Below are 57,671 nucleotides of genomic sequence, written 5' to 3' on the forward strand. Positions count from 1 at the left end.
AATGGATTAGCAGTAGCTGCAAAAATATTAACTACTTCTTGAACATTTTGAATAGAATTCATAACACTTATAGGAAAGCCATTTTTAATAACTAAAACAAAAATATGACCAGCAGCAATTTTTTTTGCATTCTTTACAGCATTTTTTATTAAATCATCATCATTTCCATCGTAACGTATCAAACATGGCCCAGAAGCTTCATTAAAAGCCAAACCAAATTTAATAGCTGGATTAGTTGTAACAAGAGTTTCATAGATATCTTCTACTGTTTTGATAAAATGTGATTGTCCTACAATAATGTTAGCATTTTCAGGAATATCAACCTTAATAACATCAAAATTTAAACTCATTATTAACCACCTCTTCAAAAAGATAAATTATAAAAAAATCCTATCATTATATAATTATAATACCAAAATAAAACTAAATAATAAAAACTAAATAAAATTATGTTAACTTAGGAGGAAAAAATGAATATATATCTTACAAGACATGGACAAACTGAATGGAATATTCAAAAAAAATTTCAAGGATGGAAAAATTCAAACTTAACAGAAATTGGAAAAAGACAAGCAGAATTATTATCAAAAAGATTAAAAAAAATAAAAATAGACAAAATATATACCAGTCCATTAAAACGAGCGTATGAAACATCAGAAATAATAAAAAATAATAGAAAAATGCCTATAATAGAAAAAGAAGGACTAAAAGAAATATATCTTGGAGAATTTGAAGGAAAAAACTATGAAAAAATAAAAGAAAGCAATAAATTACCAAAACAGTTATATAATTTTTGGTATGAACCAGAGAATTATAAACCTGATAAAGGAGAAACTTTTCAAGAATTAAAAAAAAGAGTAGAAAATACATTATATCAAATAATAAATGAAAACAATGAAAGTTCAGATATATTAATAGTAACACATGGAGTAACGTTGAAAATGATATTTTTAATATTATTAAATGAAAATATCAAAAATATTTGGAAAACAACATATACTGAAAATACATCACTGAGTTTATTTGAATATAATAATGAAAAATTTAAATTAAAAATTCATGGTGATATAAAACATTTAGAAGAAAATTATAATGGATAAAAATAATCCGTTTATTTTATGTTAACTTTAGATTGATGTAAATGAAATTAATATACTGTATATTTAATTATGTAAATAAAAAAATAAAAGGAGGTAGTGCGATGATAAGATTATTGAAATTAAGATATTATATTTTAGCATTTGCGGGAATAGTGTCCCAATTTATTGCTAATTTGCTCAATCCTCAAAAATCATGGGATAGCTCTGCCTCGAAGGTTTTAATTTTTTAAACTAATATCAAAGGCCGTGACTATCCATAGTCACGGCCTTTTTTTGTATAAAAACCGTGACGAAATGGTCACGGTTTTTTTTATTAAAAATAATTAAGGGGATGATACAAATGACGAAAAAAGTGATTAAAAATTAATTAATTAGTTTTTAAAAAAATAAAGTTATATAAAAAATATTTTTTTTGAAATAATTATTGATTAAATTTAATTAAATTAAAGTTAACGGGAGGAAAAGATATGAAAAGATTAAAATATTTAAATAAAGAACAAAAAAACGAATTAATAGATAAAATGAATCAATATAAAAACATAGTATATGAAATTACACGAAAAATTTGAGGTGAAAATATGAATAAATACTTAGAAAAAATATTGAATAAAAAACAAAAAAAAGAAATAGAAAACATATATAAATACATTCATTATGATAATATAAGAAAATTCTAAGGAGATAGAGATATGAAAAAATTAAAATATATAGAAATAAAAAAAGATATAAAAAAAACTGAAATAAATATATTTCAAATACTAAAATATGAAGAAATAAAAGTTCAAAAAAAGGTGGCTTAATAAAATGTTTAAAATATTAAAATATTTAAAAAAATATAAATTATTTACGTTTATATCCATATTAGCAATGTTAGGGTTTACGGGATTAGATCTCTTAAACCCTTATATAACAAAAACTCTTGTAGATAAAGTATTTGTTGAACAACAATATGATATATTTTTAAAATTAATATTAATACTTATTGGAATAATGATATTAAAATCAATTTTTGCATATACGAGAGAATTTTTATTTGATTATATAGGAACTAAAGTTATGGGAGATATAAAAAAAGATTTATTTTCGGAAATGCAAAAATATGATTTTTCATTTTTTGATAATAAAAATACTGGAGAATTAATGTCAAGAATAGGAGAAGATGCAGAAAATATATGGAATGCTTTAGGATTTGGAATAGGATTTTTAAGTGAAGCAATAATTACATTTATATCAGCAACAACTATATTATTTTATTTAAATTATAAATTAGCTATATTAAGTGTAATTACAATGCCAATAATATTTTATTTAGCTTTAAAAATGGAAAATAAAATATCAAAATCCTATGATGAAATATCAGATCAAGCAGCAAAAATAAATACAACAGCACAAGAAAATATTTCAGGAGTAAGACTTGTAAAGGCTTATGCGAATGAAAAAAAAGAAGTATTAAAATTTTTAAATCTTAATAAACAAAATTATGATTTAAATATGAAAAAAACAAGAATATTTGGAAAATACTATCCAGCAATAGAATTAGTTGGAAATATGACTATGATAATTGTGATGATTTTTGGTGGAATGCTTACAATTAAAGAAGAAATAACTATAGGTACACTCTTAGCTTTTACAGAATATATATGGCTTTTAATATGGCCTATGAGAACTGTAGGAATGTTTATGAATGTTATTTCACAAGCTAATTCATCAGCAAGAAAAATCCAAAAGATAAAAGATTATGAACCTAAAATAGTAGATAATAAAAAAGATTTAGAAATAAAAGATTCAAAAATAGTATTTAACAATGTATGGTTTAAATATAATGATAAATATATATTAAAAAATATAAATTTGAAAATACAAAAAGGACAAACATTAGCTATAATAGGACCTACTGGATCTGGAAAAACTTCTTTAGTAAACTTAATTGCAAGATTCTACGAAATAGATAAAGGAAATATATATATAGACAATGAAGATATAAGAAATTACTCATTAAAAAAATTAAGAGAAAATATAAGTTATGTATTTCAAGAAAATTTTCTTTTTTCAGAATCAGTAGAAGAGAATATAAAACTTGCAGGAAATGAAAATGATATAAAATTAAACGAAATATTAGAAAATTCTGGTTCAAAAGAATTTGTAGAAAAATTAAAATATCAAGAAAAAACAATAATAGGTGAAAGAGGGCAGGGATTATCAGGTGGTCAAAAACAAAGGCTTACAATAGCAAGAGCTTTAAATAAGAATTCAAAAATTATAGTGCTTGATGATGCAACATCTGCATTAGATATGGAAACTGAATATGAAGTATTAAAAAATATAAATAAATTAAATAAAGAGCAAATAAAAATAATAATAGCACATAGAATATCAGCTGTAAAAAATGCAGATCAAATAGTATATCTTGAAGATGGTGAAATAAAAGAAATTGGAACACATATGCAATTGATAAACAAAAAAGGAAAATATTATAATATATATTTACAACAATTTAAAGACTTTATAGAAGAAGAAATTGATGAGGTGATATAATGGCCTATAATGCAAGTAAATTAGATGAAAAAACGATAAGAATGTCTCGAAAAGAATTATTTAAGAGATTATTTTCATATTTAAAACCATTTAAAAAAACAATTATATTGATAACATTTGTTATGATAATAATAATGTTTGTAAATCTATTAAATCCATACATATTAAAGATATCTATAGATAATTACATAAAAAATTCTGATGTAAAAGGTCTTTTAATAATTGGGATAATTGGTATAATATTGAATATAATATCTTCAATATTATCTAGATATAGAATAGTAACAATGGGAGATATAACAAATAAGATAGTAGTGAATATAAGACATGATTTATATAAACACATACAAAAATTATCTTTTGATTTTTTTGATGAAAGACCTGTTGGAAAAATATTAGCGAGAGTAATAGGCGATATAAATTCATTACAAAATTTTTTTCATTCAATAATAGTTAATTTTTTTCCAGAAATATTGACCATAATAACAGTGACTATAATAATGTTAATAATGAATTATAAATTAGCAATAGTAACTTTATTAGTAATTCCATTGCTAATAATGACTTTGGCAGTAATTCAAATACTTGTTAGAAAAAGATGGGAGAACTTCAGAAAAAAAAGGTCTAATTTAAATTCATACACACATGAAGAATTTTCGGGAATAAAGGTGATACAGGCTTTTAATGCAGAGAAAAAAGCAGAAAATACATTTTTTAATTATGTGGATGAAATGGTAAATTCATTTATAAATGCAGTAAGATTACAAGATTTTTTAGATCCTGCAATCTTTATTTCTCAAGGAGTTGGATTGGTGATAATATATACATATAGTTTTAATCTAATAAAAAATAATCAATTAACAATAGGAGAATTATTTGCATTTACATGGTATATGTCGATATTTTGGAGACCTATATTCAATATAGCTAATTTTTACAATAATTTAATAACAAGTTTTTCAGCAGCTGATAGAGTTTTTGAAATATTTAATATAAAACCATCAGTTAAAGATACAAAAGAAAATAAAATGCCTGAAATAAAAGGAGAAATTGAATTTAAAGACGTGAATTTTTCCTATGATAGAGAAAAAAAGGTTTTAAAATCTATAAATTTTAAAGTAAAAGAAGGAGAATCAATAGCACTCGTAGGTCCAACTGGAGCTGGAAAAACTACTATAATAAATTTGCTGAGTAGATTTTATGATCCAAGTGAAGGTCAAATACTTGTAGATGGTAAAGATATAAAAGATTATTCAATAGAAAGTTATAGAGAACAAATGGGAATAATGTTACAAGATACATTTTTATTTTCAACTACAATAAAAGAAAATATAATTTATTCAAACCCAAATATAAATGAAAAAGAAATAGTAAAATCATCAATAGCTATTGGTTCTCATACTTTCATACAAAATTTAGAAAAAAAATATGATACAAATGTAAATGAAAGAGGAACAAGATTATCAGTAGGTCAAAGACAATTAATTTCTTTAACAAGAGCTATGATAGCAAATCCAAAAATATTAATACTTGATGAAGCAACTTCAAACATAGATACAGAAACAGAACAAAAAGTCCAGCAAGGAATAAAAGAACTATTAAAAAATAGAACATCTTTCATAATAGCTCATAGATTATCAACTATAAGAGATTGTGATAAAATATTTTATATAGATAATGGAGAAATAGAAGAAATGGGAACACATATGCAATTAATGGAAAAACAAGGAAAATATTATGAATTATATATGACACAATTTAAATTTTTAAAAGAAGGAGTATAAAAAAAGTTGGAATTAATTCCAACTTTTTTTATTTTAAATTCAAATATTATCTTTAATTTTTTGAGTCACAAAATGAAGTAAAAAAATACTTCCAATTATAACTATAAATCCTATTATAGATAAAGTTTTCCCAGTTAAAAATCCTTTTATTATATCAGCAGCTAATGTATACAATAAAATATTTGGCATCATAGTAATCCAAGTCCAAAAAGCATATTTATAAAAATCAACTTTAGTCAATCCAAAAATATAATTCATCAAATTAAATGGAAAAATAGGAATTAACCGTGTAATTGCTATAAAAGTAGTTCCTTTTGAGGCAGTTAATTCGTATATTTTATTATAATTAGGTTTTTTAGACAAAAAATTTTTAATAGAATCTTGAGCAAAATACCTTGAAATTAAAAAGGCAAAACAAGCTCCCAATGTAGAGGAAAAAGAATTAATAAAAAAACCATAAAAACTTCCAAAATTAATAGAAGTTAAAACAAACAATATAGAACCAGGAACAGCCATTATAACAGCAATAATGAATATTATTGAATAAATAATAAAATTATTATTGGAGAAAGAATTAATGAAATTAAGTAAAATATTCAAATATTTCTCTACATCCATAGTGCTTCCAATGATCATAAAAAACAGAACTATTGATATTAACAAAATAGGTTTCCATAGTTCTCTAAAAAAGTCTTTCATAAAAAATACTCCCTTAACGAAAATATGATATATAATAGAATTATAACATAGAGATTAATAAAAAATATGGAATAAAATAAAAAATTTTAAAATTGTATAGTTGATACACTCATAAGGTTAATGTATAATTAATGTATATCAATTAAAAATATACTAAATTATAATATTATTCTAATGAAAATAAGGGGGAGATTTTTATGGCAAAGAAAAATAATAAAATATGGCTAATATTATCTATAATAATAGTTATTATATTGATAATATTATTCTCTGTATTAAATATGAATTCAAACAAGGAAGAACAGATAAAAAGTCAAAATGAAGATACAAATCTCCAAAAACTCTATGAAGATGATCAAAAAATAAATAATGAAATAAGTGATGAATCCACAGATGATAAATTAAAAATTGATGAAATAACTGATGAATCTACAAATATACAACAAAAAATAGAATATTCAGATAACGGCAAAAAAATAAATATGATAATAATAGCTACGAGTGATATACATGGAAGGTTTATGCCTTATGAATATGCTATAAGAAGTGAAAATAAAAAAGGATCATTAGCTCAAATTTCTACAATAGTTAAAGAAATAAGAACAAAAAATCCAAATACAATAGTTGTAGATGCTGGAGATACAATACAAGATAATTATGCTGATATATTTATAAATGAAACAAAAAATCCTATAATAGAAGCTATGAATTACATAAATTATGATGCTTGGATACTTGGAAATCATGAATTTAACTTTGGCATAGAACCATTAAAAAAAATAATTAAAGAGTTCAAAAATGAAGTAATTTCATCGAATATATATGATGAAAGTGGTAATAGACTTGTAAAACCATATACAATATTAGAAATAGAAGATGGAATAAAAATAGGAATAATAGGAACAACCCATCCGGATATAATGAAATGGGATAGAGAAAATTTAAATGGTTATACAGTTACAGATCCAGCAATAGAGACAAAAAAAATAATAAATGAAATTAAAGAAAATGTAGATTTTATATTATCTGTAAATCATATAGGAATGAAAACAGATGAAAAAGATATTACAGGAATAAAAAATATCCTGAATAAAAATCAAGAGATAGATGCACTTATATTTGGACATGACCATAAGAAAATTCAATCATATTATTATTCAAATGGTCAAATATATGAAAAACCACAAAATCAAATTAAAGAAAAAATGATTCCTATAATAGAGCCTGGAAAATGGGGAGAAACCTTAGCAAAAATAGAAGTTACTTTCACAAAAGAAAATGGAAAGTATGAAATAAAAAATAGAGAAGAAGATATAAAAATAAGTTTAATAGACATACAGACAAAAGAAAAAACAATAGAACCGGATCCGGAAATTGTAGAAATATTAAAACCATACCATGAAAAAGCCTTAAAAGATGCTGATACAGTAATAGGAACTTTAATGGGAGGAGATCTTGTAGAACCAAATCAAATAGAAAATATACCTCAAGTATGGCTTGAACCATCAGCAATGATAGATTTAATAAATAAAGTTCAAATATACTATGCAAACAAATTAACAGAACAAAATGTTTTTATATCTGCTGCTGCTGCATTTAGAGAAGATGCAAATATAAAAAAAGGATCTATTACAAAGGCTGATATATCAAAAATATACAAATTTGATAATACTTTATATGTATTACAAATGACAGGTAAACAATTGAAAGAGTATATGGAATGGAGTGTAGAGTTTTATAATCAATATCAGAATGATGATTTAACAATATCTTTTACTCAAAGACCCGGATATTTGTATGACATGTTTACAGGAATAAAATATCAAATAGACATATCTCAACCAAATGGAAATAGAATAAAAAATTTAAAATATATGAATGATGAAGAAATAAAAGAAAAAGATAAAATAAATATAGCTGTCAATAATTATAGAGCTAATACACAATTATTGACTCCAGGGATAATATTTCAAGAAGAATTACCAAAAGTAATAGCAAAATCAGACTATACAACTTTATTAGAAGATGAAAATATAAGAGAAATGATAATAAGATATATAAAAGAAGAAAAAAATGGAATAATATTTCCAACAAAAGATGATAATTGGAATATAATAGGAAATAATTGGAATTTAGTAAAATGGCATAAAATGATGAAATTAATAGAAGATAAAAAAATAGAAGTAGATCCTTATACATCCGTAAAATGGGAAAATATAAAAGATCTTGCAAAAAATATAATCTTAAAATATAAAGTTATAAAAGGTGATTGGTTATTAAAAATTTCAAGAATGTATGGAATAGAATATATGAAAATAGCCGAAGAAAATAACATAAAAAATCCAGATTTAATATATCCAAATCAGATATTTACAATACCTGAAAATTATATTGAATAATAATGAAAAATATTTCAAAAAATCATATGTTAAAATTTAAGTAATGAAAAAGTCAAAATACTATGTTATTTATATATACATACAAGTAAATAAAAAACGGAGGCGCAATCGAGAAAAGTAAAATCATGGAGCATTGAGAAAAGCTTTGAAATGATTTGAAAGGCGAGATTGCCGAAGAAAATAGAATTCTCAAACTATTTTTTGGGTGTATGATAAACAATCATACAACTGTCACGAATCAATTTCGTGGAGAGCCGTAAAAATCATATAAAAATATTTTTTATATAATAAACTCTCTACGTTAATCGTAGAGAGTTTTTTTTTGGAGGTGTAAAAATGAAAATAGCGGTAGTTGGTGCAACAGGAGCGGTTGGGAAAAATATGGTAAAAATATTAGAAGAATTAAAAATAAAAATTGAAAAAATAGATCTTTATTCAAGTTTAAGATCAAAAGGGAAAAAAATAAAATTTAAAGAAAAAGAAATAATTGTAAAAGAATTAAATCAAGAAAGTTTTAATGAAGAATATGATTATGTATTATTTTCTGCAGGAGCATCCGTATCAAAAAAATATGCTCCTATTGCTGCAAAACATGGAAGTGTAGTGATAGATAATTCATCGGCTTTTAGAATGCAAAAGAAAATTCCACTTATAGTTCCTGAAATAAACAAGCATTTATTAAAAAAATATAAAGGAATAATATCAAATCCAAACTGTTCTACTATACAAATGGTATTAGCTTTGAATCAAATACAAAAAAACATAGGAATAAAAACGATAGTAGTATCAACATATCAAGCCGTTTCAGGTGCTGGTAATCTTGCAATAAAAGAACTTATTGAACAGTCAGAAAATATAAAAAATGATAAAAAAATATTTTCAAAACAAATAGACAAAAACTTAATACCAATAATAGGAGAAACATTAGAAAATGATTTTACAACAGAAGAAGAAAAACTTATAAAAGAAACAAATAAGATATTTAATTCAAAAATTCATATTATTCCTACTGCAATAAGGGTACCGGTTATTTACGGCCATTCAGAAAGTGTTTATATAAAAACAAAAAAAGATACAAATAAAGAAGAAATAAAAGAATATATATTAAAATCGGAGCATGTAAAAATATATGAAAATGATTTATTGACCCCTAAAGATGTTGAAAATAGTAATATAACATATGTAAGTAGAATTAGGCAAATAAAAGAAAAAGAATATGCATTATGGATAGTTGCAGATAATTTAAGAGTTGGAGCTGCAACAAATGCTATAAGAATAATGTTAGAGCATATGAAAATAAATGGTGTTGATCATGAAGAAAATATATAATGCTATAAAACAAATAAATAAAGTTGAAAAAACTCCATATTATATATACTCTCAAGAACAAATAGAAGAAAATATAAAAAATCTTCAAGAAGCATTTAATTGGGCAGATTTCAAAGAATATTTTGCAGTAAAAGCTACACCTAATCCTCATATATTAAAAATAATGAAAAATAACCAATGTGGTGTTGATTGTAGTGGAATAAATGAAATAAAACTTGCAAAAATGGTTGATTATAAAGGTCAAGATATATTTTTTACTTCTAATAATACAACAGAAGAAGAATATAAATATGCAATAAAAAATGAATGCATAATAAACATAGATGATTATAAACATATAACCATGATAAAAAAAATAAAGCAAAAACCAGAAACAATAAGCATGAGAATAACCCCACTTCTAAAAGTTGGAAATGGAATAATAGGAAATCCTGAACAGTCAAAATTTGGCAATACTCCAGAACAGATAAAAGAAGGTTTAAAACAAATAAAACAAATTGGAATAAAAAAAATTGGATTACATACAATGATGGTATCAAATGAATTAGAAATAGAAACTTTGTTAAAAGTATACAAATATATATTCGGTTTTGTAAGTCAAATAAAAGAAGATTTAAAAATAGAATTAGATTTTATAAATTTAGGCGGTGGAATTGGATATAACTATGAAAATAGAGAAAAACAAATAGATATTCAAAAGCTTGGTAAAAAAACGCAAGAAATATATTCAAAAAGTTTTAAAAAATTTGAAAATACTCCAAAAATATATATGGAAAGTGGAAGATATATAACAAATAATGCCGGATATTTAATAACTAAAGTAATAAATATAAAAAAAACATATAAAACATATATTGGGGTAGATGCCGGAATGCAAAATCTTATGAGACCTGGAATGTATGGAGCATATCATGAAATAGAAATAATAAACAAAGATTTAGAACAAAGAAAAGAGAATATACAAAAATATGACATAGTTGGATCATTATGTGAAAACAATGATAAATTTGCAATAGACAGATTATTACCAAAAGTTCAAAAAGAAGATCTATTAATAATAAAAGATGTTGGAGCACATGGTTTTTCAATGGGATTTAATTATAATGCTAAATTAAAATCAGCAGAATATCTAATAGAAAAAGATAATATAAAAAAAATAAGAAGAAAAGAAACATTTGAAGACTATATACAAACTATAATGGAGGTATAAAAATGTTTAAAGGCACAGCAACCGCGTTAATAACACCTTTTAATAAAGAAAAAGAATTAGATATAAAAAACTTTGAAAAATTAATAAATGATCAAATAGAAAACAATATAAATGCACTTGTAATACTTGGTACTACTGGTGAATCGCCAACCATAAACGAAAAAGAAAAATATGAAATAATAAAAAAAGCTATCGAAATAACCAATAAAAAAATACCAATAATAGTAGGAACAGGATCAAACGATACAAAAAAAATTTTAAAAAATAATAAAATAGCTGAAGAATTAAATGCTGATGGATTATTAATTGTTACCCCATATTACAATAAAACTACACAAAATGGATTATATGAAAACTATAAATATATATCTCAAAATACAAAATTACCTATAGTACTATACAATGTACCATCAAGAACAGGATTAAACATAGAACCTAAAACTACAATAAAACTTTTGAAAAATATAGAAAATATAATAGGAATAAAAGAAGCAAGTGGAAATATATCTCAAATAAATAAAATATTAAATGAAAAGCCTAAAAATAAATACCTTTACTCTGGAAATGATGATCAAATAATACCTATAATGGCTAATGGTGGTGATGGAGTTATATCAGTTATATCAAATTTAATACCAAAACAAATATCAAAAATGACAGAAAATATTTTACAAAAAAAATATGAAGAAGCATTAGAAATAAATAATAAATATTTAAATTTAATGAATATGATGTTTGAAGAAGTAAATCCAATACCGATAAAATATGCTATGAGTTTAAAATATAAAACAGAAAATACATTAAGATTACCATTAATATCTGTTACTAAAGAATTAGAAGAAAAAATAAAAAAAGAAATGAAAAGAGTTGAAATAATATGAAATATGGATTAATAGGGTATAAAGGAAAAATGGGAAATTCGATAAAAAAGTTGATGGATGAAGAAAATCACCAACTTGTATATAAATTAGATAAAAACATAGAAGAAGAAATAGATATACCTCAATTAATAATAGATTTTTCAAATAAAAGCCTTATAGATAAGGTAATAGAAAAAACACAAAAATATAAATCAAAATTAATAATAGGAACTACAGCATTAGAACAAAAAGACATAGAAAAATTAAAACAAATATCTCAAAATACAGCTATAATACAAAGTTATAATTACTCTATAGGAATACAATTATTAATAAAAGCAGCTCAAATGATAAACAAACAAACACTAAATTGGGATAAAGAAATATCAGAAATACATCATAGATTTAAAGTAGATAAACCTTCAGGAACGGCAATAATGATAAAAAATTCTTTAGACCAAGAAATAAATATAACTTCTAAAAGATTAGGAAATGTATTTGGAGAACATGAAATAAATTTTTCTTCTCTTGAAGAAATAATAACTATAAAACATCAAGCACTTACAAGAGATGTATTCGCAAGAGGAGTATTAAAATCTGTAAATTATATAAAAGATAAAAAAAATGGATATTACACATTCAAAGATGTTATGGAGGGTTAAAAATGGACTCATTTCAAATAATAGAATATATATCAAATTCAGAGAAAAAAACACCTTTAAAAGTTTATCTAAAAGGCGACTTAAATTTTTTAGAAAAAGAAGAGAATTATTATGGTGATGAAAAAAATGGAATATTATTTATTGAAGAAAAGAATTTTCAAAAAATATATCAAGAAAATAAAGAAAAAATAAAAAAATTTAAAATAGAATATGATAGAAAAAATTCAGCTATACCACTTGCAGATTATTCAAAATATAATGCAAGAATAGAACCTGGAGTTAATATAAGAGAAATGGTTGAAATAGGTAATAATTGTGTGATAATGATGGGTGCTGTAATAAATATAGGGGCAAAAATAGAAGAAAAAACAATGATAGATATGAATGTAGTAATTGGAGGAAGAGCACAAATAGGAAAAAATTGTCATATAGGAGCCGGAGCTGTAATAGCTGGAGTTATAGAACCTCCAAGTGCTCAACCAGTGATAATAGAAGATAATGTATTAGTTGGAGCGAATGCAGTAATATTAGAAGGTGTAAAAATAGGAAAAAATTCTGTAATAGCTGCAGGATCTATAGTTACTAAAAATGTTGAAGAAAATACTGTAGTAGCAGGAGTGCCAGCAAAAAAAATAAAAAAAATAGACATAGAAACAAAAAATAAAACTCAAATAATGGAAGAACTCAGAAATTTATAGGAGATGAAACAATGAATATAATAGTACAAAAATATGGTGGATCATCTGTTGCTGACAGTGAAAAAATAAAACAAATAGCAAAAAAAATAAAAGAAAAGATAAAAGAAAACAATAAATTAATAATAGTAGTATCGGCTATGGGAAAAACTACAGACAATCTCCTCAAATTATCAAGAGAAATATCCAAAAAACCAAATCTTAGAGAATTAGATATGCTTTTAACTACAGGAGAACAAATATCTGCCTCATTATTATCAATAGCATTAAACGAAATAAAAATAAAAGCAAAATCTTTAAATGCATATCAAGCTGGGATATATACAAATAATGAATACAATCACGCAAAAATAGAAAAATTTGATACAAAAAATATATTAAATCATTTAGAAAATTATCAAGTACTTGTTATAACAGGATTTCAAGGAATTAATCAAAATGGTGATCTAACAACACTCGGAAGAGGTGGCTCAGATACATCAGCAGTAGCATTAGCTTCCTCTTTAAATGCAAAATGTGAAATATATAGTGATTATCCTGGTATATATACAATAGATCCTAAATTATATCCGAATGCAAAAAAAATTAAAAAAGTTAATTATGATGAAATGTTAGAAATGTCAAGACTTGGCTCAAAAGTATTACATTATAGATCTGTTGAAATAGCCAAAAAATATAAAACAATAATATATTGTGGAGCAACATTTAGTGAAGAGGAGGGCAGTTATATAATGCCAGGCATAGAAGACTCAGTAGTTACAGGATTAAGTGTTGACAGAGGTCAAACACAAGTTAATATAATAAACTTACCAATAAATTATAGTTTAATAAATGAAATATTTAAAATAACAACAGAAAAAAGTTTCAATGTAGATATGATATCCATAATAAATGCAAATGATAAAATAAATGTTTCATTTAGTATAGTTGAAAATGATAAAGCAGATATGGACGAATTTTTAAAAACACATTTAAAAGAATTTAAAGATGTGAAATTAAGTTATAGATATAATTTAACAAAAATATCTGTAGTTGGAGTTGGAATGAGAAGTAGCAAAGGAGTTGCAATGAGATTTTTTAAATCATTAGATAAAATACCTATAACTCTTGTAACAACATCAGAAATAAAAATATCTGCTTTAATAGATGAAACAAATTTATCAAAAGCGATAAAGAATATAGCAGAGGAGTTTAGCTTATGAATTATTTAAAAATGTATGATTCATTTGATATAGAAATTCAAAATACAGATAGAATGTATATATATGATATAAAAGGGAATAAATACATAGATACTTTTTCTGGAATAGGAGTAAATGCATTTGGCCATAGCTATAAACCATTAATAGAAACAATGGAAAATAAAATGAAGAAGTTTATACATATATCAAATTTAATTTTAGATAAAGAAATACTTCAAGTAAGTGAAAAAATATCAAAAAGAGTAGATAAAAAATCAAAAATATATTTCTCAAATTCTGGAGCAGAAGCAATAGAAGCTTCTTTAAAAGCAATAAAAAAAATATCAACGAAACAAAAAAATAAAATAATTTACTTTACAAATTCATTTCATGGAAGAACACTAGGAGCTTTATCAATAAATGGATTTGAAAATCTAAAAAAACCATTTTATCCATTATATGAAAATACTGTAGAATTACCTTTTAATGATTCAAAAAAATTAAAACAATATTTTGATAAAAATGCAGAACAAATAATAGCTTTATATATAGAAACTATACAAGGATCAGGTGGAGTAAATCCAATAAATCAAGAATTTGCTAATACTATAAATGACTTAAAAGAAAAATATAATTTTGTATTAATAGCTGATGAAATACAAAGTGGACTTGGAAGAACAGGAAAATTTTATTCATATGAAAATTTTAATATAAAACCTGATATAATAACATCAGCAAAAGCACTTGGCGGAGGATTACCACTTGGTGCAACAATATTCACAGAAAAATATGCAGATATATTACAAAAAGGAGATCATGGAACAACATTTGCGCCAAATCCAGTAGCTATAAGTGCTGCAAACTATCTCATGGAAAATATAAACGAATTGATGCAAAATGTAAATGAACTATCTCCTTATTTTATGAATAAATTATCAAAGCTCTCAAAAGTAAAACAAATAAGGGGAAAAGGATTTATGATAGGAGTAGAAATAATAAAAGAAGACCCTGAATTAAAACAAAAAGCTTATGAAAATGGAATATTATTAAATATAATAAAAAATAAAACTATAAGATTATTACCTCCTTTAAATACTACAAAAGATGAGATAGATGAAATAATAAAAAAATTGGAGAGTGTAATATGATAAAAAGTGCTGAAGAAATAAGGCATCATCTTCATATGAATCCTGAAATCTCATTCGAAGAAAAAGAAACTACAAAATATTTAAAAAACCAAATAAAAGCTCTTTCGAAATACTATAAAAAAGAATTAAAAATATATACACCTTTGGAAACAGGATTAATAGTAGAATATAGTTATGGAGAAGGAAATTACGTACTATATAGGGCTGATATAGATGCATTAGAAATAAAAGAAACTACAGAATATGAATACAAATCAAAAAATGGAAAAATGCATGCATGTGGACATGATGTACACACATCTATACTCTATGGACTATTAGAATACTTATTAAAAAATGAAATACAAAAAAACATATTATTATTATTTCAACCCGGAGAAGAAACTGGTGGCGGAGCTTTAAAAATACTTCAAACGGGAATATTAAAAAATTTTTCAATAGAAAGAGCACATGCTCTTCATGTAACAGATGAATATGAAAAAGGGACATTATATACCAATGATGATATACTATTCTCATCTGCAATGGAAGTAAACATAGAAATTATTGGTAAATCTGCTCATTGTGCATTTCCTGAAGATGGTATAAATGCAATGGAAGCAATGATAGATTTAATACAAAAAAGTAAAACAATAGAAAATCCTGAAAAATATATATTTGCAATGGGAAAATTAAAATCTGGTAATATAAGAAATGTAATACCAGAAAAAGCTAAAATAGAAGGAACAATAAGAACAAAAAAATCTAAAAATGCTGAAATAATATATAAAGAAATAGAAAAAATATTAGAAGAAATAAAAAACGAAATGAAAATAGATTATAAAATTGAAAAAGGCTCATTTTATAAAGAAGTAAAAAATGATGAAATATTATATCAAAAAATTATCAAAAAAATACCTGAAATTAGAAAATGTGATTACAAATTTACTGGAGAAGATTTTGGATTTATCAGTCAAGAATATCCATCAATAATGTTTTGGTTGGGAACTAAAATAGAAAATCATTATGGACTTCATTCGCCAAATTTTTTGCCAGATGATCAAAATATAGAAATTGGTAAAAATTTTTTAATAAAAACATTAGATATATAAAGGAGGCTTAAAAATAAAATTATCAATAGTTCAAATGTATTCTAAATTCAATGATATAAACCAAAACTTAGAAAAACATATACAATATATAAAAAAAGCTCATGAGAATAATTGTGACACAATATTATTCCCAGAGTTATCATTAATTGGTTATGATCTTAATCAAATTAGCAATTATAAAAACACATATGAACAAGAACAAATATTAAAAGAACAAGCATTAAAGTATCAAATGAATATATTGTATGGAACTATTCATGAAACAAATGATAAAAAATATATAACACACAAATTAATAAACAAAGATAAAGAAGAAAAAATATATAAAAAAATACACTTAGGTAAAAATGAAAAAAAATATTTTAACGAAGGAAATGAAATTCCAATATTCCAAATACAAAGTAAAAAAGAAAAAATATCAATTGCTTTTGGAATATGTTATGATATGCATTTTCCTGAATTATCTTCAATATATGCAAAAAATAATGTAAAAATAATATTTTCGCCTCATGCATCATATATAAATGCAAATATGAGATTAAAAATATGGAATAAATATATGATGGCAAGAGCATATGATAATCAATTATACATAATAGCTTGTAATAACATATTTTATAAAGATGATCAAATATTGGGAGGCGGAATAGCTGTTTGGAATAAAAAAGGTGAAATAGAAATAAAAGAAGAAACAAATAAAGAAAAAATGATAATACATAAAATAAATCCATTCCAATATGAAGGAAAAAGAAGTAATTACTTAAAAGATAAAAAATATGAACTATACAAAAAATACATATAAAAAGACAAAAAATGAAATAGAGCTATTTTATATTAAATAGCTCTATTTTTATTTAATCGCTTATAACTGGTCTTTTTGGGGAATTTTGGGATAGACTATAAAAAACCTTCCAAAAAAATGGCAAAAGAATGTAAATTGACTGTAACCTAATTTACAACTATAATTAAAACGGTGATCAAAATGTTAAATCAAAGAGAATTAGAAATAATTAAATTTCTGATAGAAAATAAAAAAATAAGTTCTGAAGAACTTTCTGAAAAATACAATGTATCAGAAAGAACTATAAGACAAAATATAAAAAATATAAACGATTTTCTAAACATAAAAGGACTATCAAAAATATATACAAAAAATAGTCTTTATTTTATGGATACAGATCAAGACTTTCAAAAAATACAAAATATATTTTATGATATAAGATTATTAACTCAAAATGAAAGATTAGATTTAATGGAATTATATTTATGTTTAGAAGATAGTTTAAATCTTACAAGAATATCAGAAGAACTTATGGTATCAAGAACAACGATAAAAAATGATTTCAATTATTTGATGCAAAAATTATTAAAATATAATATACATTTCAAGTATTCACAAAAAATAGGTTATTACATAGAAGGAAATAAAAGTACTTTGAACGATTATATATACAATAGATTAAATAAATTTTGTAAATATTTTATAAAAGATAATATAGAAGACTCATTTCAAAATAAAATAAATGAATTATTTCTTGAAAAATTACCTAAAAATATAAAAATAAGTATAAAAGAATTTTTGAAAAATATAGAAAAAAAATTACAAATAGAACTCACAGTTGAATCATATAAAATAATATTTTTAAAAATAATATTAATAATGCTTAAAAAAAATTGTGATATAGAAAATAGAGAATTATATGAAAGTTTTTTGAAAGATACTCAAGAATATAAAATAATAGAAAAAGATATAAAAAGCTTATCAAAAAAAATAAAATATGAATTTACAAAAGAAGAAATACTTGAAATAACTGACTATATAATGGGAATGACAATATCGCATAATAACGATTATTTTCTTGAAAATTGGATACATGTTGAAATATTAGTTAAAATGTTAATAAATACATTCAATAAAATGTCAGAAATAGACATAAGTAATGACAAGATATTATTCGATTTTTTAATATATCATATAAAACCTACATTGTATAGAATAATGAGAGGGTTAAAATTAGATAATATGATAATAGAAGACTTTGTGATAAAAGAAACTCCTGTTATAGAAAAAACAAAAAAATTAATAAAGATAGCAGAAAAAAACTTAAAAATAAAATTTCCAGAAGAAGAAATAATATTATTAGCTTATCATTTTAAAGCGGCGATACAAAGAAATATAAACAAAAAAAATGTGAGAATACTACTAGTATGTGGACTTGGTTATGGTACATCAAAATTATTAGAAAAAACAATATTAGAAAATTTCAAAGTAGACATAATAGATACGATACCAAATCATAAGCTTCAAGATGCTTTAAAACAATATAAAAATATAGACATAATACTAAGTACGATAAATATAAATACAAAAACAGAAAAACCAATAATAAAAATAGATCCTTTCAAAGAAAATGATGTAATAGAAAAATTAGATGAATACAAAATAGAAAGAAATCATTCAAAAATAAAAATAACAGAAATATTTGAAATAATAGAAAGTTCACAAAAAATAAAAAACAAAGAATTACTTGCCGAAAGATTATATAAAAAATATCCAAATATATTTATAAACAATTTAAAATCAAATGTAAAAAATATATCAAATTTTATAAATGAACAAAATGTAAAAATAATTCAAAAAGCTGAAAATTGGGAAGATGCTATAGCAAAAGGTGGTGAACTACTACCTTTAAAAGGAATAAAAAAACAAGACTATATAAATCAAATGCAAAGAATAGTAAAAGAATACGGTACTTATATCGTATTTGACGAAGGTGTAGCAATACCACATGGTTCTATCGAACCAGAATTAAAAAACTTTGTAATGAGTATTTTAGTCTTAAAAGAACCGGTATACTTTCCGGATGGCCGAAGTGTAAATATATTATTTTGTTTTGCGACAAATAATAAAAATTCTCATATGTTCTTCTTAGATGATTTATTCTATATGATGAGAAATCTAAATATTAGAGAAGAATTTACAAAATTTAAAGAAGAAAAACAATTAATAAATTTCATAAAAAAAATACTATGTGATTAAAAAACCTCTAATAAAAAGGAGTCAAAGAAATGTTGGAAATATCAAATTTACTAAATGAAGATTTAATACTATTAGACTTAGAAGCAGAAGATTGTGAAGACGCCATAAAAAAGATGTCAAGTAAATTAATTGAAAAAGGATATGTAAAAGAAAGTTATAAACAAGCGATACTCAAAAGAGAACAAACATTTCCTACAGGATTAGACACGGGAGAAATCAAAATAGCTATTCCACATACAGACTCAACACATGTAATAAAACCTGGAATACTTGTAGCGAAATTAAAAAATGAAATAGAGTTCAAAGACATGGGAAATCCATCTAATAGATTAAAAATAAAAATGGTATTCATGCTTGCAGTAAAAGATCCAAAAGCACAAGTGCCAGTACTTACAAAATTGATGGGAATATTTTCAGATCAAGAAGGAATAAAAAAAATATATGAATCAAAAACAGAAAAAGAATTATTAAATTCAATATTAAACACAATTGATTCAAAAAAATAAAACACAAAGTATGGGGAGGAAGAAATATGAAAAAAATAGTTGTAGCATGTGGTTCAGGAGTAGCAACATCTCAAACAATAGCATCAAAAATTGATAGTATGTTACAAGATGAAGGAATAAAAGCTAGTGTAGAAGCAGTAGATATAAAATCTTTAGACAATATAATAGATCAAGTAGATGTATATGTAAAAATAGTTTCAGGACCTACAAATTATGATATTCCAACTATAAATGGAATACCTTTCTTAACAGGAATGGGAAGAGATGCAGAATTTGAAAAATTAAAAGAATATTTAAAATAAAATTTTTTTAAACGATAAAAAACAGGGGAGGTTCTAACATGTTTGCCGATATTCTTAATTATATATTAGACTTAGGTGCAGCAATATTTTTACCTATTATAATGATAATACTCGGATTAATTATGAAAATGAAACCTAGAAAGGCGATAATTGCTGGATTAACACTTGGTGTGGCTTTTACAGGAATGAACTTAGTGTTAGGATTTATGTTTGATACAATAAGTCCAGTTGCACAAGAATTTGTAAAAAATACAGGGATACAATTTAATACAATAGACGTTGGTTGGTCACCTATGTCAGCAATATCATGGGCTTGGCCATATGCGCTTTTAATGTTCCCAGTTCAAATAGTATTAAACATAATAATATTAGCTTTAAATAAAACAAATGTATTAAATGTAGACTTATGGAACGTATGGGGAAAGATATTTACAGCCACTATGGTAGCAGCTATAACAAACAGTGTAATATTAGGATTTGCTGCAGCTATAGTACAAATAATTTTAGAATTGAAAATTGGAGAATTAAATCAAAAACAAATATATGAAGTAACAAAAATACCTGGAGTAACTTGTACACATTATATGACATTACAATGTGTAATAATGAATCCTGTAAACAAATTATTAGATTTTATACCAGGATTAAAAGATTCGAAAATGAATGCTGATAAATTAAAAGACAAAATAGGAATATTTGGTGAAAATAGTGTTATGGGTTTCATAATTGGTGGAATAATAGCATTAGTTGCAGGTTATACAGTTAAAGATTCGTTAAATATAGCAATAAAAGTTGCAACAGCATTGGTTTTATTCCCAATGGTAGCAAAATTATTCATGCAAGCTTTAGCTCCAATAGCTGATGCTGCTGGTGAATATATGAAGAAAAAATTTAAAGATAGAGAAATATTTATAGGATTAGACTGGCCATTTATGGCAGGACAATCAGAAATATGGGTTGTAGCTATATTATTAGTTCCATTAGAATTATTATTTGCAATATTAATGTCAAAAATGGGACTTAGCAATATATTACCTCTTGCAGGTATAGTAAACATAATAGTGGTTGTTCCAGCTTTAATAGTAACAGGTGGAAATTTAATAAGAATGCTTATATTAAGTATAATATTCACACCGTTTTACTTATTTGTATCATCAAGTTTTGCTCCATTTGTAACAGATCTTGCAAGAAAAGTAGGTACTATAAATATACCTGATGGTCAAATGATATCATATTTTGGAGTTGAAGCTCCTTTCTTTAGATGGATAATTTCAAATGGACTTGCTGGAGATATATTAGGTATAATTGGAATGATAATATTCGCAGTATGTTATTATTTCTTTGTAAAAGAAATGAAAAAAAGAAATGCAAACTTATAAAGGTACGGTGATAAAATGTTAGAAAATTTAAAAAAAGAAGTAATAAGAGTTGCAGTACACGCTCAAGAAACAGGACTTTGCAAACACAAATCAGGAAATTTTAGTATAAGAGATAAAGAAACAAACTATGTAGTAGTAACTCCTTCGGCAGTTGATAGAACAGAACTTACAGTAGATGATATGTGTGTTTTAGACTTAGATGGAAATGTAGTTGAAATAGTAAATAAAAATAGAAAACCATCGAGTGAAACAATGATGCATCTTGAAATATATAAAACAAGAGATGATGTTTTTTCAGTTGCACATACACATTCAAAAATGGCAACATCATTTGCAGTTCTTGCAAAACCAATACCTGCTATAATTTATGAAGTTGCTGGTTTTGGATTGAAAGATGGCATAGTACCAGTTGCACCATATGGAAGACCTGGTACAAGAGAGCTTGCATTAAGTGTAGTTGAACCAGTTAAAAGATCTGATATGTTCCTACTTGAAAAACATGGAGTTGTTGCGGTAGGTATAAATATAGATGATGCATTATTAAAAGTTGAATATGCTGAAGAACTTGCTGAAATATATTTCAATGCTTTATTAATAAATGGAGGAAAAGAACCGGATGCATTTACTCCAGAAGAATTAAGAGGATGGAAATACCCTGAAAAATTTCAAAAATAAATAAAATAAGACACTCTTATATTAAAAATATAAGAGTGTCTTAAAAATGGAGGCAAAAATGAAAAAAATAATAAATAATCCAGAAAATTTTGTCAAAGAAACTGTTGAAGGAATAAAACTTGCATATCCTGAAAAAGTTGATACACTTGAAAATGATTTTAGAATATTAATAAGAAAAAATAATCCAAAAAAAAATAAAGTGGGAATAGTTACAGCCGGTGGAAGTGGACATCTCCCAGTATTTCTTGGATATGTTGGAGAAGGCATGATAGATGGATGTGCTATAGGAAATGTATTTGCTTCTCCATCATCACAAAAAATGTATAAAATGATCAAAGCTTGTGAATTTGGAAAAGGTGTTTTATGTCTGTATGGAAACTATGGTGGAGATAGAATGAATTTTGAAATGGCATGTGAAAATGCAGATTTTGATGACATAAAAACAGCTCAAGTTCTTGTGAAAGATGATGTTGCTTCTGCAGATGAAAATAAAAAAGATACAAGAAGAGGAGTTGCGGGTCTTGTATATGCTTATAAAATAGCTGGAGCAGCAGCAGAAATGGGATATGATCTTGAAAAAGTAGTGGAAATAACTCAAAAAGCTTTAAATAATATAAAAACAATGGGTGTAGCCTTAACACCATGTATAGTCCCAGAAGTTGGAGAACCTACATTTAAAATAGAAGAAGGTAAGATAGAAATAGGAATGGGAATACATGGAGAACAAGGAATAGAAATAAAAGATATGATGAATGCAGATGAAATTGCACAATTAATATTTGAAAAATTAAATAAAGAATTAAAATTACAAGAAAATGATGAAGTATCAGTTATGATAAATGGACTCGGTGCTACCCCTCTTGAAGAACAATATATAGTATTTAGAAAAATTGCAAAAATATTAAATGAAAAAAATATAAATATAATAATGCCTCATATTGGAGAGTATGCAACATCCATGGAAATGGCTGGTTTATCAATTACCATATTCAAACTCGATCAAGAGCTAAAAGAATTATTAAAAAAACCTGCAAATACTCCATTTTATACAAATATAAACAAATAAAGGTGGAATAAAAATGAAAAAAGAAGACTTAAAATCAATCATAAATAATATACATGAATTAATAAAAGAAAATAAAAAATACCTTATAGAACTCGATCAAATGTTTGGTGATGGAGACTTAGGAATATCTATGGAACAAGGATTTGAAGGAGTAAAAAAATCACTTTTAGATGAAGAAAAAGATATGGGAAAAATATTTAGAAACATGAGTACAGCCTTAAATGAATCAGCACCATCTTCATTGGGAACAATAATATCATTTGGAATACTTGGAATGGCAAAACAATTAAAAGGAATAGAAGAACCAAATACAAATCAAATGTCTGAAGCATTTGAAAAAGGATTAGAAACAATAATGCAAAAAGCAAGATCTGAAAAAGGTCAAAAAACAATATTAGATTCTATTATACCTGCAATAGAAACCTTCAAAAAATTATCTCAAGAAAATAAAAACATAAATCAAATAACATATGAAACATTTAAAGCAGCAGAAAAAGGTTGTGAATCAACAAAAGAAATGATGGCTGTTCATGGAAGAGCTGCATACCATAAAGAAAAAACACTTGGAGTAATAGATGGAGGTTCAGTTGTTGGAAAATTAATATTTGAAGGAATATGCAAATATTATAATGACTAATGGTGAAAAAAATGATAAAATTAATAGCTTTAGACTTAGATGGAACATTATTAAATTCTCAAGGTAAAATAACTGAAAAAACTATACAAACGATAAAAAAAGCTCAAAATATGAATAAAATAATAACCCTATCTTCAGGAAGAACAAAAAAAGGACTTGAAGAATATATAAAAATTTTAAAATTAAATAATACAAACAGTTTCATAATAGCAAATACAGGCTCATACATATATGAATTAAATACAAATCAAATAATTCATATGGCCACAATTGATATCAATATAGCAAAAAATATTTATGAAAAAACTAAAACAGAAAATATACAAATATGTATGTATGATGAAGAAACATTATACTATTATGGAGATAAACCGAATGAAGCCCTAAAAAAAGATGCTTCAATACTAAAAATGAATACAAAATATATAGATATATATAAAAAAGAAAATCAAACAAAGAAATTTGGTAGGATAAATATAATGGGAACAAAAGAAAATATAGAAAAATCATTAAAAAAAATTGATAAAGAAATTTTAAAAAATTATTATACAGTTTGGAATATAGAATCTAGTTTTGAAATATTAAACAAAAAAGCTAACAAAGCAAATGCTTTAAAAATTTTGGCAAAATATTTAAAAATAGAAAAAGAAGAAATAATGGCAATAGGTGACAATAACAATGATAAAGAAATGCTTGAATATGTAGAAAATTCTGTTGCAATGGGAAATTCAAATCAAAAAATAAAAAAAATATGTAAATATACGACAAAAACAAATGATCAAGATGGAGTTGCTCACGCAATAAATAAATGGGCATTATAGTATACTTCTCAATATATAGCATATGATCAAAATGGAGGCTTTGCCTCCATTTATCATTTATAAAGGTAAAGTAAAATAACTATCATATATAAAACAATTAAAATTCAAATCCCAATCAAAAATTAAAAGGTTAGAATTTATATCCTTAAAAGAAAAAATTCTTTTACCCTCAACAATCAAAGAACTTTCAGCATTCCAAAATTTTAAAGATTTTTCTTCACCAGTTCTATTACAGACAAAAAAAGGAATACCAGTTTCAATACTTCTACTTTCCCATTCCCCATTAGGTCCATAAAGACCAGGCCCCCATGATGAAGGTGCTAAGACAATATCAACATTCTGAGATTTTAAGTAATTTGAAAATTCTTTTTCATATGCATCTGCACATATAACAATACCAAAACGTTTATTAAAAATTTCGAAAACTTCTATAATATTACCTGGACTTGACCATTCATCTATAAAACTTGAAAATTTTCTTTGTTTACCTACTAATACACCATCACTATTAATAAAAAAAATAGAATTATAATACTTATTATTGAAAAAATCTTTCTCTGGAGAACCTAAAAAAAGATTCAAATCATACTTTTTACATTTACTCATAATAGATTTCATCCAATTATCTGGCTGAACACATATCTTATTAATAATTTTTTTAGAAAAAAATTGTAGTCCAGAAACAGCTAATTCAGGAGTTAAAACAATATCAACATTATTTTTATAAGCTAAAAAAAGACCTTTTTCTATATATTTTTTATTAAAATCAAAATCATCGCATAAAAGATTCAAATGTAAAAAAGCAACTCTAATAGTATTCATAAACACCTCCAAAATTTTAGAATAATTTATAAAGTGTTATAATTATAACAAACAATTAATACAAAACTTAAATGAATTTATAAAAATAGGGGGAAACAAATGAATAATGATTATAAACTTGAAAACAAAATATTTGATATTATACTTATAATATCTATAGTATTATCTATATTTTCTATGATAGGAAACATACTTTTTAAATTTCCTCTAAATGTAAACATAAAATGGATAGGGTTTATATTAATTTCTTTGATAACTTATATAAAGAAAAATGATGAAGAAAGAAAAATCGGTAAAATACTATACTTTTCATTTCTTATATTTTTTATGATACCATATGGATGGTTTAATTCTGGTGGAGCGGCTAATAACACTATGGGATATGCATTTTTATTATTAATTGCAATTACCTACTTAGTATATGGAAAAACAAGAATATTTTTTATAACATCACTAATAGCAATGCTCACAATTCTACATATAATAAGTTATTATTATCCTAGTTTAGTTGCTATATATGACTCAAAAAGTCAGTTTTATGATAGACTTATACAAATTCCTTTAACCTTCATAGGTACATATTTACTCGTAAAAAAATTTTCAGATGCATATAGAAATGAAAAAGAAAAACTTGAAAAAACCAATAATAAATTAAAATTTTATGCCAATAAAGATACAATAACAGGACTATACAATAGAAGATTTTTAGATCAAAAATTAAAATTAATAATAAATAATGCTGATTGTGAAAAAAAAGAAATTTATTCAATAATATATGATATAGATAATTTCAAAAAAATAAATGATAATTACGGTCATGATTATGGAGATTTAATAATAAAAGAAATTGGAAATATAACAAAAAATATTTTCAAAGAAGATTCTTTCAATGCAAGATGGGGAGGAGATGAATTTTATACAATATATTTTGGTGAAAAAGAAAAATTAATAAAAAAATTAGAAATGTTAAAAAAAGAAGTACAAGAAAAAACAAATATAAAAAGTATTAAAATTACAATAAGTATAGGATATACAAGAATAAAAAATGTTGATACCATAGAAAGCCTTTTAAAAAGAATAGATAAAGCTTTATATACATCAAAAAAAGCGGGTAAAAATCAATATACATATCTATGAAAGGAAGGGGAAAATGAAGATAATACATACAGCAGATTGGCATCTTGGTAAAATAATATATTCAAATTATATGACTCAAGAACAAGAATATATATTAGAACAATTCATAAATTATGTAGAAAAAAACAAACCTGATGTAATAATAATATCTGGTGACATTTATGATAGATCAATACCTCCTTCAGAAGCTGTAAACTTATTAAACAAAGTTTTATCAAACATAGTTATAAAAAATAAAATACCGACTATGATAATATCTGGAAATCATGATAGCGAAGAAAGATTAGAATTTCTCAATGGAATACTTTCAGAAATGGACTTACATATAGAAGGAAAAATAAAAAAACAAATAAAAAAAGTTATAATAAATAAAAATTCTAAAGATAAAACAAATTTTTATTTATTGCCATATATAGAAATGCAAAAAGTAAAAGATCTATATGAAATAGATTTCCAAACAAAAAATGAAGCTTTGAAATATATAATAAAAGAAATGAAAATTGATACAAATGAAATAAATATATTAATATCACATGAATATGTTGCTGGAGGAATAGAAAGCGATTCTGAAAGAATATTATCAATAGGAGGAACAGAATATATTGATCCTCAAATATTGAAAGACTTCGATTATGTTGCACTTGGACATTTACATGGACCGCAAAAAATAAAATATGAAAAAATAAGATATTCAGGTTCACTCATGAAATATTCATTCAGTGAAACTAATCAAAAAAAAGGAATGAATTTAATAGAAATAAATCAAAAAAATGATATAAAAATAAAACAAATAAACTTCAAACCAAAAAGAGATATGAAAATAATAAAAGGGTTATTCAATGAAATAATAAAAATGGAAAATACTGATGATTATTTACACATAATAATAGAAGATCAAGAACCAATATATGAAGCAATAAACAAATTGAGAACAAAATATCCAAACGTACTATCATTAGAATTTCCTAATCTAAAAACTAATAATGATATAAAAACAAATAAAAAAAATATCAAAAATATATCACCAAATGAATTATTCTATTATTTTTATGAAGAAATTAAAGGGAAAAAAATAAATGAAAATCAAAAAACATATACAAATAAACTTTTTGAAGAAATACTAAAAGAAAGAAGTGAAGAATAATGAAACCTATAAAATTAAAATTAAAAGCATTCGGCCCATTTCTTGAAGAACAAAACATAGATTTTTTAAAATTACAAAAAGAAGGTTTATTTTTAATAACAGGACCTACTGGAGCTGGGAAAACAACTATTTTTGATGCTATATGTTTTGCTTTATATGGAATTGGATCGATGGGAGAAAGAGGGAACTTAAACTCAAGATCCGACTTCGCAGATGAAGAAACTGATACTAAAATAGAATTCGAATTTATGCTCAAAGAAAAACTCGTGAAAATAAAAAGGAATCCTTCGTATATAAGAAAAAGAAAAAGAGGAGAAGGAATAACAGAACAAAAAGCAGATGCATCATTAAAAGTTTATGAAAATGAAAAATTAATAATACAAGAAAATGGATACATTCAAGTAACAAAGAAAGTAGAAGAAATATTAAATTTAAACTATGAACAATTCAGACAAATAATGATGATACCTCAAGGTGAATTTAGGACATTCTTAACGGCTGATTCAAATCAAAGAGCTGATATTTTTAAGAAAATATTTAATATAAAAATATATGAAAAATTTGAAGATAAAATAGATGAAAATTATAAAAAAATAAGTGCAGAACTCGAAAAAAATAAATTGAAGATAAAAACAATATCAGAAAAAGTATATATAAACACAAAAGAATACACAGAATTAATAAAAAACGATTACATAAATACAGAGGATATAAAAATACAAATAGAAAAAGAAATAAAAAAAATAGATGAAGAAAAACAAAAAACAATATTAGAAAAAAATAAAAAACAAAAAGAACAAAAAGAAAATAATCAAAGATATGAACAAATAAAAAATACAAATGAATTAATAGCAAAAAAGGAAAACATAGAATTAGAAATAAAAGAACTATTAAATAAAGAAAAATATATAAAAGAAATAGAAAAAATATTGGAAAAAATAAAAAAAACAGAGAAAATAGTACCTTATGAAAAAAAATACGAAGAACAAATATCTGAAAGATTAGAAAAACAAGAAAAAATAAACTCAGAAGAACAAGAACTAAGAAAAAATATAGAAAAACAAAGTATAATATCAGAAAATTTATTAAAAATAGAAAAAGAATATCAAAAAATATCAGCAATAAAAAAATTAAATGAAGAATTAGAAGAAAATATAAAAAAAATACAGATTTTAAAAGAAAAAGAAGAATTTTATAAAAAAATAAGCAAACAATTATATGAAAAAGAAAAATATATAAAAGAAAAACAAAAAATTATAGACATAAATAAAATAAATCTTGAAAAAAACGAAAAATATATAGAAGAAAGTGAAAATATAGATTCAACAATGACAAATGAACATATAAAAGAAAAACAAAAAATCTTAAAATCAATTAAAATTATTGATCAAAAATACCTACAATTTGAAACAACTTTAGAAGAATATGAAAAAAAACAAAAAGAAAAAAATTCTATCGAAATGAACTTACAAAATCTCAGAAAAGAACAAAATGAAAAAATAGAAAAATTATTAAAAAATCAGTCTTATAAAATTGCAGAAACATTAAAAGAAGGTCAACCATGTCCAGTATGTGGTTCTATAAATCACCCAAATCCAGCAAAAACTCACACCGAAATCATAAATCAAGAAGAAATAGAATATTTAAATAAAAAAATAGAAAAAGAAGAAGAAGAAAAACAAAATATACAAAAAAAATATGAAATAATAAATAAAAAATACAATGAATTAGAATCATTTATAAAACATGAATATATAAGAATATGTCAAGAAAAAAATATAAAAAATGAATTAGACCAAAAAAAACATATAAAAAATTTAATTAAAGAAACTCAAGAAGAATTAGAAAAATTAATGGAAAAATATGTAAAAGAAAGAAATCAAATAGAAGAAATAAAACAAATAAAAGAAAATAATAAACAAATAAAAGAAAATTTAAAAAAATATGAGAAAGAAGAAAAAAGTATACAAATTGAAATAGATCAAATAAAAAAAACTGAAACAGAAGAAAAAATAAAAATAGATCAAATAAAAAATGAAATAAAAAATAAAACAGAACAAGAAATAATAAAAGAAAGAGATAAAAATATTAAATTTATACAAGAAATAGAAGAAAAATATAAATTTTATAAAAAAGAAAATGATCAATTATTAGAAAAAATAAACTCCCAAAAAGGTATAATAAATTTATTAAAAGAAGATATTGGAATTTTAAATGAAAAAATAGAATACACATTAAAAGAATTAAAAGAAAAATTAGAAGAATATAAAATGAAAGATTTAGAGGAATATAAAAAATTTAAAAATAAAATAAATGAAATAAACAAATTAGAAGAAGAAATAAAAGAATATGATGAACAAACTCAAAATAAAAAAATTATATTAAAAAATCTTGAAGAAATGACAAAAAATCTACAAAAAACAGATGAAAATCCAATATTAAAAGAAATAGAAAAAACTGAAAATGAAATTGAATTATTAATAAAAAAAGAGTCAAATATAGACTATAAAATAAAAGATTTTAAATCAATTATTGAAGAAATAAATGAAATTCAAAAAGAAACAGAAAAACAAGAAAAAAATTATAAAATGATAAAAGAATTGAGAGATATTGCAAAAGGCAACAATGAATCTAGAATAAGTTTAAGCAAATATGTACTTGCTTATTATTTTGAAGAAATATTAGATCAATCAAATCAAAGATTAAAAAAATTAACTGAAAATAGATATAAACTTTTTAGAGCTTCAAAAGTATTAGATGCAAGAAAAAATGAAGGACTTGAAATAATGGTATTTGATAATTATACAGCTAAAGAAAGAGAAATAAAAACTTTATCCGGAGGAGAAAGTTTTAAAGCGGCTTTATCGTTAGCTTTAGGCCTTGCGGATATAGTACAAAAACATTCTGGTGGCGTATCTTTAGATACTATATTTATAGATGAAGGATTTGGAAGTCTTGATAATAACTCTTTAGATAATGCAATAGAAGTATTGTCTCAATTAAATGCAAATGGAAGAATGGTTGGAATAATATCTCATGTAAATGAATTAAAAGAAAGAATAAATTCGAAGATAGAAATAATACCAAATAAAAAAGGAAGTATTATAAAAAGAGGGATTTAAATGAATAAAACAAAAATTTATAAACTCTATAAAAAAATACAAAAAGATCAAGTAAATGCAATAAGTGGAGAACTAACATATTTTCTAATACTTTCTATATTTCCATTTTTGATATTCTTTTTAAATATATTAAATTATACGGGAATACCCCATGAAATACTGATAAGTGAATTAATAATAACATTACCGGAACAAACTCAACAACTTTTAAATAACATAATAAAAGAAATCTCTCATAATAGTTCTGGAACTCTTTTATCTATAAGTTTTATATTGACATTATGGACTGGATCAATAGGAATAACAGCGATGATAAGAGCTATAAATAAAGCTTATAACATAATAGAAAACAGATCATATATAAAAATAAAATTAATTTCATTAATTTTTACAATATTCTTGGCATTATTAATAATAATAGTTTTAACAATGCTTGTATTTGGACAAATAATAGGAAACAAAATATTTGTATATTTTGGAGTTTCAAAATTTTTTAAAGATTTTTGGGAAATAATAAGAAAAGTAATACCTTTAATCGCTATGATATTGACTTTTGCAATGCTTTATAAAATAGCTCCTGCACAACAAAAAAATTTAAAAATAAAATTAAAACAAACAATTCCTGGTGCAGTATTCACAACTATAGGTTGGATAATATCTTCTCATATATTTTCATTATATATAAACAATTATGCAAATTATTCTACAATGTATGGTAGTTTAGGGGGAATAATAATACTATTAATTTGGTTATATATAACAAGTATGATGATAATAATAGGTGCTGAAATAAATGGAATAAACATAAATCCAATATAAAAAAGGGCATTTTAAATTTTTAAAATGCCCTTCAGTATTAAACATCAAACTGTGAGATAATATTTTTTAAATTTTTAGAAACAGTATCAAGATTTTCAGCTTTATAATGTAAATCATTCTGTACTGTAGAAAGACTGTCTATTGCTTTAGAAGATTCTTTTATTTGTAAAGCAATTTCATTTACAATAGAAGAAACTTTTGTCATTGCAGCTCCCATTTCTTCAGCTGAAGCACTTTGTTCTTCACTTGTAGCTGTCATATTTTCTATTTCTGAATTCATCTTCTCAACCATATTTTTAATTCTATCAAATTGAGAGGTTACTCTTCCCATCTCATTATAAATTTGAGTTATTATATTAGTATTTTCTATTGATGAATCATTAACAGAAGAAGTAGAACTTCTAATATCCTGTAAAATAATACCTATTTCAGAAGTTGCTTTAGAACTCTCTTCAGCAAGTTTTCTGATCTCTTCTGCTACAACTGCAAAACCTTTACCAGCTTCACCTGCTCGAGCTGCTTCAATGGCTGCATTTAAAGCTAATAAACTTGTTTGTTCAGTTATAGAATTAATAGTCTCTATAATCTTACTAACATTATCAGCACGTTCTTTAAGTATGGAAACTTCTTTTTGAGATTCTTCTGATTTATTTTTTGCCAAATTAATAGTTTGTTCTATTTTTTTTATTATTTCGGAACCAGACTCAGAAGCTTCGGTAGTCTCTTCAGCTGAAATATTAATCCCCTGAGCTGCTTTTGCAACCATTTGAGCACTTGTTGCAACTTCATGAACTCCAGAAGAGATTTCTTCTACATTAGAACTTGCATTTATAGCATTATCGGTTATATTATCAGTTTGAGCGACGAGTTCTTCTGTAGAAGAAGAACTTTCTTCAGAAACTTTTTTAAGTTCATCACTTGAAATATTTAAATTGGAAGTAATTTCTATAATATCAGAAACAATAGTTCTTAGTTTTGAGACCATAATATTTAAATTATAGGACATATAAGAAATTTCATCAGAACCTTTTTCTTCAAAAGAAACTTTTAAATTTCCAGAACCAAAATCTGCAATTTTTTCATTAATGCTTTTAATCCTCTTCCTTATAAAAAACCCTATAAAACTTATAATGATTATAGAAATAATAGTTGATATTATAAAAAGTATCAAATCAGATATAAAAACATTAAGAACTTCTTTTTGAATATCATCTATATAAAACCCAGTTCCCCAAAAGAAATCTAAACTATTAGAAGAATCGATATAAGAAAGTTTTGGTGCAACTAAATTAGAATTAGGTTTTTCAAAATTATAATCATAAAATCCACTTTTATCTTTCTTAGCGATATCTATAAAATCTTGCACAATATATTTTCCATCACTATCTTGCATATTTATAAAATTCTCACCTATTTTTCTTCCACCATAAGGAACTACAATATTCCCTTTAAAATCATAAACAAAAATATAATTATTATCATCATACTTCATCTGAGGAATTAAAATTCTCAACTGCTCATAAATATCTTCTAAAGAAATTTCATTACTCTCAAATTTTTCTTCAAAAGAATTAATAATTCCACTTGAAATATCAACTAGATATAAAAGGGTTTCTTGTTTTTGTTTATAAATAGTATTATATATCTCATTATAAAGCCTTGTTAAAAATAAACTACTCAAAACAATTAAAATTATAACTATAGGTATCAGAAATTTCATTGTAAGACTTAGTTTTGATTTCATAATAATACCTCCAGTCTATTTGGTTTCAAAAAGCAAAAGTTAACTTATTATTAGAAAATATATTACAATATTTATTATATCATAACTTAAATTAAAAAAAACGTTTAAATTTTAATCATTTATTTCATTTATCCAAATATTAACAAGATTTATAGCTCCTCTATAACCAATAAAAGGAACAGAATAATCATGTAAACGCCATTTAGTATCTGGGTTAGAAATTTGAAGTTCATCATTTTTATCAATCCATTTTAAAATTTCTCCACTGGTCATTAAAATTCCTTTATCATGTTTATTCACAAAATTTAACCAAATTTCTTCTTCTAAAAATGGAATATCATCATCAAAAAAATCAGGACAATTACTCCAACAAAATCCTTTTGGGAGATTTATTTCATTACAACCAAAATTTAAAATACCTCTTACAACATCAACATGTCCGCCTAAAGATAATAAAGATTCTTCTGTATGATCTCTTATAATATGTTTGAAATGAGGAATAACATTAAAAGATTGTTTTTTAAACAAATCCTCTTCTAAATTTATATAATCTAAATTTAAATTAAAATTACATAAATTTGATATTTTTTTTAACCAAGAAGAAGTTCCTTTAATGCCATAAGGTCTTTCAAAAATAAAAGGAGTACCAAATTTTTTTTCCAAATATTTAGCTGATTTAACCCCTTCACGACGAATAACAATATTTAAATGAGCAGCTCCTATTTTTTGAATATCATCTATAGAAGTATTAGAACTTAAGACACATAAAGGGTCAATATCAAAAGCATTTTTCATAATACGTATAATTTCATTCGAATCTTCTTTAAACTTAAAAATATCAGCACATGAACCTATTATATTAAAAGTTGGTCTTTCAGTTTTTTTTAATTTTACTGGAATTGATTTACATAAAGAAAAAAGAGTTTCCTGAACCCCTTTATTTTTATTAATATTAAAACCTCCAAAGCCAAAAGGAATAAATATAATCTCTGGATATTTATATTTAATTTCTTCAGTCATTGAAAAAATATCACTTCCAATCATTTCAGGAATAGCAGAAGGAATTAAAAAAATAACTTTTGGATTTTCAATTTTTACAACTTCATCAATAGTATCTTCAAATCTTTTAACTTGTCCAAGAGAAATATCAGTTTCATCAATATGAGTTGAATAAAGCTTACTTCCTTCATAAATTCCAGCTCTTTTTAAACTAACACTACTATAATGCATATGGCCCATACATCCAAATTCTATAATTGCAGAATTTTTAATAGTAGAAAGAGTCCACAAAATTCCCATTCTTCCCGAAGGAACAGGTTTAAATCTATGCAATCCCATTATAAAAACCACCTTTAATAGCATCATAAACTTTCAAAATTCTATTTAATAAATTTAGAGTACGTTCGTAACCAACTTGACCATAAAAATCAAACATGTTACCTATATTTGGAATATTTTGGTTATATGGAATATATCCAAAACACATATCAAAATTTAATTTTTTTATTATTTCAATATCTGAATCAATATTAGTAATCTTACATATAAAAGGATCAACACCCATAGAAAAAAGTTTATTTGAATCTTCTTTATCATGATTATAAAATTCTTCTATATGAAAAAGTAATGGAATCATACCAAGTTCTGTTAAATAAATTCCAAGAGGAATTGGTAAATCTATTCTAAGAGATAATATAAAACTTAAATCTTTTAACTTCTTTTTCGCTTCTTTTTCAATTTTTAAAGATTCTTTTCTTAAAGAATTGAAAGAATTTAAATCAAAATTAAAATATTTTGAAATTTTATTATAGGCATCATCTATACTCTTAATATCATATATATCATGAAGAGAAATATATGGAATTTTAAATTCTTCATACATTTTTATGGCCAAAGGTTTCATATAAGGTGAAAAAACTATATTTAAAACACTATCAGTTGAATTTTGGAAATCATATAAACTTGAATCTGGTGATAAATAACGAATATTAGCATCAATTTTTTTTAATTCTGAAACTAATAACGGAATAGAACTGTGACCGTCTAAAGAGACTCCTAAAAGATTAACCTGATTATTTTTTTGTTCTTTTTTTAACATCAATTTATGCATAGCTTCCATTGTCTTCCAAGAACCTGAAGGAAAACTTATATGTTTAAATTGTCCAAGCATAATAAAAGAAACTTTAGCATCTATTTCATGATTAATTTCTTCTAAAATACCTTCCATATCTTCACCTATAAGTTCAGGAACACAAGTTAAAATAACTAGTATAGCTTTAGAACCTAATTTATCCATTTTTTTTAAAGAATCTATAATTCCTTGACGGCATCCAAAGACAACTTCATTAGAGTTTAAAACATATAACCAATGAAATTCATTATTTTCACCTTCTGGATTAGGACTAAAAAGTCTTGAATGTATTGTACATTCTGGCATTCCTACCAATAAAGTTGATAAACCTTTAATATTTTCTGCAATTATAGATGCTCTATGCATAGGACAATGACTTCCATTATGAACAGCAGGAGTTAAAAACTTAACACCTCTATTTGAATTAACTTTAGATAATTTATTTAAATGAGAAAATTCATTCAATTTATTTCACATCCTCCAAAAGTAATTTTGCAAGATTTTTATAATGCTCGCTCATATCTGATTCTGGAAAAACTTCTATTACTGTTTTAAAATCAATCTCTGCATCTTGAACATAATGACTACGTGGAATTTGATAAACAACTGGAATACCTATTTCATCAGCAGCCTTGTCTACAAGCATTCTTTCATTTTCTATATTTTTTGAATTTAAAATCAAACCTTTTAAAGAAGCGTAACCACGTTTTTCAAAATTTTTAACAGCATAAGAAATATTTGAAGCTGCATATAAAGACATCATTTCTCCCGAAGTTACGATATAAACTTCATCAGCATAACCACCCCTTATAGGCATTGCAAAACCACCACAAACAACATCACCTAAAACATCATATAATACAATATCTGGTTTATATATTTCATAAGCATTTAATTCTTCAAGTTTTTCAAAAGCCGTTATTATACCTCTTCCAGCACAACCAACACCGGGAACAGGACCTCCTGCTTCTACACATAAAACATTTGTATTACTTAAAGCGACGAGTTCTTCAAGAGTAGCATCACCATTAACTCTTAAAGTATCTAAAACTGTTGGAATTTTTTTACCCATTAAATTACGAGTTGAATCAGCTTTAGGGTCACAGCCAATTTGCATAACTGTAAATCCCATAGAAGCCATTGCAGCGGATATATTTGAAGTTGTTGTTGATTTCCCAATTCCACCTTTTCCATAAATAGCTATTTTCTTCATAAAAGAGAACCCTCCTAATTTTTCAAATCAATATTATACTTTTATTAAATCATAAGAAATACATGTAGGTTTTTTTGTTTTTGGATCATTTATGATATTTGCATCAATGTTAAAAGTTTTTTCTAAAATATCTTTTTTCATAACTTCCTCAGGTGTTCCATAAGAAATAATTTTTCCTTTTTTTATAGCTATCATATAATCTGCAAATCTTGAAGCGAGATTGAGATCATGAAGAACCATAACAATAGTACGATTTTGTTCTCTATTTAATTTATATAAAAGTTCCAGTAAATCTAATTGATAAGAAAGATCTAAATAAGTTGTAGGTTCATCCAATAAAATTAAATCTGTTTGTTGTGCGAGAGCCATTGCAATCCAAACACGTTGCCTTTGTCCGCCTGAAAGATTATCAATAGGAATATTTCTAAAAACTTCTAATTTAGTTACACTCAAAGCCCAATCAATTATTTTTGTATCCTCAGAATTTAATTTTCCAAAACCTTTTTGATGAGGAAATCTTCCATAAGAAATAAGTTCTTCAACTGTTAAACCATCGGGTGCTTGAGGTGTTTGAGGTAAAATAGCTATTTGTTTAGCTATTTCTTTAGTATTCAAACTATTGATATCTTTTCCATTTAAATAAATCAATCCACTCTTAGGTTTTAATAAACGGCCTAAAGCTTTTAAAATAGTTGATTTACCACAACCATTTGAACCAATTATTGTAGTTATTTTTTTTTCGAAAATTTTTATATTCAAATTTTCAACGATTAAATTATTATCATAAGCTATATTTAATTCTTTTGAATTCATACATTCCATACAAATCTTCCTCTCATTATAATTTACTTTTAATTAAAAGATATAAAAAATAAGGAGCACCAATTATTGCAACAACTATTCCTGTAGGTATTTCAGATGGTTGTACTATAGTTCTGGCAATTGTATCAGCAGCTAATACAAGTATAGAACCTGTTATAGCACAAGTTGGTAATAATATAGAATGTTTGGGACCTACTAATCTTCTTGAAAGATGTGGGGCGATTAATCCCACAAAACTTATACCTCCACTTATTGATACAGCAGAAGCAGCAAGAATGACAGAAACCATTAATAATCTTCTTTTTTCTTTATTTATAGAAACCCCAAGGCTTTTAACTACATCATCATCAAGATTTAAAATATCGAGTATTTTTGATTTAAAGAGTAAATATGGAACAAAAATCAAAATCCAAGGTAAAAGTGCTAAAACAAAATACCAATTACTTCCCCAAATACTCCCCGCTTGCCATGAAGCAACAAAATCAAATTGTGTATCATCCAATTTAACGACTAAAATAGTTGTTAAAGCAGAAATACCTGCTTGAATTGCTATACCATTTAAGATTAATCTAATTGGTTTTATACCTTCATGTTTATTTTTACTTAAAATATAAATAATTATAGCAGTTATACCAGCGCCAATAATTGCTAAAAAAGGTAAAGTAAAAATAGAAAAAAATGTATTAGTTCCAAATAATAAAACATAAACAATTATCATCAAACCAGCTCCTGCATTAATACCCAGAAGTCCAGGATCTGCGAGAGCATTTTTACTTATATCTTGAATTATACAACCCGACAAAGAAAGAGCCATACCTACTAAAATAGAGATTACAATTCGAGGCAATCTAAACTTAAACAAAATAAGATTTTCTTTTGTTGATCCTCCTCCAAATAAAGTTTTTAAAGTATCCAATGGAGAAAGTTTTATATATCCTGTATTCATACTCAAAATGAAAAAAATTAAAATTAAAATAAAACATATAATTAAAATATTAACATTATATAAATTTTTTTTGTTTTTATATTCCATTATAATTTTCTCCTCTCATTATTAGCAAGATACAAGAAAAAAGGAGTACCTATAAGAGAAATTATAGCTCCTATAGGAGTTTCAAATGGAGGATTTAAAGTTCTGGATCCTAAATCGGCAAGGACCATCAATAAAGCACCTAAAACTGCTGAAGAAGGAATGATTTTTCTATAATCAACGCCAACGAAATATCTTGAAATATGTGGTATGATCAAACCTACAAATCCTACAGAGCCAACAACAGCAACAGAAACTCCTGCAAGGATCAAAACTGTTAAAGTTGACAAAATAGTAATAAATTTTATATTAAGACCAAGACTTTTAGCAACATCTTCTCCAAGGCTTAAAAGAGAAATTGATTTAGATAAAAGTATTGACAAAATCAAAGCTAATAAAATCCATGGAGTAATAATTTTTAATTGAATCCAATTAGAACCAGCAACACCACCAACTGTCCAGAACATTATATTTTGTGCTACATTAAAATAAAGAGCAATACCTTGACTTAATGCAGATAAAAGGGCACTAACAGCAACTCCAGCTAAAACAAGTCTCATTGGTGAAGATTTTCCATGTCTAAAAAAAGTTGCTCCTTTAACTAAAAAAGAACCAAAAGCTGCACCTAAAAAAGAAAAAAATACTATGTATATATAACCAATATTAGGAAAAAAAGCAAAACAAATTGATAAAGCAAAAGCTGCACCAGCATTTAAACCCATGAGCCCAGAATCAGCAAGAGGATTTCTCGTTGTTCCTTGCATAATAGCTCCAGAAACTGCAAAAGCTGCCCCAACCAAGGCACTTGCAATTATTCTTGGCAAACGTAAATCTATTATTATTAAATGTTTCATATTTTCATTGTCAAACCTAAAAAAAGCTGTCCAAACATCTTTAAAAGAAATATCAGAAGCACCTCTTGTTATTGAAAACTGTATCAATAAAAAAAGTAAAAAACTTCCAAAAGTCATAATAATAAAAAATATTTTGGAATTTTTTCTTTCATTTTTAATTTTTGCACTCAAAAGATTACCTCCTATAAAAATCAAAATATAAAAAAATTGGTACAGTCTATATAAAAGGCTGTACCGCTTATATATCAAAAATTATTTTGAATAAATTTCAAGAAGTTTTTCAGCTGTAACTCTTAAAGCAAGAGGTCCAAAAGTATTTAAAGAATCATCGAAATAAAAAATATGATTATTTTTAACTGCTTTTATTAAATACCAAACTGAAAAAGACTCTTGGGTTTTAACAAATGTTTTTGAAAGATCTACATAATTTTGAAAAGCTATATAATCAGGATTCATTTCGGCGACAGTCTCTAAAGAAATAGTTTTATAATCATAAGGGTAATTTTCAGGAGCCTTCAATCCAAAAGTCTTATAATAAAATTCATTGCCACGTGTTATAAAAGATTTACCATCAGTACGAAATAAAGCGAATGTTTTATCATTTTTTTCACTTAAAATTTTTCTTGTGTTTTCAATTATTTCTTCAGTTTCTTTGATAAATTCTTTTGCAAACTCTTCTTTTCCAACTATTTTAGCTGCATCCATAGTTTGTTCTTGCCAAGATTTTGAAAAATCAAGTAATATAACAGGAGCAATTTCATTTAACTGATTATAAAGTTCATTAACATGACCCTGTCCTTTAAAAGTAACTATTACATCAGGATTTGATGCAAGAATTGCTTCTAAATTTAAACTACGAGCACTACCTAAATCAATTATTTTTTCACCATTGGAATAAGGTTTAAGTGTTTCCCATTCTTCTAGAGCTTTCATAGCTGTACCAGTTGAAGATCCTGCAGAAGCAGCTGGTGGAGTACCTAAAGCCATAAAATATTCTAGATATAAAGAATGAAGAATAGCAATTTTTTTTGGTTGAGATTTAAGAACAATTTTTTTGCCAGTGGCATCTATAATAGTTTTTGGCCATTCATTGTTATGAGCAAAAGCCAACAATGATGAAAAAATAGAAATTGATAAAATCAAAACTAAAATTTTTTTCATGAATATTCCTCCAATATTTTTAATTCTACAAAAATTAGTTTACGCTAATTTATTCAAAAAATATTATATCAAAAATCAATTTATATTGGAATAGCAATATCCTGAAAATCATATGGACAATTCCTGAATTTTTTTCTATAATTAGTTGGAGAAATATTATAATATTTTTTAAATAATCTACTAAAATATAAAGCATCCGGATATCCAACATTCTTTGCAATGACATTTATAGGATAATTATTATTTATTAAAAATTCTTTGGCTTTATCAAGTCTAATTTTAATGATATAATCCCCTGGGCCCATATTAATATGTTTTCTAAAAATATAATATAAATGATTCTCATTTATATTATTTTTATTGCATATTTCTTTAACGCTTATATTATTCATATAATTATCCATTATATAAGAACATACTTGATTAAAAAGGTGAGAAGAATTTTTTTTATCTATTTCATTATTTTGGGCGCTTATAAAAATTTCTTCAAGGATATTTCTGAAAAGAGTTTCTGTTCTAAATTCAGAAATTAAAGTTTTTTCATTAAATTCTTTATAGATTTTAAATAAAATTTCATTTAATTTTATATTATTATATGTATTAACTTCAAAATGAATATTTGATAAACTTATATCAGTTTTTATTTCTTTGGTATCATATAAAATAGAAATAAACTCCCAATAATCAGTTCCAAGTACTTTTTTTTGAAGTTTAGAAGAAGCAGAACCATGAATTATGTTCCCTGTACCAGCAATATATGGATTATCATTAAAAGAAAATTTTGCTTTACCATTAAGAGGAAAAATAAACCCAGGAAAAGGAGCTGATCTTTGTACACCAAATCTTCCAGGATTTATTTTACAATGATAAACTCCTTTTATATTGAAAGACATATTTCCAAAATATTTAATAAGATCATTTAAATCCATTCGCATATAAATTTCCTCCAATTAAATCATAAAATATAATTAGATTAACCTAACTTATGTAAATTATATCATTTGAAATTAACAAAAAAAATAAAAATTGCTCATCTTTTTTACAGATGAGCAAATTTTTCAATCTTTTAAAATTTTCCAACCTTCAGCATTTTTTCGAATATCTAAAAACTTTTTATAAAGGCCATTTTCTTTTATAAGTTCAGAATGAATTCCCTTTTGAACAATTTTTCCATTATCTAATACCAATATTTGGTCAGCATTTTTGATTGTTGCTAAGCGATGAGCTATTATTATTATTGTTTTTCCATGTGTTAATTCATTAAGTGCCTCTTGTATAAAATGTTCATTTTCTGGATCAATACTTGCAGTGGCTTCATCTAAAATTACAATTGGAGAATTTTTTAAAATAGCTCTTGCTATTGAAATTCTTTGTTTTTCTCCACCAGAAAGTGAAGCTCCAGATTCTCCAATTAAAGTATCATAACCTTTTGGAAAAGACATTATAAAATCATGGCAACGAGCTTTTTTAGAAGCAATGATGACCTCTTCTCTGCTTGCATTGGGATTTCCAAATTTTATATTATTAAAAATACTATCATTAAATAGATAAACTCTTTGAAAAACCATACTAATATTTTTTAAAAGACTATCACAGGTAAAAAGTTTTATATTCTCATTTCCAATAAAAATATTACCTGAATCTATATCATAAAATCTTGCAATTAAATTACATATAGTTGTTTTTCCACTTCCAGATGGACCTATAATAGCTGTTGTAGTATTTTGATCTATATTAAATGAAACATTATTTAAAACTAAATTTTTATCATAAGAAAATGAAACATTATCAAATTTTATATCAAAAGAATTCAACTTAATATCAGAACCATCTTTATCTATAAATTCGGCATTTTCAATTTTTTCTATTTTATCCATATTTGTATCTATCATTTTCAAAACATGTACAGCATTATTAATAGTTTCAACATGACCAAATATAACAAAAGAAAATATCATCATCATTGCCATATATGGAATACTCATATCGCCATTTAAAGCAAAATATGCGGAAAGAAATATTAATAAAACAGAAGCTGATTTAAGACTGAAAAGATGAAAACAATTGAATGGAACAAAATTTTTTTCAATTTTAATATTAATATTTTTACTTTCTTCATAAGCTTTTTCTATATTTTTTATGGCAAAATTTTCTTTACCAAAAGATTTTATAATAGGAATACCTTTAAGATATTCAATAGTTGAGCCAACCATACGACTTTGAGATTTCAAATGTGCAGATGAATTATTTTTGCTTTTAACTCCAAGAAAATGTAAAGCTAATGTTGAAAAAATAACACCTATTAAAGCAGAAAAAGCAAGATAAATATTAAAAAAACATAAACATAAAATAAGCGTAAAAACACTTATATAACCATTTATAACGGTATCTATCATTTTCATACCATACATTTCTAAATATGAAAGATCATTAGTTACAGATGTAGTAATATCACCAGATTTATTACTTTGAAAAAAACCAAGTGGAACACGTTTTAAAACATCTCCTATATAAATTCTTTGTTTTGCAGTTAATTCATATATTATACTATCTTGTAATACTGCACGACGATAAGAAGTATAAAAACGTCCCAAAACAGATAAAAATATAAACAAAGTTATGTATAATATCCAAATAGGATTAATTTTTTGTACATTTTTAAAATCATCATATATCATATTCATTGCAAAACCACCAGCCATAATAGGAAATGCAATAAATAATGAATTAAAAAAAGAATAAACAAAACCTTTATACAAACGTGATTTATAATCACCTATCCAAATTATAATTCTTTTAATTATTTTAAACATAAAAATCTTCCTTTCTATTTCCTGCGGCCCAACTTTTAGAGCCTATATGAGATTTCCACATTTCAATATATAAATTACAATTTCTTAAAAGATAATCTTGTGTTCCTTGTTCTACAATTTTTCCATTATTTAAAACTACAATATTATCGGCATCTTTAATTGTTGAAAGACGATGAGCTATGACGATTAATGTTTTATTTTTAGTTAATTCTGAAATAGATTTTTGAATATTATCTTCATTTTCAGAATCTGTAAAAGCTGTTGCTTCATCAAGAATAAGAATTGGAGAATTTTTAAGCATTGCTCTTGCTATTGTTATTCTTTGCATTTCTCCACCAGAAAGTTTTTTGCCAGCTTCACCAGCTTCTGTATGATAACCATTAGGTAATTTTTTTATAAAATCATCACATTGAGCTTTTTTGGCAATATTAAAAACTTCTTCGTCAGTTGCATCTGAATTTCCAATTCTTATATTTTCTAATATAGAACAATCAAATAAAAAATTATCTTGAGTTACAAAACTTATAATATTTCTTAATTGAGTTAAAGGTATATCTTTTATATCAACTCCACCTATTTTTATAGAACCCGAATCAATATCCCAAAATCTACTAATTAACCTTGCTATAGTTGATTTTCCTCCACCTGAAGGACCAACAAGAGCATGAAATTCTCCTTGAGGAATATTAAGAGTTATATTATCAATGGCATTAGATTCATTATTATAAGAAAATGAAACATCATTTAAATTGATACTATAATCTTTTAAATCAATACATAATTCATTATCTTTCAATTCTTCAATATTTAAAATTTTATTAACATCGTTTACAGCATATTCGATTGTTTTTAAATCATTAATAGCCGTTGTAAACCACATCAAAGGAGATATTATTCCCATAGAAAGAATTAAACACATTACAAATTCAGATGGGCTTAATGAACCATTAATATATAAAATCATACCTATAGGAATTGTACCTAATAATGAAGAGGGTAAAAAAGTTGCTGTAAAATTCATCAATTTCCATGTACTTCTAAACCAATCTAAAGTATAATCTTTAAAAAATTTTACAGAATCACTGAATTTTTCATAAGATTTTGAAGATTGATTAAAAGTTTTAATAACTTCTATACCATTTATATATTCAACAATAACACTGTTAACATGATTTGAAGCTTTCATATAATCGGAATATTTTTTATTAAATTTTTTCATTTCAAAAGAAAATAAAATTAAGGGTAAAGGTACGGTTATCAGTGAAGCAAGGGCCATACGCCAGTCAATAAATAATAAATAAGAAAAAACAAATAATGGTAGAATTAAATTAGAAATACCTTCTGGAATCATATGTGCAAGAGGTAATTCAATTGTTTCAACTCTATCAACAATAACATTTTTAAATTTACCAGAAGTTTCATTCAAAACAGTTCCAAGTGGTGCTTTAAGTAATTTGTTGATCAAACGTAAACGTATTTGTTCCAAAATGGAATAAGCTGAAATATGAGAAAGTGTAGTTGAAAAGGCATAAAATAACAATTTACCGAAATAGCCAAGAAAACATATCAAAGACCAAAAAATAATATCTTTTAAATCAGGATTACCTTCAAAAAAAATATTTAAAATATTATAAACAGCAATATAAGGAATAAATCCACCTAAAACACTTATAATTGCAAAAATAACTGAGAAAAAAATCTTCCATTTACAAAAAGTTGCAAATTCAAAGACAACTCTCATCCATTTTTTATTCTTCATGGATAAAAACACCTCACAAAAAAAAATTTAGTTAGGTATGCCTAACTAAAGTAATTATAGCTTATAATAAAAAAAACTTCAGCTCCATAAAGATAAAAAATATACCATTTAGACATTTAATACGATAAAATTATGAATTATAAAAAAGATTTTCTATATTCTAAAGGAGTTTTTCCCATAATATCTTTGAAAGCAACAGAAAATTTACTTGGACTTTCATAACCAACATCACCAGCAATAAAAGCAATACTTTTTTTTGTGTGTCTTAACATAATAGCAGCTTGGTTTATTCTATAAACTCTAATATAAGAATAAATAGAATTTCCATAAATAGCTTTAAAACAATTCTTCATAGAAGTTAATGATATATCAAACCTTTTAGCTAAAAAATCTAAAGTATAATGTTTTTCAATATCTTCAGTTATAAATTTTTCAATTGATTTTACTTTTTCTACTTGAGACCTATAAAAATAAGGAGGTTTTTCATTATTTTTTGAAATATCAATAACACTTAAATAAAGTAACAATTCAAGTATTTTAATCTGAAAGTACTGTTTTTTAATATCATTTGGTACTGAATATAATTCAGAAAAAATATGTTCAATGGATTTTTCAGATCTTAAAACAAAATAATCAGTTTTATTTAAGAATTTATTTTTTAATGATCCAATATTAATTGGGAATCCATCAAGTGCTTTTTTTATTGAATATTCAGCTTTATCCAAATAAAAACATATAGTAATACCATGATAATGCTTTATTGGAAATTCAAAAGTTTTTTTATGATTATCTCTATCATCAATTCTTAAGTCTCCTTGTTTTAAGTACATGAACAAATCATCTTTAATATTCCATTGTATTCTTCCTTCTCTACAATGATCAATACAAAAAATATTTTCGGGAGTTTCGAATTTTGATTCAGTTTTTTCCATATAAAAATCATTATACATTAATGATATTCCAGGAAAAACATCATATAAAATCATTTTTCCATCTCCAGTATCATTATGCATTTCAAAAACTGTACAATCTTCATTCTCACAAATTTTATTCACATTATCTCCAAGATTATTTTTATTATAAATCATAAAAATCTCCTTTTATCTTCAATTATTTAAAAATTGTTCATCTGTAAAATTTTTGAACAAGTATTATTCAAAAATTCTATATCATGAGTTATTACAATAATAATATGATTTTTAGAAAGTTTTTTTATCATAGAACTAACTTTAATCATATTATCATAATCTAATCCACTTGTTGGTTCATCAAATATAAGTATTTTTTTATTTGATAAAATACCTGTAGCAATTGCAAGTCTTTGTTTTTGTCCGCCAGAAAGTGACATTGGATGAGAATCTTTAAAATCGATTAAATTAAAATTATTTAAAACATTTTCAATATCCAAATCGTTAGAATGACCATCGATATTACATTCATTCCATACACTTTCACTAAAAAGCTGATGATTAACATCTTGCATTATCATATAACAATAATCTATTCTTTTTTTATGATTCAGTTTAATATCATTGAATTTTATATATCCTTCATATTCTTTAATAAGTCCAGTAATACATCTCATTAAAGTACTTTTCCCAGAACCATTTTTCCCTAAAACTCCAAGAATTTCACCTTGTTTAACTTCAAAAGATATATTATTAAAAATTATTTTATTTTTAATTTTACATGAAAGATTATTAACTTTTAAAATATTTTTAGAATAAACATTAGGAGTATTTTTTAAATTTATAGTTTCTTTATTTATAGATCTTAGTCCCATATCAACTCTATTTTCAAAATTTAAAGAAAAAAAATCCTTAGAGTTAAAAATTTTAGAAATATAACCATCTTTCATTAAAACTACTCTATCAACAATATCTTTAAGATAAAAAAGTCTGTGTTCAGCTATTATAATTGTTTTTCCTTCAGATTTTATTTTTTTTAGTATGTTTTTTAAAACTGATATAGATTCTTCATCCAAATTGGCGGTAGGTTCATCTAATACAAATACTTCAGGATTCATTGCAAAAACTGAGGCGAAAGCAAGACTTTGTTTTTCTCCGCCAGACATTTTAAATATATTCCTGTTCAATAATTTCTCGATTTTTAAAGAATTTATAGTTTCTTTTAATCTTAATTCTATGTTTTTCTGAGGTATACCATTATTCTCAAGCCCAAAGACAATTTCACTATTAGAATCAATATTAAAAAATTGAGATTTTGGATTTTGAAATACGGATCCTATAATTCTTGAAATTTCATACATTTTATGATTCTTGATATCAAAGTCATTACATAAAACTTTTCCATTAAAATAAAAATTTTCAGTCAAATGTGGAATTATACCATTTATAAGTTTAGTTAAAGTTGTTTTACCTGAACCACTTTTACCACATAATAAAATACATTCATTTTTTAAGATATTTAAATTAATATTTTTTAAAATTATATTATCTTTATTATAACCAAAAATAATATTTTTTAATTCAATCATTATATCACATTCTCGATTCTTAAAATTATAGACACAAAAAGAAAAATTATACCAATTAAAAGAGAAAAAAAATCAATATAATGAAAATTCAGATCTATTAAAGAAGTTTTTTTTATTGGATTTTCTATTCCTCTTGTCACGGCTGCAGCACTTAATTCTTCTGAAGTATTTGTTGCAGAAATCATAATTGGAACTAAATAAGACTCAAATTTTTTAAATCCTTTAATTCCTCTTAATTTAAAAGCATCTTTAATATGATTTCTTTCTTCTTTTAATGCGGGAAAATATCTTATAGTTATGGCCAAAGGTATTATAATACTTTGTGGGATTTTCCATTTTTGTAAAGCTAAAATAAAAGCTCTTACAGGAGTTTTTTTTATTATCAAAGTTCCAAACATTAAACAAGGGAAAATTTTTCTTGAATACATAACAATTATAGAAAATAAATTAATAAATATACTCGGTGCAATTGGAAACAAAAAATATTGAATTATTAATAAAAATAAAAAAGATAATAACCAATAAAAAGAATGTTTTCTACAGCCACATAAAAAAAGAAGAATAGCTATAAAAAAAACTAAAGAAGTTTCTATATAAATAAAAGAAGTATTTCTGTTCTTGGATCTAAAGTAAAACTATTGTTTAAATCAAACATCATACAATACCAGCCTTTTTAAAATGTTTATTAAAAAGTTTTTTAGTTATCCAAGCTCCTATAAATGCACCTAAAATTGGTGCAATGAATAAAACTGCAAGCATACCATTGGAAGCAATAGAATTCAATGTACTAACATATTCTTCTGGCATACCTTGACTTGAAATTTGAGCTAAAAAATCTTCTTTAAAAAGCCATATTGGTAAAGGTGATCCAATCATTCCTAGTGAAAAAAATACGAAAGAAAACATATTACCTTTAAAATTTTTATACTTCGAAATATAACGAATTAGTTCGGCAATTCCACAAGAAATAATAAATGTAATTAATATAACAATTGTAAATTGACCAGTTATAAAATATAATAAACCAGTTATTAACCCCATAATAAAAATTGCTCCAAATTTTTGAACTTTAGAAATCATTATCATATAAGGTATACCTGTAAAAATAGCTATTAAACCAGGCATTAAAATCCATATATAAGGTGAAAAACCAGATAATAACATAAACGTAAAGTTTATAACGAAATAAATAGCCGAGAAAATTCCTATAGTTATTAAATCTTTACCCTTCATAAAAACCCTCCTAAATAAATTATAGTTAGAATATCATAAATTATTATACTTATTAAAAGGGTTTCTTTCTGCTCCATATTGACTTTTATATACCGAAAAGACAATATTATATATATCTTAAACTAAATTTAAACTCGTCTCCAAAAATTAGTCTGAGCTAACTTTTAAATATTTTCCAGTATAACTATTAATATTTTCAGAAACAATTTTGGGAGTTCCTTGAACTATAACTTCACCACCAAATTCTCCACTTTCTGGGCCTATATCAATTACCCAGTCGGCATTTTTGATAACATCTGGATTATGTTCAATTATTATTATGGTACATCCTTTGTCTGTCAGTTTTCTAAAAAGAGTTAATAAATTTTGAATATCAGAAAAATGAAGTCCTGTAGTAGGTTCATCTAACAAGTAAAGATCATTTTTTCCAGAAGATTTACAAAGTTCTTTAGCAAGTTTAAGCCTTTGAGCTTCGCCACCAGATAATGTGGCTGAATTTTGTCCTAACTTCAAATAACCTAATCCAACATCCATCAATATATTTAGAACATTGTATATTTTTTTATTTTTATTTTTATGAAAAAAATCAAAAGCTTCTTCTATAGTCATTTTAAGAATATCAAATATATTTTTTCCATCAAAGTCAAAATCTAAAATCTTTTTCTTATATCTTTTACCATCACATGCTGGACATTTTGACCAAGTATTTATAAAATCTATTTTAATTTCACCGCAACCTTTACAATTATCACATTGTCCATCAGGTGAATTAAAGCTAAAATAACTTGAATTTATATTATTTTTTTCAGAGAAAATATTTCTAATTTCGTCCATTATACCTATATAAGTTGCTGGTACACTTCTTGGAGTTCTTCCAATAGGTGATTGATCAGCAAGAATTATTTTTTTAAATTTTTCTCTTACAGTATATTTACAATTAATCTCTCTATTTTTATTAAAAGTAGGAAATAAAACGCCTTCCAATAAGCTTGATTTACCACTACCACTTACTCCTGTAATACAAGTTAATGATTTAAGTGGAATTTTTATAGATATATTTTTTAAATTATTATATTTAATATCTTCAAATTCTATGAAATTAATATTTTTATGTTTGTTTTTTGGAATAAATAAATTTTTATCATTTTTTATATACTCTATAGTTTCAGAGACATTATTATTATTATTTAAAATATCATTTATTTCTCCATCTAAAACAATGTTTCCTCCATCTTTGCCTGCTTTAGGCCCAATATCGATTATTCTATCTGAACTTTTAATAATGTTTTTATTATGTTCAACAAGTAATATAGTATTTGAATTTTCCTTTAAATTTTTAATTATTTTTATTAATTTTTCATAATCTTTTGGATGAAGTCCAGCTGTAGGCTCATCCATAACATAAAGAACACCAGAAATATTACTTCCAAATTGAGATACTAGTTTTAATCTTTGAAGTTCTCCACCTGATAGAGTCGTAACGGATCTATCTAAAGAAAGATAATCTAATCCAAGTTCTTTACAGGTACTTAAATCATAAATAAGTTTTTTCAAAATAGGAGATATAAAATCATATTGATAATCAGTTATAGTGGAATATAAAGATTCACACCACTTTTTAAGTTCTTTTAGAGACATTGATAATATTTCTGGGTATCTAATTTTATTTATAGTAACAGATCTTCCTTCAATATTAAGTCTTTCACCATCACAATAATTACACTTGATTTTTTTCATATAACCAATATTTGATTTTGAAGCTTTTTCATCCGAAACAAGTCTTTTTATTATATGATAAGCACCCTCAACAGGTCTTGTAATATTCCCGTTTCTTCCACTTTTATTATTACTAAAATTCAAAGTCACATTTCTTCCATTACTGCCATAAATCGCTTGTTTTTTAAACTCTTCGGGAAGATCTTTCCAAGGAAGATTTAAATCAATATTCATTTCATTTGCAAGAGCTATTATTTGACCTCTTATCCAATTGTGATTTGGATTCTTTAAAAAGACTCTTAGTTTACCCCAAAGTTTTGAAGCTCCATCTAAAATAGAAATTTCTGGATTTTGTATAATTGAGTCAACATCAACATCATAAATTTCACCCTTTCCATTACATACAGGACACATACTTTCTGGATTTGTATAACTAAACATAGAAGGAGAAATATCAAAAAGAATTTTACCACATTTGCTACAAGTATTATTTGTTTGTAAAACCATTTTTTTATCTGAAGCAAGAATTAAATAAAAAACACCTTTTCCTATATTCAAAGCTAATCTAAAATCATTATGAGTTTTTCCATAAATATCTTCTATTTTATAATTATCTAAATTTAATAATATATTTTCTATAGTATCTTCAGTCATTGGGATAACAGGATTTCCACATTTTGGGCAATGCCTTATACCAATTGTTGAAAAAAGTATTCTTAATTGATTTATCATACCAGTTGCAGTACCAACAGTTGAATATATATTTTGTCCTAATGAATTTTGAGAAATTGCTATTGCAGGAATAATACCTTCTATACTATCAAAATCAGAATTATCATTTAAAGAATTTTCACCAGAAGCATCGAGAAATCTTTTTCTACATTCAGAATATAAAGTATCAAAAGCTAAGCTTGACTTACCACTGCCACTCACACCAGTAATACTCGTTATTGTTCCATAAGGAATTTCAACATCAATATTTTTTAAATTATTATGTCTTGCTCCATTAATTTTAAGACTATTTTTTTTATAAAAGTTTTTTTTATTTAGTTCCAATTTTCTCTTTGGATTAGAATAGTTAAAAATAGTATCTTCAAGATAAGAATTTATTATATTTAACTTTCCATCAGAGTATTCATTTTCTTCTATGCTATCTCTCCAGTGAGAGAGCCATTTAGGTATTTTAGCATTTAAAATAGAATCATTATTGTTATAAGGCAGTATACCGATTAAAGGAGTATGATCAAAACATTCAAGTTCAGTAACATATATTTCATCTTTTTTTATATCAATTATCTTAGCAATTGTCAAAGCTATAGGAGTAGGTCTTACAGGAGATCTAGAAGCAAAAACACCAGTTTTTGGAGCATTTTCATAAGGGGGATTACAAATTAATGTTTTTCTATATTTTACTTTATCAAATCTGTCAAACCACCAAAATATTTTTATATATGAATTAATTTCAAATGAATTTAAAAAATCATTATTCTCTATTTTTAGTTTATATTTTCCATTTTTTTTTAAAATAAGCCCTTTTTGTTCTATAGAAAGATTTTTAATATTTGAAATATTTTCAAAAAGATTTGGATTAAAATTAAAATCTTTTATATTATCTTCTGAAGGAAAATAAGGCTTTATATCATAAACTAATAACTCTTTATTTTCTAAACCTTCTAATTTTATATATCCAAGTTTTGAATCAATATTCTTTATTTTGAATACTCTTTCTTTTAAAATATACAATTCATCAGAATATATAAGTATCAGATGACTAAAATTTTCAATATATTTTAGACCTTTTAAGAAATCTTTTTTTACTTTTAAAACACCATTTTTTGAAACATCTCCGATTATTTCAAGTTTAAATGATTTATTCAATAAAATCACCTCCGTTTTAAAAACAGTATAACATCTAACATCATGTTAGGGTCAAATTTTTAATACAGGAATTTGTATTTCTGTTAAATAATTTTCAGGATTTTTATTATAAAAAGGTTCTTCATTTGAAACATGACAAATTTGTCGACTTTTACCACAAATTTTATAATGATTATGTGAATTAAGCCAATAAATTAAAAATTTATAAGCTTTTTCTAAATTAGTATAAGGACCTTTTACCATCATACATGCCATTAAATTTACCTTTCTTGTATTTCTAAATATCAATTTTTCAAAGTCAATATATTTTTTTTCTATTATATATCCAACTTCTACATCAATACTATTTTTAACAAAATCATCATTATGAAAAATACATAAATTATTTCCTATACCTTTTTTCAAAGTAATATTATATTTATTTACAAGAAAATCTAATTTCTTCCATAACTTTTTTTCATCATTATAAGAAGAAATAGTTTCTCTTATAGAAACTATGTTATATTGCGGAATACTTTTAAAATTTATATTAAAATTAATACAAATATTATTTTTCTTAATATCTTCTATGGCAGTATTTATGTTATTTATTTTATTATATAAAGAATTTATTTCATTTAAAATGATATCTTTTCTTTTGTTTAAATTTTCAATCAAAAAATTATTTTCCCAACTTTCCAGTATTTTTTTTATTTGTTTTACAGAAAAATTCATATCTCTCAATAAGATTATTTTTTGAATGATAGGAATCTGCTCTACACAATAAAAACGATAACCTGTAAATTCATCTATTTTAAAGGGTTTAAAAATTCCTTGTTCATCATAATATCTAAGCATTCTAATTGATACTTCGGTTAATTTAGAAAAATCTCCAATTTTAAAAAGAATAGAATTATCTTCTATCATTCTATTAAAAACACCTCCAAAAATATAGTTAAATATATCTATTTTTAAACTCATTTTTTGCAATAGATGTATATTTTTTTATAAAATCAGTCTTTGATTCTGTATATGCATTTCTGTTATTTTTATATTTGAGCATAAGAGATAATTTTAATTTTTCATATTCTTTTGCAATGTTAGGATATTTAATTAAATAATCTCTAAAATAAAGTTCGTCATTATCTCCATAAGGTCTTATATGCAGATGATAAACTTTCTTAGCAAATCCTTCTGGTGTATATCCTTTGTTTAAAGATAATCTAAAATCTTTTGAGTTATTGTTTGACATAATAGTCCAATCATTTTTTAAAAGAGGAATTATAAAATTATTTATGTCAATATCATGTAAAGTTTCTATAAGAATATCTATTGTAGGTTTTGCTATTAATCCTTCAACGGCGGTACTTCCAATATGACTTAATCTTTTTATATATTTATTTTCTAATAAACTCAATAAAAGCTTTTTTTCATCATTATACCACTTTTTGTACTCTGGATTATGTTCTTTTAGAATTATTGGAAATAATATCCAAAGTTCTTCTAAAGTCATTTCAGATAATTTTTTATTCATTATTATCATCTCCTGTTTTAATATGTTAAAGTATTCCTTTGTATTATACAACAAATTAAATTTATTTTTTTAAAATAATATAAAAAAATAAAAAATATAGAAGATTAAAAAATCTTCTATATTTTTAAAGAAAAATCTATATAATTTATTTCAGTAGTTAAAATTCCCATTGATATAATATCTATATCATTAGATAAAAATTCCAAATAATTATTTTCAGAAATTCCTCCAGAAACTTCAATTAAAATATTATTATTTAAAGATTTTAATTTTTTAGCAGTTTCTTTTGCTTCGTAAGAATTAAAATTATCAAGCATAATTATATCAACATTATAATTTAAAGCTTCTAATGCCATATTTAAATTGTTTACTTCAATTTCTAATTTTTGAGTGAAGGATTTAAACTTTGATACAGCTTCAATAGAATTCTTGATTCCACCATATAAAGAAATATGATTATCTTTTATCATTATTGTATTATATAAATTAAAACGATGTGTATCTCCACCACCAATCATAACAGCATATTTCTGAATTTTATTAAGTCCAGGAATAGTTTTTCTTGTTGCAGCAATTTTTGTTTTAAATCCCAAATCAAGTATTTTTTCATTGATTTTATTTGTTTTAGAACTTATAGAACTCATAAAAGATAATATATTTAATATAGTTCTTTCACATAATAAAATATTATAAGCATCACCAAAAATACTTCCTATAATACCTTTTTCAGCAATTTCTCCGTCATTATAATTAAAAGATCCATTTAAATTAAAAGATTTTAGAACATCATATATTATATTAATTCCACAAATACAAACCTTATCATCCTTTAAAAAAATTTTAGCTTCAAAATTTTTGTTTTTAAGTTCATAAGAGGCAAGATCAATAAAATTTTCATCATTTCTTATGTTTTTTATAATATTATTTATTTCATCTTTCACTTTATTATACCTCCATAAGCTTAAACATATTTATTATAGAACGTCTTGAATCATTTATCAAATTTCTATCTAATAAAATTTCATTAATTTCAAAATTTAAGACATTATAGATATCTTCTAATTTATTTTTTTTCATATCATGACAAATTGCTTCATTATTAAATGGAATTATTTCAACATTTTCAAACATATTTTTTAATACGTCAACCATACCTATCTCAGTACCGATAATATATTTTTTATCAAGATTTTCAGATATAAACTTAGGCATTTGACCTGTTGAGCCAACTTTAAAAGACTTATCTCTCAAATTTTTTTTACACTCTGGATGAACTATTAAATTAAAATCAGAGAATGATTTGAGATTCAAACTATTGTTTTCTATGGAATCATGCACATAACAAAATCCATCTTCTCCCGGTATAGCTAAAACATTTTTTTTAGTTTTTTCTTTAACATAATTAGCCAAATTTTTATCTGGTCCAAATAAAATATTATTATTATCAATAGCATTAACTATTTCTACAGCATTTGCTGAAGTGCAAACACAATCAGCATATCTCTTACATTCAGCTGTTGAATTAACATATAAAACAATCGAATAATTCGGGAATTTTGATTTAAAATACAATAATTTTTCAGGAGATAATGAATTAGCCATAGGACATGTAGCAGATTTATTGGCAACAAAAATTCTTTTTTCTGGATTAAGAATTTTCATAGTTTCAGCCATAAAATCAACGCCTATAAAAAGAATATTTTTTTCTTTATTAATATTTTGAGCAACCTTAGCAAGACCTAAGGAATCACCATTATAATCACATAAATCAAGAATATTTTTTTCTACATAATTATGACCTATAAAAATAAAATTTTTCTTTTCTTTCAAATATTTAATTTCTTTTAATAAATCCATTATTAAACACCAACCTTAATACTATTATTAAATTTTTTTAGAAATCCAACTACAGATAATGGTGCCATTAAACTTGTTTTTGGATTATTAGAAGGATTATTTTCAATTTTTATTTCATATTTACCTGCTTTTGAATCTATAAATATTTTATGAATATTTTTAATTATTTTTGGATCAGAAATAATTTTTACTTTAACTTTATCAAAACTTTCAACGGCCATTGAAAGAGTGATAGCAACATTAATATTTTTAGGATAATTTTTAATAGCTTCTTCGGCAGTTCCATAAAAAATAAGTTCTTCTTTTGTATTTATCATATTAAAACTTAATGGGGGTTTACGAGTTTCTATAGTAATAGAATTAATTTCATCTTTCAAAGAATTAATAATATCAATTCCACCAATAGCTCCAGATGGAATAAATATTTGAGACCTTGAATTTTTTAAAATATTTTCAACATTGTTTCGAAAATCAAAATCTGAAAAAGCGCCACTTGATAAAATAATAATATTCTTATTATTCCTAATTATGTTTTCAGTATATTTTTTCACAGCTTCAACACTCGCACATTCCACATAAAAATCAATATCATCAGAAATAAAAAAATCGGATTCAATACAAAAATGAAATTTTTCTTTTAAAAAATTAATTTTTTCAACATCATAATCTAATAAATAAGCTTTTTTTATACAATTCTGCATTTTTTCAAGAATTATTTCAGTACAATTTCCTGCCCCAATAAAAAAAATATTCAATAAAAACATCTCCTTTGTATATACTGTATATACAGTAACATTATACTTCAAAGTATAAATTTAAATAACGAATAAATGAAAATTGTATAAACAAACTGTTTAATAAAATTGTGATATAATATTAAACATAAAAATAAGGGGGATAAAATATGAAAAAAATTCTAATTATTTTAATCTTTATAATTTCATTAAATATTTTTGGAGTTGAATATACTGAATATATCAACAATAACAAAGATTTTTTATCTATGACATCAAAAAATTTTGAGACACTTATAACTTACAAATTAAAAAATAAAGAATATAACTTTTTTATATGGGATATTAAAGAAAGAAAAATTCCTGAACATAAATTTATATTTAGTTCAACAGATAGAACTTATTCGATTTCTGGAGATGGTCAAAAAATAGCTTTTAGAAGTAATAATATGATTCAAATATTCCGTAAAAATGGTATAATGATTAAAAATTTTGTTCCAAACAATTTTTATAAAACTTCTAATATATCGAGTATAAATTTAGATCATAATGC

Annotated in this window: 51 protein-coding genes and 1 riboswitch (2 of these 52 cut by a window edge); of the genes, 27 read left to right on the forward strand and 24 right to left on the reverse strand. The window is 24.3% G+C overall.

Features of this window, described 5'->3' with window-relative positions:
- Positions 1-350, reverse strand: partial view of an adenosine-specific kinase gene (locus C7380_RS05580; RefSeq protein WP_109604505.1) — the 5' portion only. The gene continues 142 nt to the left of window position 1, outside the view; only the first 350 of its 492 coding nucleotides appear in the window; it begins with the start codon at positions 348-350; its stop codon lies off the left edge, out of view.
- A 120-nt stretch (positions 351-470) separates the two neighbouring features.
- Between C7380_RS05580 and C7380_RS05585 the strand changes: the two genes are divergently transcribed.
- The 4 genes from C7380_RS05585 (at position 471) to C7380_RS05595 (ending at position 5,419) form a co-directional block, all read left to right on the forward strand.
- Positions 471-1,100, forward strand: a complete 630-nt coding sequence (locus C7380_RS05585) for a histidine phosphatase family protein (RefSeq protein ID WP_109604506.1) — start codon at positions 471-473, stop codon at positions 1,098-1,100.
- 101 nt (positions 1,101-1,201) lie between these two features.
- On the forward strand, positions 1,202-1,330 hold the full coding sequence (locus tag C7380_RS13750; protein ID WP_264150290.1) for a hypothetical protein: 129 nt from the start codon (positions 1,202-1,204) through the stop codon (positions 1,328-1,330).
- 574 nt (positions 1,331-1,904) lie between these two features.
- The gene (locus C7380_RS05590; RefSeq protein WP_109604507.1) at positions 1,905-3,635 is read left to right on the forward strand and encodes an ABC transporter ATP-binding protein; all 1,731 of its coding nucleotides are present in this window, start codon (positions 1,905-1,907) and stop codon (positions 3,633-3,635) included.
- Complete coding sequence (locus C7380_RS05595; protein WP_109604508.1) at positions 3,635-5,419, forward strand: ABC transporter ATP-binding protein; 1,785 nt, start codon at positions 3,635-3,637, stop codon at positions 5,417-5,419. The genes C7380_RS05590 and C7380_RS05595 overlap by 1 nt, the downstream gene beginning before the upstream one ends.
- Positions 5,420-5,458: 39 nt before the next feature.
- Here C7380_RS05595 and C7380_RS05600 read toward each other — a convergent pair whose 3' ends face one another.
- The gene (locus C7380_RS05600) at positions 5,459-6,118 is read right to left on the reverse strand and encodes a TVP38/TMEM64 family protein (protein WP_109604509.1); all 660 of its coding nucleotides are present in this window, start codon (positions 6,116-6,118) and stop codon (positions 5,459-5,461) included.
- A gap of 197 nt (positions 6,119-6,315) precedes the next feature.
- Here C7380_RS05600 and C7380_RS05605 point away from each other — a divergent pair, with 197 nt between their 5' ends.
- From C7380_RS05605 to C7380_RS05690, 18 genes are all read left to right on the forward strand, one after another.
- On the forward strand, positions 6,316-8,517 hold the full coding sequence (locus tag C7380_RS05605) for a 5'-nucleotidase C-terminal domain-containing protein (protein WP_109604510.1): 2,202 nt from the start codon (positions 6,316-6,318) through the stop codon (positions 8,515-8,517).
- Between the two features lie 89 nt (positions 8,518-8,606).
- Positions 8,607-8,782, forward strand: a riboswitch (Lysine riboswitch).
- A gap of 71 nt (positions 8,783-8,853) precedes the next feature.
- Positions 8,854-9,846 (forward strand): aspartate-semialdehyde dehydrogenase, encoded by a 993-nt coding sequence (locus C7380_RS05610; RefSeq protein ID WP_109604511.1) that lies wholly within the window; start codon positions 8,854-8,856, stop codon positions 9,844-9,846.
- Entirely contained in the window at positions 9,830-11,056 is a 1,227-nt protein-coding gene (gene lysA, locus C7380_RS05615) for a diaminopimelate decarboxylase (protein ID WP_158274791.1), read from the forward strand. The genes C7380_RS05610 and lysA overlap by 17 nt, the downstream gene beginning before the upstream one ends.
- A gap of 2 nt (positions 11,057-11,058) precedes the next feature.
- Positions 11,059-11,937 carry a 4-hydroxy-tetrahydrodipicolinate synthase gene (gene dapA / locus C7380_RS05620; protein ID WP_109604513.1) on the forward strand — a complete coding sequence of 293 codons (879 nt, stop codon included), beginning with the start codon at positions 11,059-11,061 and terminating at the stop codon, positions 11,935-11,937.
- On the forward strand, positions 11,934-12,578 hold the full coding sequence (locus C7380_RS05625; RefSeq protein WP_109604514.1) for a 4-hydroxy-tetrahydrodipicolinate reductase: 645 nt from the start codon (positions 11,934-11,936) through the stop codon (positions 12,576-12,578). Before dapA ends, C7380_RS05625 begins: the two co-directional genes overlap by 4 nt.
- A 2-nt stretch (positions 12,579-12,580) precedes the next feature.
- Entirely contained in the window at positions 12,581-13,276 is a 696-nt protein-coding gene (dapD, locus tag C7380_RS05630) for a 2,3,4,5-tetrahydropyridine-2,6-dicarboxylate N-acetyltransferase (protein WP_109604515.1), read from the forward strand.
- 11 nt (positions 13,277-13,287) lie between these two features.
- Positions 13,288-14,475: an aspartate kinase gene (locus C7380_RS05635; protein ID WP_109604516.1), complete on the forward strand. Its 1,188-nt coding sequence runs from the start codon at positions 13,288-13,290 to the stop codon at positions 14,473-14,475.
- Positions 14,472-15,602: an aspartate aminotransferase family protein gene (locus C7380_RS05640; protein ID WP_109604517.1), complete on the forward strand. Its 1,131-nt coding sequence runs from the start codon at positions 14,472-14,474 to the stop codon at positions 15,600-15,602. Before C7380_RS05635 ends, C7380_RS05640 begins: the two co-directional genes overlap by 4 nt.
- Complete coding sequence (locus C7380_RS05645) at positions 15,599-16,693, forward strand: amidohydrolase (RefSeq protein ID WP_240597522.1); 1,095 nt, start codon at positions 15,599-15,601, stop codon at positions 16,691-16,693. The genes C7380_RS05640 and C7380_RS05645 overlap by 4 nt, the downstream gene beginning before the upstream one ends.
- Before the next feature lie 25 nt (positions 16,694-16,718).
- Positions 16,719-17,495, forward strand: a complete 777-nt coding sequence (locus C7380_RS05650) for a carbon-nitrogen hydrolase family protein (protein ID WP_306765954.1) — start codon at positions 16,719-16,721, stop codon at positions 17,493-17,495.
- Between the two features lie 180 nt (positions 17,496-17,675).
- Positions 17,676-19,733: a BglG family transcription antiterminator gene (locus C7380_RS05655; protein WP_109604519.1), complete on the forward strand. Its 2,058-nt coding sequence runs from the start codon at positions 17,676-17,678 to the stop codon at positions 19,731-19,733.
- Between the two features lie 29 nt (positions 19,734-19,762).
- Positions 19,763-20,239 carry a PTS sugar transporter subunit IIA gene (locus C7380_RS05660; protein WP_109604520.1) on the forward strand — a complete coding sequence of 159 codons (477 nt, stop codon included), beginning with the start codon at positions 19,763-19,765 and terminating at the stop codon, positions 20,237-20,239.
- 26 nt (positions 20,240-20,265) lie between these two features.
- Positions 20,266-20,541, forward strand: a complete 276-nt coding sequence (locus C7380_RS05665) for a PTS sugar transporter subunit IIB (protein ID WP_109604521.1) — start codon at positions 20,266-20,268, stop codon at positions 20,539-20,541.
- 38 nt (positions 20,542-20,579) lie between these two features.
- Complete coding sequence (locus C7380_RS05670; protein ID WP_109604522.1) at positions 20,580-21,920, forward strand: PTS galactitol transporter subunit IIC; 1,341 nt, start codon at positions 20,580-20,582, stop codon at positions 21,918-21,920.
- Between the two features lie 15 nt (positions 21,921-21,935).
- On the forward strand, positions 21,936-22,595 hold the full coding sequence (locus tag C7380_RS05675; protein WP_109604523.1) for a class II aldolase/adducin family protein: 660 nt from the start codon (positions 21,936-21,938) through the stop codon (positions 22,593-22,595).
- Positions 22,596-22,653: 58 nt separating this feature from the next.
- The gene (locus tag C7380_RS05680; protein WP_109604524.1) at positions 22,654-23,661 is read left to right on the forward strand and encodes a dihydroxyacetone kinase subunit DhaK; all 1,008 of its coding nucleotides are present in this window, start codon (positions 22,654-22,656) and stop codon (positions 23,659-23,661) included.
- Positions 23,662-23,674: 13 nt separating this feature from the next.
- Complete coding sequence (locus tag C7380_RS05685; RefSeq protein WP_109604525.1) at positions 23,675-24,298, forward strand: dihydroxyacetone kinase subunit L; 624 nt, start codon at positions 23,675-23,677, stop codon at positions 24,296-24,298.
- An 11-nt stretch (positions 24,299-24,309) separates the two neighbouring features.
- Complete coding sequence (locus C7380_RS05690) at positions 24,310-25,119, forward strand: Cof-type HAD-IIB family hydrolase (protein WP_158274792.1); 810 nt, start codon at positions 24,310-24,312, stop codon at positions 25,117-25,119.
- A gap of 57 nt (positions 25,120-25,176) precedes the next feature.
- Here C7380_RS05690 and C7380_RS05695 read toward each other — a convergent pair whose 3' ends face one another.
- A complete protein-coding gene (locus C7380_RS05695; protein WP_109604527.1) occupies positions 25,177-25,941 on the reverse strand; it encodes a carbon-nitrogen hydrolase family protein in 765 nt (254 codons plus the stop codon).
- A gap of 99 nt (positions 25,942-26,040) precedes the next feature.
- Between C7380_RS05695 and C7380_RS05700 the strand changes: the two genes are divergently transcribed.
- From C7380_RS05700 to C7380_RS05715, 4 genes are read left to right on the forward strand one after another with little or no spacing between them, the layout of a single operon-like run.
- On the forward strand, positions 26,041-27,078 hold the full coding sequence (locus C7380_RS05700; RefSeq protein WP_109604528.1) for a GGDEF domain-containing protein: 1,038 nt from the start codon (positions 26,041-26,043) through the stop codon (positions 27,076-27,078).
- Between the two features lie 13 nt (positions 27,079-27,091).
- The gene (locus tag C7380_RS05705; protein ID WP_109604529.1) at positions 27,092-28,222 is read left to right on the forward strand and encodes an exonuclease SbcCD subunit D; all 1,131 of its coding nucleotides are present in this window, start codon (positions 27,092-27,094) and stop codon (positions 28,220-28,222) included.
- Positions 28,222-31,344 (forward strand): AAA family ATPase, encoded by a 3,123-nt coding sequence (locus C7380_RS13480; RefSeq protein ID WP_109604530.1) that lies wholly within the window; start codon positions 28,222-28,224, stop codon positions 31,342-31,344. The genes C7380_RS05705 and C7380_RS13480 overlap by 1 nt, the downstream gene beginning before the upstream one ends.
- The gene (locus C7380_RS05715; protein ID WP_109604531.1) at positions 31,345-32,163 is read left to right on the forward strand and encodes a YihY/virulence factor BrkB family protein; all 819 of its coding nucleotides are present in this window, start codon (positions 31,345-31,347) and stop codon (positions 32,161-32,163) included.
- A gap of 37 nt (positions 32,164-32,200) precedes the next feature.
- Here the strand turns inward: C7380_RS05715 and C7380_RS05720 are convergent, their stop codons facing one another.
- The 21 genes from C7380_RS05720 to nadX form a co-directional block, all read right to left on the reverse strand.
- Positions 32,201-33,907: a methyl-accepting chemotaxis protein gene (locus C7380_RS05720; RefSeq protein WP_109604532.1), complete on the reverse strand. Its 1,707-nt coding sequence runs from the start codon at positions 33,905-33,907 to the stop codon at positions 32,201-32,203.
- A 111-nt stretch (positions 33,908-34,018) separates the two neighbouring features.
- Positions 34,019-35,245, reverse strand: coding sequence for a nitrogenase component 1 (locus tag C7380_RS05725; protein WP_109604533.1), 1,227 nt, complete (start codon positions 35,243-35,245; stop codon positions 34,019-34,021).
- A complete protein-coding gene (locus C7380_RS05730) occupies positions 35,232-36,503 on the reverse strand; it encodes a nitrogenase component 1 (RefSeq protein ID WP_109604534.1) in 1,272 nt (423 codons plus the stop codon). Before C7380_RS05730 ends, C7380_RS05725 begins: the two co-directional genes overlap by 14 nt.
- 1 nt (position 36,504) lies before the next feature.
- On the reverse strand, positions 36,505-37,251 hold the full coding sequence (locus C7380_RS05735; protein WP_109604535.1) for a nucleotide-binding protein: 747 nt from the start codon (positions 37,249-37,251) through the stop codon (positions 36,505-36,507).
- 33 nt (positions 37,252-37,284) lie between these two features.
- Positions 37,285-38,073: an ABC transporter ATP-binding protein gene (locus tag C7380_RS05740; protein ID WP_109604536.1), complete on the reverse strand. Its 789-nt coding sequence runs from the start codon at positions 38,071-38,073 to the stop codon at positions 37,285-37,287.
- A gap of 16 nt (positions 38,074-38,089) precedes the next feature.
- Positions 38,090-39,106 carry a FecCD family ABC transporter permease gene (locus tag C7380_RS05745; protein ID WP_109604537.1) on the reverse strand — a complete coding sequence of 339 codons (1,017 nt, stop codon included), beginning with the start codon at positions 39,104-39,106 and terminating at the stop codon, positions 38,090-38,092.
- A complete protein-coding gene (locus C7380_RS05750; RefSeq protein ID WP_109604585.1) occupies positions 39,106-40,074 on the reverse strand; it encodes a FecCD family ABC transporter permease in 969 nt (322 codons plus the stop codon). Before C7380_RS05750 ends, C7380_RS05745 begins: the two co-directional genes overlap by 1 nt.
- Before the next feature lie 135 nt (positions 40,075-40,209).
- The gene (locus C7380_RS05755; RefSeq protein WP_109604538.1) at positions 40,210-41,118 is read right to left on the reverse strand and encodes an ABC transporter substrate-binding protein; all 909 of its coding nucleotides are present in this window, start codon (positions 41,116-41,118) and stop codon (positions 40,210-40,212) included.
- 80 nt (positions 41,119-41,198) lie between these two features.
- On the reverse strand, positions 41,199-42,053 hold the full coding sequence (locus tag C7380_RS05760) for a helix-turn-helix domain-containing protein (RefSeq protein WP_109604539.1): 855 nt from the start codon (positions 42,051-42,053) through the stop codon (positions 41,199-41,201).
- 123 nt (positions 42,054-42,176) lie between these two features.
- The gene (locus C7380_RS05765; RefSeq protein ID WP_109604540.1) at positions 42,177-43,931 is read right to left on the reverse strand and encodes an ABC transporter ATP-binding protein; all 1,755 of its coding nucleotides are present in this window, start codon (positions 43,929-43,931) and stop codon (positions 42,177-42,179) included.
- Positions 43,924-45,690 carry an ABC transporter ATP-binding protein gene (locus C7380_RS05770; RefSeq protein ID WP_109604541.1) on the reverse strand — a complete coding sequence of 589 codons (1,767 nt, stop codon included), beginning with the start codon at positions 45,688-45,690 and terminating at the stop codon, positions 43,924-43,926. Before C7380_RS05770 ends, C7380_RS05765 begins: the two co-directional genes overlap by 8 nt.
- Before the next feature lie 137 nt (positions 45,691-45,827).
- Positions 45,828-46,778: a helix-turn-helix domain-containing protein gene (locus C7380_RS05775; protein ID WP_109604542.1), complete on the reverse strand. Its 951-nt coding sequence runs from the start codon at positions 46,776-46,778 to the stop codon at positions 45,828-45,830.
- 26 nt (positions 46,779-46,804) lie between these two features.
- Positions 46,805-48,187, reverse strand: a complete 1,383-nt coding sequence (locus C7380_RS05780; RefSeq protein WP_109604543.1) for an ABC transporter ATP-binding protein — start codon at positions 48,185-48,187, stop codon at positions 46,805-46,807.
- On the reverse strand, positions 48,187-48,666 hold the full coding sequence (locus C7380_RS05785; RefSeq protein ID WP_240597526.1) for an energy-coupling factor transporter transmembrane component T family protein: 480 nt from the start codon (positions 48,664-48,666) through the stop codon (positions 48,187-48,189). The genes C7380_RS05780 and C7380_RS05785 overlap by 1 nt, the downstream gene beginning before the upstream one ends.
- A gap of 175 nt (positions 48,667-48,841) precedes the next feature.
- On the reverse strand, positions 48,842-49,420 hold the full coding sequence (locus C7380_RS05790) for an MptD family putative ECF transporter S component (protein WP_109604545.1): 579 nt from the start codon (positions 49,418-49,420) through the stop codon (positions 48,842-48,844).
- A 147-nt stretch (positions 49,421-49,567) separates the two neighbouring features.
- On the reverse strand, positions 49,568-53,014 hold the full coding sequence (locus C7380_RS05795; RefSeq protein WP_158274793.1) for a TrmO family methyltransferase domain-containing protein: 3,447 nt from the start codon (positions 53,012-53,014) through the stop codon (positions 49,568-49,570).
- Positions 53,015-53,065: 51 nt separating this feature from the next.
- Positions 53,066-53,920, reverse strand: a complete 855-nt coding sequence (locus tag C7380_RS05800) for a MerR family transcriptional regulator (RefSeq protein ID WP_158274794.1) — start codon at positions 53,918-53,920, stop codon at positions 53,066-53,068.
- A 28-nt stretch (positions 53,921-53,948) separates the two neighbouring features.
- The gene (locus C7380_RS05805; RefSeq protein WP_109604548.1) at positions 53,949-54,527 is read right to left on the reverse strand and encodes a GrpB family protein; all 579 of its coding nucleotides are present in this window, start codon (positions 54,525-54,527) and stop codon (positions 53,949-53,951) included.
- 116 nt (positions 54,528-54,643) lie between these two features.
- Complete coding sequence (gene nadC, locus C7380_RS05810; protein ID WP_109604549.1) at positions 54,644-55,468, reverse strand: carboxylating nicotinate-nucleotide diphosphorylase; 825 nt, start codon at positions 55,466-55,468, stop codon at positions 54,644-54,646.
- Positions 55,469-55,472: 4 nt separating this feature from the next.
- Entirely contained in the window at positions 55,473-56,384 is a 912-nt protein-coding gene (gene nadA / locus C7380_RS05815) for a quinolinate synthase NadA (protein WP_109604550.1), read from the reverse strand.
- A 2-nt stretch (positions 56,385-56,386) separates the two neighbouring features.
- The gene (gene nadX / locus C7380_RS05820) at positions 56,387-57,139 is read right to left on the reverse strand and encodes an aspartate dehydrogenase (RefSeq protein WP_206050532.1); all 753 of its coding nucleotides are present in this window, start codon (positions 57,137-57,139) and stop codon (positions 56,387-56,389) included.
- Positions 57,140-57,288: 149 nt separating this feature from the next.
- Here nadX and C7380_RS05825 point away from each other — a divergent pair, with 149 nt between their 5' ends.
- Positions 57,289-57,671 carry the 5' portion of a hypothetical protein gene (locus C7380_RS05825; RefSeq protein ID WP_109604552.1) on the forward strand. 1,219 nt of this gene lie beyond the right edge of the window, so the window shows 383 of its 1,602 coding nt (coding positions 1-383); the start codon lies at positions 57,289-57,291; its stop codon lies off the right edge, out of view.

Source organism: Oceanotoga teriensis (assembly GCF_003148465.1).
Lineage (GTDB): Bacteria > Thermotogota > Thermotogae > Petrotogales > Petrotogaceae > Oceanotoga > Oceanotoga teriensis.

Coding starts and splice junctions, on each gene's coding strand:
- C7380_RS05585 (WP_109604506.1), top strand. CDS start 471: ATGAATATATATCTTACAAGACATGGACAAACTGAATGGAATATTCAA.
- C7380_RS13750 (WP_264150290.1), top strand. CDS start 1,202: ATGATAAGATTATTGAAATTAAGATATTATATTTTAGCATTTGCGGGA.
- C7380_RS05590 (WP_109604507.1), top strand. CDS start 1,905: ATGTTTAAAATATTAAAATATTTAAAAAAATATAAATTATTTACGTTT.
- C7380_RS05595 (WP_109604508.1), top strand. CDS start 3,635: ATGGCCTATAATGCAAGTAAATTAGATGAAAAAACGATAAGAATGTCT.
- C7380_RS05600 (WP_109604509.1), bottom strand. CDS start 6,118: ATGAAAGACTTTTTTAGAGAACTATGGAAACCTATTTTGTTAATATCA.
- C7380_RS05605 (WP_109604510.1), top strand. CDS start 6,316: ATGGCAAAGAAAAATAATAAAATATGGCTAATATTATCTATAATAATA.
- C7380_RS05610 (WP_109604511.1), top strand. CDS start 8,854: ATGAAAATAGCGGTAGTTGGTGCAACAGGAGCGGTTGGGAAAAATATG.
- lysA (WP_158274791.1), top strand. CDS start 9,830: ATGAAGAAAATATATAATGCTATAAAACAAATAAATAAAGTTGAAAAA.
- dapA (WP_109604513.1), top strand. CDS start 11,059: ATGTTTAAAGGCACAGCAACCGCGTTAATAACACCTTTTAATAAAGAA.
- C7380_RS05625 (WP_109604514.1), top strand. CDS start 11,934: ATGAAATATGGATTAATAGGGTATAAAGGAAAAATGGGAAATTCGATA.
- dapD (WP_109604515.1), top strand. CDS start 12,581: ATGGACTCATTTCAAATAATAGAATATATATCAAATTCAGAGAAAAAA.
- C7380_RS05635 (WP_109604516.1), top strand. CDS start 13,288: ATGAATATAATAGTACAAAAATATGGTGGATCATCTGTTGCTGACAGT.
- C7380_RS05640 (WP_109604517.1), top strand. CDS start 14,472: ATGAATTATTTAAAAATGTATGATTCATTTGATATAGAAATTCAAAAT.
- C7380_RS05645 (WP_240597522.1), top strand. CDS start 15,599: ATGATAAAAAGTGCTGAAGAAATAAGGCATCATCTTCATATGAATCCT.
- C7380_RS05655 (WP_109604519.1), top strand. CDS start 17,676: ATGTTAAATCAAAGAGAATTAGAAATAATTAAATTTCTGATAGAAAAT.
- C7380_RS05660 (WP_109604520.1), top strand. CDS start 19,763: ATGTTGGAAATATCAAATTTACTAAATGAAGATTTAATACTATTAGAC.
- C7380_RS05665 (WP_109604521.1), top strand. CDS start 20,266: ATGAAAAAAATAGTTGTAGCATGTGGTTCAGGAGTAGCAACATCTCAA.
- C7380_RS05670 (WP_109604522.1), top strand. CDS start 20,580: ATGTTTGCCGATATTCTTAATTATATATTAGACTTAGGTGCAGCAATA.
- C7380_RS05675 (WP_109604523.1), top strand. CDS start 21,936: ATGTTAGAAAATTTAAAAAAAGAAGTAATAAGAGTTGCAGTACACGCT.
- C7380_RS05680 (WP_109604524.1), top strand. CDS start 22,654: ATGAAAAAAATAATAAATAATCCAGAAAATTTTGTCAAAGAAACTGTT.
- C7380_RS05685 (WP_109604525.1), top strand. CDS start 23,675: ATGAAAAAAGAAGACTTAAAATCAATCATAAATAATATACATGAATTA.
- C7380_RS05690 (WP_158274792.1), top strand. CDS start 24,310: ATGATAAAATTAATAGCTTTAGACTTAGATGGAACATTATTAAATTCT.
- C7380_RS05695 (WP_109604527.1), bottom strand. CDS start 25,941: ATGAATACTATTAGAGTTGCTTTTTTACATTTGAATCTTTTATGCGAT.
- C7380_RS05700 (WP_109604528.1), top strand. CDS start 26,041: ATGAATAATGATTATAAACTTGAAAACAAAATATTTGATATTATACTT.
- C7380_RS05705 (WP_109604529.1), top strand. CDS start 27,092: ATGAAGATAATACATACAGCAGATTGGCATCTTGGTAAAATAATATAT.
- C7380_RS13480 (WP_109604530.1), top strand. CDS start 28,222: ATGAAACCTATAAAATTAAAATTAAAAGCATTCGGCCCATTTCTTGAA.
- C7380_RS05715 (WP_109604531.1), top strand. CDS start 31,345: ATGAATAAAACAAAAATTTATAAACTCTATAAAAAAATACAAAAAGAT.
- C7380_RS05720 (WP_109604532.1), bottom strand. CDS start 33,907: ATGAAATCAAAACTAAGTCTTACAATGAAATTTCTGATACCTATAGTT.
- C7380_RS05725 (WP_109604533.1), bottom strand. CDS start 35,245: ATGGGATTGCATAGATTTAAACCTGTTCCTTCGGGAAGAATGGGAATT.
- C7380_RS05735 (WP_109604535.1), bottom strand. CDS start 37,251: ATGAAGAAAATAGCTATTTATGGAAAAGGTGGAATTGGGAAATCAACA.
- C7380_RS05740 (WP_109604536.1), bottom strand. CDS start 38,073: ATGGAATGTATGAATTCAAAAGAATTAAATATAGCTTATGATAATAAT.
- C7380_RS05745 (WP_109604537.1), bottom strand. CDS start 39,106: ATGGAATATAAAAACAAAAAAAATTTATATAATGTTAATATTTTAATT.
- C7380_RS05750 (WP_109604585.1), bottom strand. CDS start 40,074: ATGACTTTTGGAAGTTTTTTACTTTTTTTATTGATACAGTTTTCAATA.
- C7380_RS05755 (WP_109604538.1), bottom strand. CDS start 41,118: ATGAAAAAAATTTTAGTTTTGATTTTATCAATTTCTATTTTTTCATCA.
- C7380_RS05760 (WP_109604539.1), bottom strand. CDS start 42,053: ATGCGAATGGATTTAAATGATCTTATTAAATATTTTGGAAATATGTCT.
- C7380_RS05765 (WP_109604540.1), bottom strand. CDS start 43,931: ATGTTTAAAATAATTAAAAGAATTATAATTTGGATAGGTGATTATAAA.
- C7380_RS05770 (WP_109604541.1), bottom strand. CDS start 45,690: ATGAAGAATAAAAAATGGATGAGAGTTGTCTTTGAATTTGCAACTTTT.
- C7380_RS05775 (WP_109604542.1), bottom strand. CDS start 46,778: ATGATTTATAATAAAAATAATCTTGGAGATAATGTGAATAAAATTTGT.
- C7380_RS05780 (WP_109604543.1), bottom strand. CDS start 48,187: ATGATTGAATTAAAAAATATTATTTTTGGTTATAATAAAGATAATATA.
- C7380_RS05790 (WP_109604545.1), bottom strand. CDS start 49,420: ATGAAGGGTAAAGATTTAATAACTATAGGAATTTTCTCGGCTATTTAT.
- C7380_RS05800 (WP_158274794.1), bottom strand. CDS start 53,920: ATGATAGAAGATAATTCTATTCTTTTTAAAATTGGAGATTTTTCTAAA.
- C7380_RS05805 (WP_109604548.1), bottom strand. CDS start 54,527: ATGAATAAAAAATTATCTGAAATGACTTTAGAAGAACTTTGGATATTA.
- nadA (WP_109604550.1), bottom strand. CDS start 56,384: ATGGATTTATTAAAAGAAATTAAATATTTGAAAGAAAAGAAAAATTTT.